This is a genomic window from Gordonia sp. VNK21 (assembly GCF_046098115.1).
Lineage (GTDB): Bacteria > Actinomycetota > Actinomycetes > Mycobacteriales > Mycobacteriaceae > Gordonia.
The window spans coordinates 169,322-226,227 of record NZ_JBJURU010000001.1; the positions used below are offsets into that span (position 1 = coordinate 169,322).

Genomic DNA, 56,906 nt, shown 5'->3' on the forward strand with positions numbered 1-56,906 from the left:
GTAGAGCGGGCTGCGATCGAGCACCACCTCGATCTCGGCGCCCGCGGCCGCGGCCGGCACCCGCACGCCGCCGGAGATCAGGCCCAGCACCCGGGCCTCGGAGACCAGTTCGGTGAAACCGGTGAACTCGGTGGGGCCGCGGTCGAGGAATTCGCGGTAGACGGTCAGGTCGGCGTGCCCGGACTTGCGGGCGTTGGCGTCGGCCTTGGCCCGGCTGCGCTGCTCGGCCATCAGCTCGGCGAATCCGGCGCGGTCGACCTCCAGGCCGGCCTCGGCGGCCATCTCCAGGGTGAGGTCGATCGGGAAGCCGTAGGTGTCGTGCAGCACGAAGGCGTCGTCGCCGGACAGTTCCGACTTCCCGGCCGCGCGGGTGGCGGTGGCCGCCTCGGCGAACAGCTTGGAGCCGGAGGCGAGGGTCTTGGCGAAGCTGGTCTCCTCGGCCACCGCGGTCACCAGGATGTGCTCGCGCTGCTCGGCCAGTTCCGGGTACGACGGGCTCATCAGGTCGATCACCTCGGCGATGATCTTGGCCATGCTCGGCTCGGTGGCACCGAGCAGCCGCATCGAGCGCACCACGCGCCGCAGCAGCCGGCGCAGCACGTAGCCGCGGCCGTCGTTGCCCGGCACCACGCCGTCGCCGATCAGCATGGCGGCGGTACGGGAGTGGTCGGCGATGACCCGGAAGCGGACGTCGTCGTCGTGGTGGCGCTGCGCCTCGGCCCCGTTCGCTCCGCTCTCGGCGACCACGCCGTAGCCGCGGCCGGTGAGTTCGGAGGCCAGGTCGATCACCGGCTTGAGCAGGTCGGTCTCGTAGACATTGTCCACACCCTGCAGCAGGCAGGCGACGCGTTCGATGCCCATGCCGGTGTCGATGTTCTTCTTCGGCAGCGGGCCGAGGATCTCGTAGTCGTCCTTGCTGGTGCCCTTGCCGCGCTCGTTCTGCATGAACACGAGGTTCCAGATCTCGATGTACCGGTCCTCGTCGGCCTCGGGGCCGCCCTCGACGCCGTATTCGGGGCCGCGGTCGTAGAAGATCTCCGAACACGGACCGCACGGCCCGGGTACGCCCATCGACCAGTAGTTGTCCTTCATGCCGCGCCGCTGGATGCGTTCGGCGGGCACGCCGATCTCCTCGTTCCAGATCGCGAAGGCCTCGTCGTCGTCGAGGTAGACGGTGGGCCAGAGTTTCTGCGGGTCGATGCCGTAGCCGCCGTCGTCGACACTGCCGGTGAGCAGGCTCCAGGCGAACTCGATCGCCTCACGCTTGAAGTAGTCGCCGAAGCTGAAATTGCCGGCCATCTGGAAGAAGGTGTTGTGCCGGGTGGTGATGCCCACCTCTTCGATGTCCAGGGTGCGCACGCACTTCTGCACGCTGGTCGCGCGATCGTACGGCGGGGTCTGATCGCCCAGGAAGTAGGGCTTGAACGGCACCATGCCCGCATTGACGAACAACAGGTTCGGATCGTCCAGGATCAGCGAGGCGCTCGGCACCTCGGTGTGACCCGCCCGGATGAAATGATCCAGGAAGCGCTTGCGGATTTCATGCGTCTGCACGGGGCTGAACGTCCTTCGTCGACTGTCGGTGTGGCACGGAACCAACTATTCGGGCCAACTGATTGGGGAATCAGCGTTCGAGTCTACCGCCGCCCTCCTCGGCGATCACCCGCCGCCCGGCCCGAGTTCCGCCGTCGGGGTCAGCGTTTGCCGCTGCCGGAGACGATCCGCCGCACGATCGACCGGAGCCGGCCCACTCGCGGGGTCAGCTCGCGCTCGAAACCGTGATCGGTGGGCCGGTAGTAGTCGCGCCCGACCAGCGGATCGGGCGCATACTGCTGGGCGACGACCCCGCCGGCCACATCGTGCGGATAGCGGTAGCCCACTGCGTTGCCCAGGTTCTTGGCCCCCTGGTAGTGGCCGTCGCGCAGATGAGGCGGCACGGTGCCGATCCGGCCGGCCTGGACGTCGGCCATCGCCTCGCCGATCGCCTGGACCACACCCGGGGACTTCGGCGCCGTCGCCAGATGGATGGTGGCCTGCGCCAGCGCCAGCTTGGCCTCTGGCATCCCCACCAGCGCCACCACCTGGGCGGCGGCGACGGCGCTCTGCAGAGCGGTCGGGTCGGCCATCCCGATGTCCTCGCTGGCGTGCACCATCAGTCGCCGCGCGATGAACCGGGGGTCCTCCCCCGCCACGATCATCCGGGCCAGGTAATGCAGCGCCGCATCCACGTCGGAACCGCGGATGGATTTGATGAACGCGCTGATCACGTCGTAGTGCTGGTCGCCGTCGCGGTCGTAGCGCACCGCGGCCCGGTCCACCGCCGCCTCCACGTCGGCCACACTCACCGGCACCGGCCCGGCGTCCTCGTCGGCGCCGTCGAGCAAGACGTCGGCGGTCGCCTCGAGCGCGGTCAGTGCGCGCCGGGCATCGCCGCCGGCCACCGCGATCAGATGGTCGAGCGCCTCCTGCGTGAGCTCCACCGCGCCGTCCAGTCCGCGCGGATCGGTGACCGCCCGGGTGAGCACCTCGGCGATGTCCTCATCGGTGAGCGACTGCAGGTGCAGCACCAGGGACCGGGACAGCAGCGGTGCGACCACCGAGAACGACGGATTCTCGGTGGTGGCGGCCACCAGCAGCACGATCCGGTTCTCCACGGCGTCGAGCAGCGCGTCCTGCTGAGTCTTGGAGAAGCGGTGCACCTCGTCGATGAACAGCACGGTCTGCTGCCCCTGGGCGAGCCGGCGGCGGGCCACTTCGATCACCGCACGGACTTCCTTGACTCCGGCCGAGAGCGCCGAGAGCGCCTCGAACCGGCCGCCGGTGGCCCGGCTGATCAGCGAGGCCATCGTGGTCTTCCCGGTGCCCGGCGGACCGTAGAGCATCACCGACGATGCTCCGGAGCCCTCGATGAGCCGCCGCAGCGGCGACCGCGGCCCCAGCAGATGCTGCTGGCCGACGATCTCGTCGAGCGACTCGGGCCGCATCCGCACCGCCAGCGGCCGGCCCGGCGCGGGCCCCGTTCCGGCGGCGGAAGGGGCATCGGCGCCGGTTCCGGTCTCGGCGAACAGGCCGGGATCGTCGTCGCTCATGCTGGGTTGAACTCCTGCCCGCCGGTTACTCGAACCAGAATCGGCGCAGCGCGGTCTCCACATCGGCGGCGCCCTGGGCCAGTTCGCCGTCCCCGGCCCGTGCGGCCGCATCCACCAGATCGCCCCAGCGGGTGAGCACCACCCTGGCGTCGGCGGTGTGCAGCGCCCAGTCGTGGGCGCCGGCGGCGCCGCTGAGCAGCCAGTGCGTGCACAGCCACACCCAGAGGGTGCGGGCGGTGAGGATGTGCCGCTGCAGGTCGCCGTCGCGCCTCAGCGCCGGCCACACCGGCTGCGCCTCGGAACGCCAGGCGTCCACCAGAGCGGTCTCGAGCGCCGCCCGCTTGCCCACCGCGGTCTCGGCGAGCCGGGCCGGGAAGGTCACCAGGGCGTAGGCCACGTCCAGGGTCGCGTCCCGGAAGGCACCGAACTCGTAGTCCATGAACTGGAGTCCGCCGTCGTTGATGAAGATGTTCTCCGGGCCCACGTCCGAGGGGCTGAACGCCCGGTAGTCGCCGGCCTCGAAGAGTCCGGTGCCGGTGCCGAGCTCGGCGACGAGCCGGTCCGGGACGGTGATGTCGAGACGGCGCCCGATCTCGTCGACGGCCGCCGCGGCGGCGGCCGCCTGGGTGGCCACTTCCCCGCCGCCCGCCGTCCGCGCCCCCTTGCCCTGGCGCACCGAGTGCCGCAGCAGCGCGTCGAAGTCGTCCTCGCCGTAGGCGGTGGCCGCATGCATCCGGCCCAGCGCCTGACCCCAGGCGCTGACCCCGCGGGCCGCGGCGTCGGCGTCCTCACCGAGCAGTTCGACCATGGATCGGCCGTGCCCGAGATCGGTGAGCACCACGATGCGCGCCTCGATGTCGGCGGCCAGCAGCTGCGGCCCGGGCCGGGACTGGCTCGGCAGCGCCGTCACGTAGCGGTACGAGGCGACCTCCCGCTGCAGCTGCTCGGGTTCGGCCTCGTCGAAGGCCTTCACCACCACACTGCGGTCGTCGGAGAAGGCGTTGTCCCCCACCCGGGCGCGCATGACCGTGCTGCGGCCGGTCCCGCCGAGGTCCTCGGGCTCGGACAGGCTGACCGGTGATCCGGTCCGACGGCTCAGCACCTCCTCGCCGCTGGCGAGGACGGCGGCGAGGACTTCTTCTTCGAGGACGGTCATGATGGCGTTAGCTCGGAATCCTTCTGCTGGTCACCGCCTGCTCGAGGCGGATTCTTCTGGCGCGAGACGGGTTTCGCGTCGATACCGGACTCCTTGCGCTGCTGCGCGGTGATCGGGGCCGGGGCTTCGGTGAGCGGGTCCACGCCGCCGCCGGACTTGGGGAAGGCGATGACCTCTCGGATCGACGGCTCGCCGGCGAGCAGCGAGACGATACGGTCCCAGCCGAAGGCGATACCGCCGTGCGGAGGGGCGCCGAATGCGAAGGCGTCGAGCAGGAAGCCGAACTTCTCCTGCGCCTCGTCGTTGCCGATGCCCATGATCGCGAAGACCCGCTCCTGCACGTCACGGCGGTGGATACGGATCGATCCGCCGCCGATCTCGTTGCCGTTGCACACGATGTCGTAGGCGTAGGCCAGTGCGCCGCCCGGATCGGCTTCCAGGTTCTCCAGCGATTCCGGCTTCGGCGAGGTGAAGGCGTGGTGCACGGCGGTCCAGGCGCCGGAGCCGACGGCCACGTCGCCGGAGGCGGTGGCTTCGTCGGCGGGCTCGAACAGCGGGGCGTCGACGACCCAGGTGAAGGCCCAGTCGCCCTCCTTGATCAGGCCGAGGCGTTCGGCGATCTCACCGCGCGCCGCACCGAGCAGTGCCCGCGAGGACTTGACCGTACCGGCGGCGAAGAAGACGCAGTCCCCCGGCTGGGCGCCGACGTGCGCGGCCAGACCGTCGCGCTCGGCGTCGGACAGGTTCTTGGCGACCGGTCCGCCCAGGCTGCCGTCCTCCTGGACCAGGACGTAGGCCAGGCCCTTGGCGCCGCGCTGCTTGGCCCACTCCTGCCAGGCGTCGAGCTGCCGGCGCGGCTGAGAGGCACCGCCGGGCATGACCACCGCACCGACGTACGGCGACTGGAAGACCCGGAACGGGGTGTCCTTGAAGTACTCGGTGCACTCGACCAGCTCCAGGCCGAAGCGCAGATCCGGCTTGTCGCTGCCGTAGCGGCGCATGGCATCGGCGTAGGTCATCCGCGGGATCGGGGTGGCGATCTCCACGCCGATCAGCTTCCACAGCGCGGCCAGGATCTGCTCGGCGAGCGCGATCACGTCGTCCTCGTCGACGAAGCTCATCTCGATGTCGAGCTGGGTGAACTCCGGCTGCCGGTCGGCCCGGAAGTCCTCGTCGCGGTAGCAGCGGGCGATCTGGTAGTAGCGCTCCATGCCCGCCACCATCAGCAACTGCTTGAACAGCTGCGGGCTCTGCGGCAGCGCGTAGAAGGAGCCGGGCTGCAGCCGGGCCGGAACCAGGAAGTCGCGCGCCCCCTCCGGGGTGGAACGGGTGAGCGTCGGCGTCTCGATCTCGGTGAAGTCGTTCTCGGCGAGCACGCTGCGGGCGGCGGCGTTGACCTGCGACCGCAGCCGCAGTGCCCGCGCGGGGTCCTCGCGGCGCAGATCCAGGTAGCGGTACCGCAGACGAGCCTCTTCGCCCGGATGCTCGTCGAGCTGGAAGGGCAGCGGCGCGGACTCGTTGAGCACGACGAGCTCACGGGCGTTGATCTCGATGTCGCCGGAGGCGAGGTTCGGGTTCTCGCTGCCCTCGGGCCGCACCTCCACGGTGCCGGTCACCTGAACGCAGTATTCGGCGCGCAGCCTGTGCGCGGCCTCGGCCACCTGCTCGTCGCGGAAGACCACCTGGACCAGACCCGAGCGGTCCCGCAGATCGATGAACACCACCCCGCCGTGATCGCGGCGGCGGGCCACCCAGCCGACGACGGTAACGGTCTGTGTGGCGTTGTCACGCCGCAGGGAGCCGGCGAGGTGGGTGCGGAGCACGGAGATCCTTTCAGGACGGTCAGGCTTTCGATGCGCTGGCATGCGGTCGGCCGGCACGCGAACGCGTCGGGCCGCACGAGTCGGCAGACGTCGTGCTCGATCCTACTGGTCGAGGCCGTCGACGGGCATCGGGTACCCGGCGGTAAGGACCTTGGACTCGGCGACTCGGCCGTGCCGCCGCCGCAGCCGGGACCGCCGTGTCAAGATAACGACGTGACTTTCCAAGGCAGCGGGAAAATCGGCGGCGACCGGGTGTCGGCGGGCGGCTCGGGCGGCGGCAACGGCGGCCGGATCGCGCTCGGCGGCGGCGCCGGCCTGATCCTGACCATTGTGGCGCTGCTCTTCGGGATCAATCCCGGCGACATCACCGGCGGCGGTTCGGGCTCGAGCATCAGCAGCGGCAGCGGCGTGGAGTCGAACAACGCCGAACTGCAGCAGCACCTCGACGAGTGCACCTGGGAGCAGGCCAACACCGATGACGCCTGCCGGATCAAGGCCACCACTCAGAGTCTGGACACGGTGTGGTCGCAATTGATGGGCGATCAATACACGCGCCCGCAGACCGTCGTCTTCAGCGGCAGCATCAACACCGGCTGCGGTGCGGCGAGCTCGGCGATGGGGCCCTTCTACTGCCCGGCCGACCAGACCGCGTACTTCGATCCGTCCTTCTTCGCCGATCTCAAGCAGATGGGCGGCTCGGACGGTCCGCTGGCGCAGGAGTACGTGGTGGCCCACGAGTACGGACATCACGTGGAGAACCTGACCGGGGTGCTCGCCAAGGGGCAGCGGATGGGCAATGACGGCTCGGTGCGTATCGAGCTGCAGGCCGACTGCCTGGCCGGGGTGTGGGCGTATCACGCCGAGCGCGGCGAGGGCGAGGGCTACCTCGAACCGATCACCGACGAACAGATCGCCAGCGTGATCCAGTCCGCCCGGGCGATCGGCGACGACACCATCCAGGGCGCCGGCTCCAACCCGGAGAGCTGGACGCACGGCAGCGCCGAGCAGCGGGTGCGCTGGTTCAAGATCGGCTACGCCGACGGCGATGCCCGCCGCTGCGACACCTTCGCCACCAACGACCTCTAGGTCCCCGATCCCTAGGTCTGCGGCAAGAATCGTCCGCTGAGCGGCCCGCCGAGGGCATATTGCCCTCGGCGGCCGCCGGAGAGGACGATTTTTGCAGTGACGGCGGCGGAGGCCCACCCGTGGTGATACGAAAAGGACATGCCCATCACTGCCACCCGGTCCAACCGTGTCGACGACTTCCTGGCCCGCAGCGCCGCGCGGACACCGGACCGCACCGCGCTCACCTTCACCGACCGCACCTGGACGTACCGCGAGCTCGACGACGCCGTCAGCCGCGGCGCCGCCGACCTGCTCAGCCGCGGCCTGCACGACGGCGACCGGGTGGCCACCTACGGCACCAACTCCGACGCCTACGTGATCGCCTACCTGGCCTGTTCGCGGGCGGGCCTGGTGCACGTGCCGATCAACTACATGCTCACCGGTGACGAGCTGGCCTACCTGATCGCCGATTCGGGCGCCGCCCTGGTGCTGGCCGACGAGGCGCTGCGCCCGCGGGCCGCGGAGCTGGAGCTGACCGCGGTGGCCGCTCTGCGCGACGGCGACGGCGCCTTCCTCGACCGGGTGCGCACCGGCGACGTCCCGGAACCGCCGATCGCCCCCGACACCGGTCTGGTGCAGCTGCTGTACACCTCCGGCACCACCTCGGCGCCCAAGGGCGCGATGATGACGCACCGTGCGCTGACCCACGAGTACTACTCGTGCATCACCGCCTTCTCGATGACCGCGCAGGACACTCCCCTGCACGCCATGCCGCTCTACCACTCGGCGGGCATGCACGTGTGGATGATGCCGTACCTGGCCGTGGGCGCGACCAACCATCTGATGGAGGCGCCGGAGGTGGGCAAGGTCCTCGAGCAGCTCGAGGCACGCAAGGCCGGTGCGATCTTCCTCGCGCCCACCGTGTGGGTGCCGCTCTCCCAGCATCCGGACTTCGCCACGCGGGATCTCTCGGCACTGCGCAAGGCCGTGTACGGGGCGTCGATCATGCCGGTGCCGGTCCTCGAGCGCCTGTCGCAGGCCCTGCCCGGTCTGGGCTTCTACAACGCCTTCGGGCAGAGCGAGATCGGACCGCTGGCCACCGTGCTGGCCCCCGAGGAGCACGCGGACCGTCCGGCGTCGTGCGGGCGCGCCGTGCTGAACGTGGAGCTGAAGGTGGTCGACCCCGACGGACAGCCGGTCTCCGGCGACCAGCCCGGCGAGGTGCTGTACCGGTCCCCGCAGCTCTGCGAGGGCTACTGGAACAAGCCGGAGGCCACCGCCGAGGCCTTCGACGGCGGCTGGTTCCACTCCGGCGACCTGGTGACCATCGACGACGAGGGCTACATCACCGTCGTCGACCGCATCAAGGACGTGGTCAACACCGGCGGGGTGCTGGTGGCCTCCCGCGAGGTCGAGGACGCGCTGTACACCCATCCGGGGGTCGGCGAGGTGGCGGTGATCGGCGTGCCCGACGAGAAGTGGATCGAGGCGATCGCCGCCTTCGTCGTGCTCGCCGACGGCGCTGCGGTCACCGCGGACGAGCTGATCGCCTACACGAAGCAGCGGCTGGCGCCGTTCAAGGTGCCCAAGGCGGTGCACCTGGTCGCCGAGCTGCCCCGCAACGCCAGCGGCAAACTCCTCAAGCGGGTACTGCGCGACGACGTCCCGGCCGGGTAGCGGTCACAGGCGCGCAGACAGTTCGGCGACCACGTCGTCGAGCGGGATCTTGTGCTGCGTGCCGTTGCTCAGGTCTTTGATCTCCACGGTGCCCTCGGCGAGCTCGTTCTCGCCGAGGACCAGCGCCAGCCGGGCGCCGGAACGGTCGGCGGCCTTCATCGCCCCCTTCAGGCCGCGGTCGCCGTAGGCCAGATCGATGCTGATGCCGTGCTCACGCAGCCGGCCGGCCACCGCCACCAGCTCGGCCTTGGCCGCGGTGCCGAGCGGTACCCCGAAGACCTGGACGCGGCCTTCTCCGGCCACCGAGACGTTCTCGGCGGCCAGTGCCAGCACGGTGCGGTCCACGCCGATGCCGAAGCCGATGCCCGAGAGGTCCTGCTTGCCGCCGATCTGGCGCATCAGGCCGTCGTAGCGGCCACCGCCGCCGATCCCGGACTGGGCGCCCAGACCGTCGTGCACGAACTCGAAGGTCGTCTTGGTGTAGTAGTCCAGGCCGCGCACCAGCCGGGGGTTGAGCTCGTAGCGCACGCCGAGCCGGTCCAGGTGCGCCCGGACCTGCTCGAAGTGCTCGCGGGCCGAATCGCTGAGATGGTCGATCATCAGCGGTGCCCCGGCGGTGGCCTCCTTGATCTCCGGCCGCTTGTCGTCGAGGACGCGCAGCGGGTTGATGCGTGCGCGCTCGCGGGTCGGCTCGTCCAGGTCGAGTCCGAACAGGAACTCCTGCAAGGCTTCCCGGTACTGAGGACGGCAGGTGTCGTCGCCGAGCGAGGTCAGTTCGAGGCGGTAGCCGGACAGGCCGAGCCGGCGGTAGCCCTCGTCGGCGACGGCGATCACCTCGGCGTCGAGCGCCGGATCGTCGACGCCGATGGCCTCGACGCCCACCTGCTGCAGCTGGCGGTACCGTCCGGCCTGCGGCCGCTCATAGCGGAAGAACGGACCGGCGTAACAGACCTTCACCGGCAGCTGGCCGCGGTCGAGGCCGTGCTGGATCACCGCACGCATCACGCCGGCGGTGCCCTCCGGCCGCAGCGTCACCGAGCGGTCACCGCGGTCGGCGAAGGTGTACATCTCCTTGCTGACCACGTCCGTGGACTCGCCCACGCCGCGCGCGAACAGCGCCGTGTCCTCGAAGATCGGCAACTCGATGTGGCCGTAGCCCGCACGATGCGCGGCATCGGTGAGCGCCGAGCGCACGGCCAGGAAGTCGGCGGAGGCCGGCGGGAAATAGTCCGGGATCCCCTTGGGTGCGGAGAATTCGGCGCTCACAGTCCGAAACGTCCTTTCTTGACATCGTCGGCCGCCGGGCCGTCGGCGGTGCCGAGGCCCTGCAGGAACGGATTGCCGGCGCGTTCTGCGCCGATGGTGGTCTGCGGGCCGTGCCCGGGCAGCACCACCGTGTGGTCGGGGCGGCCGAGGACCTTCTCGGCGATGGAGTTCAGCAGCGTCTGATGGTCGCCGCCGGGCAGATCGGTGCGGCCGATGGAGCCGGCGAAGAGCACGTCCCCGGAGAAGCAGACCGGGGCCGGGCCCTCGTCGGTGGGCACCTCGATGGTCAGCAGCACACTGCCGCGGGTGTGCCCGGGCGCCAGGTCCACCGACCAGCGCAGTCCGGCGACCTCCTCGTCGCGTCCGTCGGCGAATTCGATGACCTTCTCGGGCTCGCGGAACTCGATGCCGCCGATCATCGGACCGAGGGAGCGGCCGAGTCCGGAGGCCGGGTCGGCGAGCATCGGACGGTCGTCGGCGTGGATGTAGACCGGGATCGAGTACTCGTCGGCCAGTTCGGCGGCGTTCCAGGTGTGGTCCAGGTGGCCGTGCGTCAGGAAGATCGCCACCGGTGTCAGCCGATGCTCGGCGAGCAGTTCGCGCACCTGCGGCGCGGCGTCCTGACCCGGATCGATGATGATCGCGTCGCTGCCGGGGCCGTCGGCCACCAGATAGCAGTTGGTCTGGAACATCCCCGCGGGAAATCCGGTGATGAGCACGGCTCGGGGCCTCCTTATGGCGAAGTGTGCGTTCTCCATTGTGTCATCGGCCCTCAATCGCCGAGAACCGCACCACCGGATGCTCAGACTCCTGCGATAGCATGGGGCGCGCCGTGGACTCCCGCGGCTATGACGGCTACCGTCGGCCACGTCCGGCCCACGGTTCACCCACCGCCGAAAGACACAGGAGGACACACGAGCGTGTCGACCAATGAGGAGCGTCGCGAGGCCGCCAAGCGCAAGCTGGAAGAGCGACTCGAGGCCGAGCGGCAGCAGGCACATCGTCGACGCGTCGTCATCGGTTCCGTGTCCGGTGTGGTGGTTCTCGCGGTCCTGGTGACCGCCGGTTTCTTCAGCTACCGCGCGTGGGACAACTCGCGGCACGTGACCTGTGACTACCAGGCGGCCCCGGTGGAGGCCGACAAGGTGCTCGCCGCCGTCCAGGAGCAGGTCAAATCGGTGGAGCCGAACCAGAAGCAGGCCGCCGACGAGTACCTCGCGGAGTTCACCGAGGGCCTGAAGAAGCTGCGCACCTCGCACAAGCCGGACGACCGCGTCCTCAAGGAGGGCGACGCGCAGCTGCAGCTGGCCACCAACAAGGGCGATGTGACGATCAAGCTCGATCGCAGCAAGGCGCCCTGCAATGTCAATGCGATGATCTCGCTGGCGAACGACGGCTACTACGACGGCGCCACCTGCAACCGTCTGATGATGCAGCAGGGTCTGGGCCTGCTGATGTGCGGCGACCCGACCGGCACCGGTGCGGGCGGCCCGGGCTGGAACAGCCCGGACGAGACCCCGGACTTCCTCGAGACGGTGCCCGCCGACCCGCAGATGGCTCAGCTGGGTCTGGCCCAGGAGAACGCCAAGTACCCGCGCGGCACGGTGGTGATCGCCAACAACAACAATGAGCAGTCCGGCACCACCGACACCGGCAACGCCAACTTCTACATCGTCACCGCCGACACCGAGCTCCCGCCGAGCATGTCGGTCGTCGGCTCCGTCGACGAGGCCGGCATGAAGATCGTCGACGAAGTGGTCAAGGGCGGCACTCAGCGCACCGCCGGCGGCACCGAGCAGGCCGGCCGCCCCAACGTCGACCTGACGATCACCAAGACCTCCGTCTCCGACTGACCGACGCCACGCGCGACATCCAAGCGTTCGCGCTCCCCGTCGATGGGGAGCGCGAACGTTTGAGTATCGCGTGAAGAACGGTGCCCGAGGTCAAGCCGCGGAGGTGACGCGGTAGACGTCGTAGACGCCTTCGACGTTGCGGACCACGTTGAGCACGTGACCGAGGTGTTTGGGGTCGCCCATCTCGAAGGTGAACTTGCTGATCGCCACCCGGTCGCGGCTGGTCTGCACGGAGGCCGACAGGATGTTGACCTTCTCGTCGGCGAGCACCCGGGTGATGTCCGACAGCAGGCGATGACGGTCGAGCGCCTCCACCTGGATCGCCACCAGGAACACCGAGGTGGGATTGGGCGCCCAGGTGACCGGGATCAGCCGTTCGGGCTGGCTGCGCAGATCGTCGGCGTTGGTGCAGTCGGCGCGGTGCACGCTCACCCCGCCGCCGCGGGTGACGAAGCCGATGATGTCGTCGCCGGGCACGGGGGTACAGCATTTGGCCAGTTTGGCGAGCACGTTGTCGAGCCCTTCGACCACCACCCCGGCGTCGCCGCCGGAGCGGGCGCGCTGCGGCACCGTCGACGGGGTGGAGCGCTCGGCGATCTGCTCCTCGGCGCCTTCGACGCCGCCGAGCATAGCCACCAGCCGGTGCACCACCCGGCCGGCGGTCAGGTTTCCCTCACCGACGGCCGTGTAGATGGCGTCGATGTCGGTGTACCCGAGCTCGGAGGCCAGCGCGTTGACCGAGTCGGCCGAGAGCAGGCGGTGCAGCGGCAGTCCCCCGCGCCGCACCTCCTTGACGATCGCCTCCTTGCCGGCCTCGAGCGCCTCCTCGCGGCGCTCCTTGGCGAACCACTGCCGGATCTTGGTCTTGGCGCGCGGCGAGACGACGAAGCTCTGCCAGTCCTTGCTCGGTCCGGCGTTCTCGTCCTTGGAGGTGAACACCTCCACCACCTCGCCGTTCTCGAGCTGACGCTCGAGCGCGACGAGCCGGCCGTTGACCCGGGCGCCGATACACCGGTGCCCCACCTCCGTGTGCACCGCGTAGGCGAAGTCCACCGGGGTCGAGCCGGTCGGCAGGGTGATCACGTCCCCCTTCGGGGTGAAGACGAAGATCTCCCGGACCGCCAGGTCGTAGCGCAGCGACTCGAGGAACTCGCCGGGGTCGGCGGCTTCCCGCTGCCAGTCGAGCAGCTGCCGCATCCAGGCCATGTCGTCGACCTCGGTGGAGTCGGACGGCTTGCGGCCCTTGCCTTTCCGCCCCTCCTTGTACCGCCAGTGCGCGGCGATCCCGAACTCGGCGGTGCGGTGCATGTCGTGGGTGCGGATCTGCACCTCGAGCGGTTTGCCCTCCGGCCCGATCACGGTGGTGTGCAAGGACTGGTACACGCCGAAGCTGGGCTGGGCGATGTAGTCCTTGAACCGGCCCGCCATCGGCTGCCACAGCGAATGCACCACGCCGATCGCGGCGTAGCAGTCGCGCACCTCGTCGCACAGGATGCGCATGCCGACCAGGTCGTGGATATCGTCGAAGTCGCGGCCCTTGACGATCATCTTCTGGTAGATCGACCAGTAGTGCTTGGGCCGGCCCTCGACGACGGCCCCGATCCGAGCCGCGCCGAGCGCATTGTTCAGATCGCTGCGGACCCGCGCGAGATAAGTGTCGCGGCTCGGCGCCCGATCGGCCACCAGCCGCACGATCTCCTCGTAACGTTTGGGGTGCAGAATCGCGAAGGACAGGTCCTCGAGTTCCCACTTGACCGTCGCCATGCCCAGCCGGTGTGCCAGTGGCGCAATCACTTCCAGCGTCTCACGGGCCTTACGGGCCTGCTTCTCCGGCGGCAGGAAGCGCATCGTGCGCATGTTGTGCAGCCGGTCGGCCACCTTGATCACCAGCACTCGCGGGTCGCGGGCCATCGCGATGATCATCTTGCGGATGGTTTCGGCTTCGGCGGCGCTGCCGAGCGCCACCTTGTCGAGCTTGGTGACCCCGTCCACCAGGTGGGCCACCTCGGCGCCGAAGTCGTTCTCGAGCTCCTCGAGCGAATACCCGGTGTCCTCGACGGTGTCGTGCAGCAGTGCGGCCACCAGCGTGGTGGTGTCCATGCCCAGATCGGCCAGGATGGTCGCCACCGCCAGCGGGTGCGTGATGTACGGGTCGCCGGACTTGCGGTACTGCTCGGCGTGCAGGCGGGCCGCCACCTCGTAGGCCTGCTGCAGCACCGAGACGTCGGCCTTCGGATACACCTCGCGGTGCAGTGCGGCGAGCGGCTCGAGCACCGGTTCGATGGTGCTGCGCGGCGCGGCGGTCATCCGGCGGGCCAGCCGGGCGCGCACGCGGCGCGAGCTCAGCGAGGTGCCCCCGTCGTCCGGGCGCCGCCCGGTATCCGCGTCAGTCATGCTGCGAGTCTAGACGTCTTCGTCAGCCCTGGCAGATGGTGTGGACGGCCACGTCGCCCAGGTCCGCGGCCAGCGTCGCCCGCCCGGGCAGGCCGGACAGTTCCATCATCACGGCGATCGCCGAGACAGTGGCCCCGGCCTGCTGCAGCAACCGGGCGGCCGCGCCCAGCGTGCCTCCGGTGGCGAGCAGATCGTCCACGACGGCCACCCGCCGGCCGGCCAGCGCCATGCCCTCGGCGGGCAGCTCCAGCCGGGCGGTGCCGTATTCGAGGGCGTAGTCGACGCCGATCACCGGCGGCGGCAGTTTGCCGGCCTTGCGGACGGCCACCACGCCGACGCCGAGCGCCCGGGCCACCGCCCCGCCGAGCAGGAAGCCGCGGGCGTCGATGCCGGCGATCACCTGAGCGTCGGCGCAGCATTCGGCGAGCGCCTCGGTGACCACGGCCAGCCCGTCGGCGTCGGCGAGGACCGGCGTGAGGTCCTTGAACGCGATCCCCGGGCTCGGAAAGTCCTGCACCAGCCGGGCGTGCCGGTCGATGGCGGTGCGGGCCCGCCGCACCGAGTCAGTCAGTTCAGCCTGCATACAGCCACCGATCCATGTTCCAGCCGGTGCCGGTGTATCCCCGGCCCGGAACCACCCGGGTGGTGCCGGCGGTGTGCTCGCGCGCCCGCACGGTGCCGTAGAGCGGCAGTGAGACCATCGAGTCCCAGGCGGCGGTCTCCACGGTCCGGTACAGCGGCAGCCGGGCCGAGTCGCTCACGGTGATCGCCAGATCGCTCAGCGCCCCGGTGACCTGACCGTTGCGGAACTCCGGCAGGTTCAGCGGATCGCCGCCGAAGAGCTGGTAGGCGTCGGGCATACCCGAGGCGGTGCCCGCCGCCGCACCCCCGGTGGGTCCGTTGGTGAGCAGGACGTCGGCGTTCACCCCGAGATCGGACGGAGCGATACCGGGCTGATCGACATCGGTGACGGTGATCCCGGCCGAGGCGCAGCTCTCCCCGATCTGGGTGATCACCGCCTTCGCGATCGGGTCGGCGCCGGCGTGGGCGACCCGGACGGTCATCTTGGCGCCGCCCTGAGCGCGCTGGTTCATCAGCGATCGTGCGCGGGCGATGTCGGCCCGCGGGTAGCGCCGCGCGTACTGCGCGTTGAGCGCACCGCCGAGCGGATCGGAGGGTGAGACGGTCCGCAGCGACCAGACCACCCCGTTGGCGCCGTACTTGCGAGCCAGTTCGTCGCGCGGCACGCAGGCCGCGAACGCCTTGCGCGCGTTGACGTCCGAGAGCACGCCACGGTCGGAGAACACCAGCTGGGTCACCGACAACGGCAGCGGATCCTTGGCCGCGGTGCGGTTGGGTCCGCCGGCCGCCTCATCCGCGGCCCGGCCCATCAGCCGGTCGGCCAGGGCCAGATCCCCGGTGTCGGCGACCCGCACCCGGCCGTCGGCGACCGCCTTGCCGGTGTCGGTCTCCTGAGTGAAGACGCGGACGGTGTCGGTGGCGGCCGGCTGGCCCCACCACTTCTCGTTGCGCTTGAGCACCAGCCCGTCGGCCTCGTCGAAGCCGGTGACCCGGTAGGGGCCGGACGCGAGGAAGGTGTCGTCCCCGATGTCCTGGCCCGGCTTCAGGTCGAAGCCGGTGTTCCACGCCTTGGCGATCTTCCCGATGTCGGAGACCTTGTCGTCGTTGATCGCGCGGGCCACGTCGGGGACACCGGCGATCCGGCCCACCACGTGGGCGGGCAGCAGGACGCCGGGCCCGAAGAGCGCCCGCCAGGCGGTGTAGTCGCGGCCGCGCCGGAAGGTCACGGTCGCCTCCTTCTCACCGGGCGTGCAGGCGACGTTCTCGATCTCGCGGTAGCCGGCGGTGGTGGCCTGGTCGAAGCCCTTGGCCCGCCCGCCCATCGCGGTCGCGGCCAGCAGCAGATCGTCGCAGGTCATCGGATGGCCGTCGGAGTACACCGCATGGTCGGAGAACGTGTACTTGAGGGTCAGCGACGGTCCGTCGACGACGCTGACCGTGCCGATGTCCCGATCCATCACCACCTGGCCGTCCGGCCCGAGGTAGCTGAATCCGGGGAGCACCCGGGCCAGTCCCATGATCGCGCCGGAGGCGTAGCCGTCGACGGTGTTGGTGTTGTACGTGGAGACGGTGGCGTCGGTCAGGTAGCCGATACCGCCCTCCTCGTCGCTGCCGCAGGCCACCAGCACGGTGGTCAGCGACAGCGCCGCGATCGCGGCGGCCGGCAGCCGCCGCAGACCGCGCCGGTTCACGCCGCGCTCCGTTCCCGCCTGGCCAGCACCTTACGGGTGTGCGCCGCGATCTCCTTGTTCCGTTCTTTGAGCGTGACCAGGAACGGCGAGGCCAGGAACACCGACGAATACGCGCCCACCACGACGCCCACCAGCTGGATCAGCGCCAGATCCTTGAGGGTGCCCACGCCGAGCATCCAGACGGCCACCACCATCAGCGCGATGATCGGCAGCACCGAGATGACGGTGGTGTTGATCGAGCGCATCAGTGTCTGGTTGACCGCCAGGTTGGCCTGCTCGGCATAGGTGCGACGACTGGTCGCCAGCACCGAGCGGGTGTTCTCCTCCACCTTGTCGAAGACCACCACGGTGTCGTACACCGAGAAGCCCAGGATGGTGAGCAGTCCGATCACCGTCGCCGGGGTCACCTCGAAGCCGACCAGCGAGTACACGCCGGCCGTGACCACCAGGTCGAACAGCAGCGAGACGAGCGCCGCCAGCGACATCTCCCGGTCGAAGCGGATGGCGATGTAGACGAACACCACCACAAGGAAGACCACCAGGGCGATGACCATCTTGCGGGTGATCTCCGACCCCCAGGTGCTCGACACGTCCGAACTGGAGACGTCGGCGGCCTTCAGGCCGGGCCCGAACTCGTCGGCGAGCGCCTCGGTGACGGCGTTGGTCTGCGCCTGGTCCAGGTGGTCGGTACGCACCTGGATAGTGGCGGCGGTACCGCTGCCGGCCTTCTGCACGCTGTCGGGATCAGAGCCCAGCGCCTCACCGACCACATCCTCGACGGCACTGGTGGTGACCGTGGACGAGGCGGGCAGCGAGATCTCGGTGCCGCCTTCGAAGTCGATGCCGAAGGTGAAGCCGCGGAAGACCATCGACAGGATGCAGATCAGCATGATCACCGCCGAGATGACATACCAACTGCGCCGCTTGCCGACGATGTCGAAGGCACCGGTACCACTGTAGAGGCGCGAGAGGAAACCGCGTTCGGTGTCGGCGCGGTAGTCGGCGTCGGACCATTCGCCGGTCGGTGCGGCGTCGGTGTCCTGTACCGCGGTGCCGGTCGCCGGCTCGGTGTTCTGGCGGTCGCTCACGAGGCGGTCTCCTTCGTGCTGCGGGCTGCGGCGGCGGCCCGGCGGCGCTCGCGCGCCACCTCGCTGACCGCGCCGAGACCGTTGATGCTGGGCCGGGACAGGAACTCCGACCGGCTGGCGAGGACCACCAGCGGATGGGTCACCAGGAACACCACCACCACGTCGAGGATCGTGGTCAGGCCCAGGGTGAATGCGAAGCCGCGGACCTCGCCGACGGCCAGAACGTAGATCACCACCGAGGCGATGAAGCTGACGGCGTTACCGGTCCACACCGTGCGCCGGGCGCTGGTCCAGCCGCGGGGCACCGCGGATTTGAATTTGCGGCCCTCACGCATCTCGTCCTTGATGCGTTCGAAGTAGACGACGAACGAGTCCGCCGTCATGCCGATGCCGATGATCAGACCGGCGATACCGGCGAGATCGAGGGTGAACCCGATCCACCGGCCCAGCAGGATGATCAGACCGTAGGTCATCGCACCGGCCAGAATGATGGAGCCGACGGCCAGGAAGCCGAGCATCCGGTAGTAGGCCAGCGCGTAGATGAAGACCGCGATCAGACCGATCAGACCGGCGATGAGGCCGGCCTTGAGCGATTCCAGGCCGAGGGTGGCCGAGACGGTCTGCGCGTCGGCCGCGTCGAAGGACAGCGGCAGCGAACCGTACTTCAGCGCGTTGGCGAGCTCGTCCGCGTCGGAGCGGGTGAACGAGCCGCTGATCTCGGTGGTGCCGATGATCTGCGAGTTGATGGTGGCCGCCGAGACCACCTTCGAGTCCAGGACCACGGCGGTGCTCTCACCGATGTGCTGACCGGTGTAGTCGATCCAGGCCTGCTTGCCGTCGCCCTTGTAGTCGACGTTCACCACCCACTGTCCGGTGGAGTTCTGTCCGGAGGAGGCGTCCTTGACGTCGCGGCCGTCGATGATCATCGGGCCGAGCAGGTACACCTGCCCGTCCTTGTTGCCGCACGCCACCAGATACTCGTCGGGTTTGTCGTGCCCGACGAGCGGATCGTTGGATTCGGGCGAACAGTCCACCTTGGCCATCTGCTCCTGCAGCGCGCCCAGGGCGGCCTGGTCCGCGTCGGCGGGCGCCTGGCGGACCTTGCGCTGAGCGTCGATCGCGGCGGCCTGCTGCTCGGCGGTCATGGTCGAGAAGTCGGGCCGCTCGGCGCCCTGCTGAGGCTGCGCCGGAACGGGCTGGCCGACCACCGGCCGCACGTACAGCCGCGCGGTCTGGCCCAGCGAGCGGGCCTGCTTGCCGTCGTCGCCGGGCACGGTGATCACCAGGTTGTCGCCGGTGACCACCACCTCGGAGCCGCCCACACCCAGACCGTTGACGCGCTGCTCGATGATCTGGCGCGCCTGGTCGAGCTGGCTGCCGCTGGGCTTGCTGCCGTCATCGGTGCGGGCGGTGAGCACCACGCGGGTGCCGCCCTGCAGGTCGATGCCGAGTTTCGGTTCGGCCTTGCCGTCACCGGTCAGGAAGACCAGCAGATAGATCACGGCCAGCAGCGCCAGAAAAAGACTCAGGGGCTGCCAGGGCGGCACCCCCCGGCGCACAGTGCCGTTGCGCCGGGGGCGCGGGATGGGATTGCTCACGGGCGGAAAGCCTACTTGTCGTCGGTGGCCGGATCATCCTTGGCGGATTCGTCGGCGCGGTCGGTGCGGGTCTTCGGGTCGTCGAGGTCGCCGGATTCGTCGGGATCGGCCACGTCGAGATCATCGAAGTCGGTGTCCTCGAGTTCGTTGAACTCACTGTTCTCGAGGTCGTCGAAGGTCTCCGCGTCGTCGCTGACCACTTCGCGGATGGCCAGCCGGTTCCAGGTGGTCACCACGCCGGGGGCGATCTCCACATCCACGGTCGGCCCCTCCGAGTCGCCGACGATGGTGCCGAACAGGCCGGCGTGCAGCTGCACCCGGGCGCCGGAGACGGCCTGGTTCTGCATCTCGGTCATCGCGGCCGCCCGCTTCTTCTGATTGCGGAAGCTCATGAACAGGAATGCCGCGGCGAGGGCCAGCAACAGCGGAAAGAGGAGTTGGTCCATAGGCAACAGTCTGCCAGGACGTGCCGGACTCGTGTCGCCGCGGGTCGATGCGTCCGGCCCGGACCGGGCTCACAGATCCTCGTCGTCGAACAGGGTCTCTTCACGCACCCGCACGCCCAGCGGCTTGTCGACGACGCCGGCCGGCGGCTGCAGACCCAGGTGCCGCCAGGCGGCGGCGGTGGCGACCCGCCCGCGTGGGGTGCGCGCGATCATGCCGGCCCGGACCAGGAAGGGCTCGCACACCTCTTCGACGGTGGCCGCCTCCTCCCCGACCGCCACGGCCAGGGTGGACACGCCCACCGGGCCGCCGCCGAAGCCGCGGACCAGGGCGCCGAGCACGGCCCGGTCGAGTCGGTCGAGGCCGAGCTCGTCGACGTCGTAGACGGCCAGTGCGGCGCGGGCGCTGGCCAGGTCGACGACGCCGTCGCCGCGCACCTCGGCGTAGTCGCGGACCCGGCGCAGCAGCCGGTTGGCGATGCGCGGTGTGCCCCGTGAACGCCCGGCCACCTCGGCGGCGGCATCCTCGTCGAGCCGGATGCCCAGGATCCCGGCGGAGCGGCGCAGCACCCGCACCAGCTCGGCCGGTTCGTAGAACTCCATGTGCGCGGTGAAACCGAAGCGGTCGCGCAGCGGTCCGGTGAGCGCCCCGGACCGGGTGGTGGCACCGACCAGGGTGAACGGGGCCACGTCGAGCGGGATGGAGGTGGCCCCGGGGCCTTTGCCCACCACCACGTCCACCCGGAAGTCCTCCATCGCCAGGTACAGCATCTCTTCGGCGGGCCGGGCGATGCGGTGGATCTCGTCGATGAACAGGACATCACCCTCGACCAGGTTCGAGAGCATGGCCGCCAGGTCACCGGCCCGTTCGAGGGCCGGGCCGGAGGTGATGCGGATGGCGGCGCCGAGCTCACCGGCGATGATCATCGCCAGCGAGGTCTTGCCGAGTCCGGGCGGGCCGGAGAGCAGGATGTGGTCGGGGGTGCTGCCGCGGCCGCGGGCGGCGTGCAGCACCAGTTCGAGCTGTTCGCGGACCTTGGGCTGGCCGATGAAGTCGTTCAGCGAGCGCGGCCGCAGGCTCGCGTCGAGGTCGGTGTCGCCGGGGACGGCGGCCGGGGCCATCAGTTCGTCGTCGAACGGCTCCCCGGTGTACTCGTCGCCGGTCAGGTCCTTGCTCACCGCCGCGGCCCCAGCCGGTTCAGGGCGGCGCGCAGCAGCGCCGACGAGTCCCCGCCGGGATTCTCGGCGACGACGTCGGCCACCGCCTGCTGGGCGGCGTTCTCGGTGAAGCCCAGGCCCACGAGGGCCTCGGCCACCTGACCGCCAGGGCCGGTGACCGGGGCGCCGACCGCCGCGCCGGAGCCCTCGGACACGCCGGCCTTGTCCCGCAGCTCCACCACGAGGCGTTCGGCGACGCGTTTGCCGATGCCCGGCACCGCGGTGAGGGCTTTGGCGTCGGAGTCGGCCAGCGCGCGGCGCAGCCGGTCGGGTTCGAGGACGGCCAGGGTGGCCAGCGCCAGCCGGGGCCCGACCCCGGTGACGGTCTGCAGCAGTGCGAAGAGCTCCCGCGAGTCCGGGTCGGTGAACCCGTAGAGGGTCATCGAGTCCTCGCGCACCACCATCGTGGTGAGCAGACGGGCCGGCGCCCCACGGGTGAGCGAGGCCAGCGTGGGCGGGGTGGTCTGGACCCGGTAGCCGACGCCCGCGCATTCGATCACCGCATGGTCGAGTGCGATGTCGATGACCTCACCGGAGACCGAGGCGATCACGGCCCCACCGCCTTTCGTCGCGCCAGCTCGAGCCGCCGGCGATGTGCATCCTGTGCGGCGCGCGCTTTGGCGGCCGCCGCCTCCATCCGTTCGTTGACCGGTCCGCGCCAGCAGTGGCAGATGGCCAGCGCCAGGGCGTCGGCCGCGTCGGCCGGTCGGGGTGCCTGCTGCATGCCGAGAATGCGGGTCACCATCATGGTCACCTGGGCTTTGTCGGCGCGGCCGGAGCCGGTGACTGCGGCCTTGACCTCGCTCGGGGTGTGGAAGCGCACGGGGATCTCCCGCTGCGCGGCGGCGAGGGCGATCACCCCGGCCGCCTGCGCGGTCCCCATGGCGGTGCTCACCTGCCGCTGCGCGAAGACGCGTTCGACGGCCACCACATCGGGCCGATGGGTCTCGAGCCAGTGCTCGGCGGCCCGGTGCACCAGCAGCAGCCGCTCGGCCAGCTCCATCGACGCCGGGGTGCGCACCACGTCCACGTCCAGAGCGGTGACCGTGCGGCCCGCACCGGATTCGACCAGCGCGATGCCGCACCGGGTCAGGCCCGGATCCACACCCATGACGCGCACCGCACACCTTCCGCAGCACCTAGAACAGTTGTTCGAGATTCTAGCGCACGGATATCGCCCGCGCCGACGGCGACACGCCCCGGCCGGCCGGCGTCCGATCAGTCGGCGTCGAGTTCGGCCAGCACCTCGTCGCTGATGTCGACGTTGGTGTACACGTTCTGCACGTCGTCCGAGTCCTCGAGGGCGTCGACGAGCTTGAACACCTTGCGGGCGCCGTCGGCGTCCACCGGAACCTCCACCGAGGCCCGGAAGTCGGGTTCGGCCGAGTCGTAGTCGATGCCGGCCTCCTGCAGGGCGGTGCGGACGGCCACCAGGTCGGTCGGCTCGCAGACCACCTCGAAGGACTCGCCGAGGTCGTTGACCTCTTCGGCGCCGGCGTCGAGGACCGCCAGCAGCACGTCGTCCTCGGACTGCTCTCCCTTGTCCAGGGTCACCACGCCCTTGCGGGTGAACAGGTACGACACCGAGCCCGGATCGGCCATGTTGCCGCCGTTGCGGGTCATCGCGGTGCGCACCTCGCCGGCCGCCCGGTTGCGATTGTCGGTGAGACACTCGATCAGCAGCGCGACGCCGTTCGGGCCGTAGCCCTCGTAGGTGATGTTCTGCCAGTCGGCGCCGCCGGCCTCTTCACCGCCGCCGCGCTTGCGGGCACGCTCGATGTTGTCGTTGGGCACCGACGACTTCTTGGCCTTCTGGATTGCGTCGTAGAGCGTCGGATTGCCGGCCGGGTCGCTGCCTCCGGTGCGGGCGGCCACCTCGATGTTCTTGATCAGCTTGGCGAACATCTTGCCGCGCTTGGCATCGATGACCGCCTTCTTGTGCTTGGTAGTGGCCCATTTGGAGTGTCCGCTCATCAGCAAATCCCTTCTTTGAGCATGTCGACGAAGTACTGGTGGACCCGCAGGTCGCCAGTGACCTCGGGATGGAAGGAGGTGGCCAGGACGTTCCCCTCGCGCACCGCGACGATACGCCCCGCCGCCGGGCCGCCGGGGACGGTGGCCAGAACCTGCACGCCGGGACCGGCGCGCTCGATCCAGGGTGCGCGGATGAAGACCGCGTGCAACGGGTCGGCACCTGGCCGGTCGGTGATGCCGGTGAAGTCCAGGTCGGTCTCGAACGAATCCACCTGGCGGCCGAAGGCGTTGCGCCGCACCGTCACGTCGAGCGCATCGAGGTGGCGCGCGTCGGGCCGGGTGTCGAGGATCTCCGAGGCAAGCATGATCATCCCGGCGCAGCTGCCGTAGGCCGGCAGCCCCTCGCGGAGCCGGGCGACGAGCGGCTCATACAGGTCGAAGACCCCCAGCAGCCGGCTCATCGTCGTCGATTCGCCGCCCGGGATCACCAGCCCGTCCACGGCCTCGAGTTCACTCCGCCTGCGTACCGGAACAGCGTGTGCCCCAGCGGCTTCCAGGGCGGCGAGATGTTCGCGTACATCGCCCTGCAGGGCGAGTACGCCGACGGCAGTGCTCATCGACCGGGCCTGACGATCGAGGCGATCTCCGCGGGCACGCCCGAACGGGTCAGCCCCTCCTGGGTGACCATGGCCACCAGCCGTCCGGCGCGGTCGAAGATGCGTCCCTGGGTCAGTGCGCGGCCGCTGCCCGCCGACGGCGAGGTCTGGTCGTAGAGCAGCCAGTCGTCGGTGCGGAAGGGCCGCAGGAACCACATGGCGTGATCGAGGGACGCGGTCTGCACCATCGAATCGGGGTGCACCGAGCGCGAGGAACCGAGCAGGGTCATGTCGCTCATGTAGGCCAGCGTGCACACGTGCAGCAGCTGATCATCGGGCAGCGGTGCGCGGTGGCGGAACCAGACCTGCTGCTGGGCGACGTGCCGGTCGGAGAACTCCATCTGATCCCGCGGAACCTTGCGGACGTCGAAGTGCTGCCATTCGCGCCGCAGGGTCCGGGTGACCGGGTCCTCGGCATCGTCGGGCAGCGGATCGAGGGCGTCGGGGTCGGGGGCGGCCGGCATCGGATCCTGGTGCTCGATGCCCTCGTCACCGTCGATGTGGAACGACGCCGACATGGAGAAGATCACTTCGCCGTCCTGCACTCCGTTGACCCGGCGGGTGACGAACGACCGGCCGTCGCGGATCCGGTCGACCAGGAAGATCACCGGATGATCGGAGTTGCCCGGCCGGAGGAAGTAGCCGTGCAGCGAATGCACCCGGTAGTCGGCGCCGACGGTGCGGGTCGCAGCCACCAGGGCCTGTCCGGCGACCTGTCCACCGAAGGTCCGGCGCAGGGCGCTGTCGAAGGCCCGTCCGCGGTAGATGTCCTTGTCGATCCGCTCGATCGCCAGGATCTCTTCGATGGATGCCACGCAGCGATTATGTCATCCGCGGCGGGGCTCTCCGCACCGGTGGTCGAGGACCGGACTCACAGCTCGTCGATGTCGACCAGTTCGTCCTGAATGGCGCGGGCCACCAGTGCGGCCTTGGTGGGCGCCGACCGTCCGATCTGCGAGTACTTGGCGCGGATCCGGGTCAGGTGGGTGTTGACGGTGCCCAGCGAGATCTCCAGGTCGTCGGCGACGGCCGGCTTGGAGTCGAGCAGCAGCCAGCTGCGCAGCACCTGCACCTCGCGGTCGGTCAGGCTCGGGCGCGGCAGCGCCGGCGCGGCCGGTTCCGGGAGCCGCTGCACCGGCGGCGCCGCGTACAGCGGCTGGCCCGGCAGCGGCATGACCCGCGCACTCAGACGGGCCAGCGCCTCGCGGCGACGGCGTTCGGCTGGGGTCAGGCGGGGCAGCGGGCGGGCGGCCGCCGCGGCGGCACCGGCGCTCCCGATGGTGGTCGGGGCGGTGACGGGGCGGTGATCGATGACAGTCATCTCGGTGTTCCCTTCTCGTCGCGGCCGCGGAACGTCCGTCCGTGGTCCTGCTGTTGAGAAGAAACCTAAAGCGGGTTCACAGCCCCGTCGATGGGTAGAACTACCCATGGAGTACGTGCAGGTCAGAGTGGTTTTCAGGACGACACGTTGCGCTCGTGCTCCGCATCGAGCAGCGGCAGGTCGGCCCGGGAGATCACCTGGGTCGAGAGCGCGTACTCCACCAGCCGCAGCCGCCGGTTGGTGGCCAGCCGGCCGCCGCCGGCCCGCATGCCGGCCACCCCGATCAGGTCCAGTTTGTCGCAGACGTTGTCGAGTTTGCGGTTGAACTTGGTCAGGGACCAGCCCAGCCGCGCGGCCGCCTGCGCCGAGCTCGGGATGGCGCTGGCACCGGTGCCGTCGCGGCGCAGGATGGGCTCGGCCAGGACCAGGATCGCCAGCCGCTGGCTGTCGGTGAAGGTGGGTACGCCGCGGGTGGTGTCGCCGCCGACGAACTCCTGCTCGGGCAGCGCCGACGGGGTGGGCGCCCCGGCGTGCACGTGCAGCTCGTAGGTGGTCTGGCCGGCTGAGAACACGATGGTGGTGTGACCGAAGACCAGCGGCAGCCGCGCGCCGGGGCCGAGGGTGGCGGTGACCCCGCCGTCGGCCGAGGTCACCGTCGCCGAGAGCCGGGTGCCCAAGTTGGTGAGCCACCACAGTCCGCTCTCGTCGTGCAGCCCCAGGAAGCGCCGATGCAGGTAGGGGTTGTCGTCGACGACCAGGGTCGCCTCCCGGCCGATCACGAACGGCCGGCCGGGCACCACGGCGAAGCGCTCACCGCAGAACTCGACGAACGTCGAATGCGGGACGGGTCCGGTCAACGCCGCTGCCCGCCTACTCCCCCGTCGCGGCCACCGCGACGACCACGACGGTGACGTTGTCGTGCGCACCGTTCTCCACGGCGGCCGCGGTCAGCGCCTCGGCGGCCACCTCCGGACTGTCCGCGGCGGCTACGATGAACTCGATCTCGGCGTCGGTCAGTTCGCCGTTGAGCCCGTCCGAGCAGAGCACGATGCGGTCCCCCGGCGCGGTGGCGAAGGTGTAGAAGTCGGCCTCCGGGGTGCTCATCCCGGCGCCGAGCGCGCGGGTGATCACATTGCGGCGCGGATCGACACGGGCCTGTTCCGGGGTCAGGAAGCCGCCGTCGACCATCTCCTGGACCTGTGAGTGGTCCACGCTCACCTGGGTGAGCCGGCCGCCGGTGTAGAGGTAGGTGCGCGAATCGCCGATGTTGAACGCGACCCAGGACGGCTCGTCGCCGTGCTGCGCGAGCACCACGCCGGTGGCGGTGGTCCCGGCGCGCCGGGCGCTGTCGCCGGGCAGTTCGCCGATCCGGTCCTGGGCGGCGGCCAGCGACTCGGACAGCGCCTCACGGGTGGTCTGCAGGTCGGCACCGGCCTGCACCCCGGCCAGGGTCAGCAGTGCCGCCTCGCTGGCCAGTTCGCCGCTCTCGTGGCCGCCCATACCGTCGGCGAGCAGGTAGCGTCCGGGCAGGACCAGCGCGGCGTCCTCATTGGTCTCCCGCACACAGCCCACGTGACACGACACCGCCCAGTCGATGCTCAGCTCCCCGATCCGGTCGCTGCCCGCACAGACGGTGTCCCGCAAGATCGCCGGCTGAGTCATCTCCTGCTCCTTCGTCACGCAGACTTCCCTCTCACGTCGTCGTTCCCGCGCACCTGTGCGCGGCAGGCCGCCCACCGGCGCTCAGGTGCCGGTCACCAGCCGCGTTCGGCCAGCCGGTGCGGCTGCGGGATCTCATCGACGTTGATGCCGACCATCGCCTCCCCGAGACCGCGCGAGACCGTGGCGAGCACGTCCGGGTCGTCGTGGAAGGTGGTGGCCTTCACGATGGCGGCGGCGCGCTGCGCCGGATTGCCCGACTTGAAGATCCCCGATCCCACGAAGACGCCTTCGGCGCCCAGCTGCATCATCATGGCAGCATCGGCCGGGGTCGCGATACCTCCTGCGGTGAAAAGGGTCACCGGGAGCTTGCCGGCCCGGGCCACCTCGGCCACCAGCTCGTAGGGCGCCTGCAGTTCCTTGGCGGCCACGTACAGCTCGTCCTCGGGCAGCGAGGTGAGCCGACGGATCTCGTCGCGGAGCGTGCGCATGTGGGTGGTGGCGTTGGAGACGTCGCCGGTGCCGGCCTCACCCTTGGACCGGATCATCGCCGCCCCCTCGGTGATGCGGCGCAGCGCCTCGCCCAGGTTGGTGGCACCGCACACGAAGGGCACGGTGAACGCCCACTTGTCGATGTGGTTGGCGTAGTCGGCCGGGGTGAGCACCTCGGACTCGTCGACGTAGTCCACACCCAGGCTCTGCAGGATCTGTGCTTCCACGAAGTGCCCGATCCGGGCCTTGGCCATCACGGGGATGGACACGGCCTCGATGATGCCGTCGATCATGTCCGGGTCGCTCATCCGCGACACGCCGCCCTGGGCGCGGATGTCGGCGGGGACCCGTTCGAGCGCCATCACGGCCACCGCGCCGGCATCCTCGGCGATCTTGGCCTGGTCGGGGGTGACTACGTCCATGATCACACCGCCCTTGAGCATTTCGGCCATGCCGCGCTTGACGCGGGCGGTACCGGTGGCGGGTGTGTTCACTGGCTCGGTGGTCACTGATCGTGCTCCTGGTCTCTACAGAGGTGACATCGATGCGCCGACCGGCCCGTGCCGGGCCGTATCAGCACCCGTTAAGTAAACCCGATGGGCGTCTCACAGCCCAAGGGCAGGGTCGCCCGAGGCTCAGTCCTCGCTCACCGACTCGCTGATCTCGAAGTACTCGGGCAGCACCGAATGACCGCCGAGGTGCAGCCAGCGCACCAGGGCCCGCTGCCCGAGCGTGCGGGCGTCGCGCACGGCGTCGTTGTAGAAGCGCCGGCCGATGCTCACCCGGGCGGCGGCATCGGCCAGTTCGGCGGTCAGACCCGGCGGGCGCGCGGCCGGGTCGGTGCGGCTGAGCGCCATCGACAGCCGGTTCTCGGCCACCTCCCGGTCGGCCAGGCCCGATTCCTCGGCGCCGTCGGCGGCGGCCACCAGTTCGGCGGCGAGCTCCTCGTCGTCACAGGTGGCGCCGATCGCCCGGGCCACCACGGCGCGCCGGTCCAGGGCGGCGATCAGCGAGGTGCGCGCCAGGTCCACCCGCACATTGAGCCGGTGCAGCCGGGTCGCGCGGGTCACCGACAGGATCGACACCCAGATGATCGCGACCGCCACGATCACCACGGCCACGGTGATCAGCCACTGCTGCCAGCTCATCGGGTCCTCTCCAGCGGTGGGGCGGGTCAGTCGGAGACCACCACCGGGCCGGCGCCCAGGGTGACTGTTTCGTAGACCTTGAAGATCTGGTCGGCCACGCGCGACCAGTCGTAGCGCTGTGCGCGCAGCCGGCCGCGCTCGATCAGGTCGGCGCGCTCGGTGTCGTCGTCGAACAGGTCGATGACCGCCTCGGCGAGCGCCGTCGGCGAGCCGGTCTCCACCAGCCGGCCGGCCGTGCCGCCGTCGAGCACCCGGCTGAAGGCCACCAAGTCGCTGGCCACCACGGCCGCCCCGGCCGCCATCGCCTCCACCAGGACGATGCCGAAGCTCTCCCCGCCCAGGTTGGGCGCCACGTACACGTCGGCGCTGCGCAGGGCGCGGGCCTTGGTCTCGTCGTCGACCATGCCGAGGAACTCCAGATGCCCGGCCAGGGCCCCGGCGCGCCGGCTCAGCGCCTTCTCGTTGCCGCCGCCGACGATCAGCACCTGTACGTCCGGGTAGCGGTCGACGATGCGCGGCAGCGCCCGCATCAGGATGTCGATGCCCTTGCGGGGCTCGTCGAAGCGGCCGAGGAAGACGATGGTGCGGCCGTCGCGCGGATAGCCGGGCAGCAGCTCGGCCTGGTCGAACTGGGCGACGTTGATGCCGTTGGGGATCTCCACCGCGTCGTTGCCCAGGGACTCCATCTGCCAGCGCCGGGCCAGCTCGGAGACCGCGATCTTGCCGGAGATGCGTTCCCGGTAGGCGCGCAGCATGGCATCGAAGGTCGAGAGCCACAGCGATTTGGTGGTGGCGGTGTGGAAGGTGGTGACGATCGGGCCGGTGACCACCATCAGCGAGAGCATGGACAGGCTCGGCGAGTTGGGCTCGTGCACGTGCAGCACGTCGAACTCGTGGTCGGCCACCCAGCGGCGGATCCGCGCGAAGGCCTTGGGCGAGAAGTTCACCCGTGACACCGAGCCGTTGTACGGGATGGCCAGCGCCGGGCCGGCCGAATCGACGTACGGCGGCAGATCGGTCTCGAGGGCGGCCGGGGCGAGCACCCGCACCTGGTGCCCGCGGGCCGAGAAGACCTCGGCGAGTTCGATGACGTGCGCCTGCACGCCACCGGGCACGTCGAACGAGTACGGGCAGATCATGCCGATCTTCATGAGTTCGGCTCCGCCAGTCGCTCGCGGCGCTGCGCCGACCAGTCCGACTCCCAGAGCGGCTGAAGCATGTGCCAGTCGGCGGGGGCGCCGGCGATGCCGGTCTGGTAGGCGTCGGCCAGGCGCTGGGACAGCTGCGCCACGTCGCCGTCGGTGTCGATGGCGGTCAGGGTGATCCGGGAGGTGTCCGGACCGGTATAGCAGTGGTGGACGGCGATCAGCGCCGCACCGGTCTCGAGCGCCAGTTTGGCCGGCCCGGCCGGGATCCGGGTGCGTTCGCCGAAGAGCTGCACCGGCACCCCGGACCGTGACAGGTCCCGATCACCCATCAGGCAGACGATGGTGCCGGCCCGCAGCCGCTCGCACAGCACCTCGAACGGCGGCTGCTCGCCGCCGGTGAGCGGGAAGACCTCGAAGCCGAGCGATTCGCGGTACGCGACGAACTGCTCGAAGAGCGATTCGGGGTTGAGGCGTTCGGCGACGGTGGCGAACTGCCCGTGCCGGTTGACCAGCCACACCCCGCAGGTGTCCCAGTTCCCCGAATGCGGCAGCGCCAGCACCAGCCCCTTGCCGCGGGCGACGGAGGCGTCGAGCAGGGCCACGTCCTCGTCGCTGATCTCGACGCTCGCGACGATCTCCGCCGGATCGGTCGCCGGCAACCGGAACGCCTCCCGCCAGTAGCGGGCGTAGGACTTCACCGCGTCGACGACCAGCTCGTCGGGCACCTGCTCGGGGGTGGTGCCGAGCACCCGGGACAGGTTGCGGCGCAGCTGCTCCGGTCCGCCGCCGCGCCGGCCCGCCACGGTGCCGGCGGCGTCGAAGAGGCTGCGCGCCAGCGGCTCCGGTGCGAACCGTACGGCCGCCCAGCCGGCCCGGTAGCCCAGGTCGCTGAGTCTGTCGGAGAGTCCGGCCGGGAACCTCATGACGGTTCTCCGGCGTCTGCGGCCGGGGCCGCCGTCGGCAGCGGATCCCGGGCGCCGGGAGAGGTGTAGATCGACCACATCCGCTGGCCGACGGTGATCACGCTGAGCACTGCCAGCGCCCACATCGCGATGTGGATGGCCCAGGTCCAGTGGAGTCCCGGGAAGTCGGTCAGGCCGGCGCCGGTCAGACCGATGATCAGGCGTTCGGGCCGTTCGATCAGCCCGCCGTCGCCGTTGAGCCCGGCCGCCTCCGCTCGCGACTTGGCGTAGGAGATGACCTGCGAGGTGACCAGGCAGATCAGGGTGGCCACCAGCAGCAGCCGGTGCTGTGCGTCGACGGCCGCCCACCAGGCGAGTGAGCCGAAGATCGCGCCGTCGGCGATCCGGTCGCAGGTCGAGTCCAGCACCGCCCCGTAGCGGGTGCCGTATCCGCGGGCGCGGGCCATCGCGCCGTCGATCATGTCGAGCATGACGAAGCCCCAGCACACCAGTGCGCCGGCGAACAGATAGCCGTTGCCGAACAGCCCGATGGCGGCGGCCACGGTGGCCACGGTGCCGATCACGGTCATGGTGTCCGGGGTCAGGCCCAGGCGCAGCAGTGCCCGGCCCACCGGACCGGTGACCTTCGAGACGGCCTGGCGGCCTCCTTTGAAGCTGATCACGAACCCGACCCTTCCGTCGCGCCGTCCCCGGACGGGTCGCCGAGCTGCTGCCAGGCCTGCGCCAGCAGCCGTCGGGTGTCGGCCAGCAGCTGCGGGATCACCTTGGTGCCGCCGACCACGGTGATGAAGTTCGCGTCACCGGTCCATCGCGGAACGATGTGCTGATGGAGGTGTTCGGACAGGGAGCCGCCGCCGGCCGCCCCCAGGTTCAGACCCACGTTGAACGCATCCGGGCGTGAGACCGACTTGATGGTGCGGATCATCCGCTGGGTGAAGGCCATCAGCTCGGCCGACTCCTCCGCGGTGAGCGCCTCGAGCTCGGCGACCTGTCGGTAGGGCACGATCAGCGTGTGGCCGGGGTTGTACGGGTACAGGTTGAGCACCGCGTACACGGTCTGCCCGCGGGCGACGATCAGCCCGTCCTCGTCGGTCATCCGCGGGATGTCCAGAAAGGGGTGCCCGGTGAGCTCGCCGCCGTCGCGCGTCGCCTTCGGCTGCTCGGAGGTGATGTAGCTCATCCGGTGCGGCGTCCACAGGCGCTGCAGGGGGTCGGCGGCGTTCATCGGCGTTTCCGGGCGGTGTCGAGGAACTCCTGCATGGTCTGGGCGGTCGGCGAGTCGTTGCGCCGCGACTCCTCCCACTCGTCGATCGCCACCACGGCCTCGTCCACCGGCACCCCGTTCAGCTGAGTGCCGTCCCGGAAGCGGAAGCTCACCGCATCGGCCTCCACATCGCGTTCGCCGGCCAGCAGCATGAACGGCACCTTGGCGGTGGTGTGGTTGCGGATCTTCTTCTGCATCCGGTCGTCGGAGTGGTCCACCTCGGCGCGCACCCGGCGCGATTTGAGCCGGTTGACCACCGTCTGCAGATGTCCGGCGAAGGCCTCGGCCACCGGGATGCCCACCACCTGGACCGGCGCCAGCCAGACCGGGAAGGCCCCGCCGTAGTGCTCGGTGAGCACGCCGAAGAACCGTTCGATGGAACCGAACAGGGCCCGGTGGATCATCACCGGACGCTGCTTGGTGCCGTCGCTGGCGGTGTACTCGAGTTCGAAGAGCTCCGGCTCAAAGAAGTCCAGCTGCAGCGTCGACATCTGCCAGGTGCGGCCGATCGCGTCCTTGACCTGCACGGAGATCTTGGGTCCGTAGAACGCGGCGCCGGCCGGGTCGGGCACCAGCTCCAGGCCGGAGGCCTCCCCCACCTGCCGCAGCGTCTCGGTGGCCTCCTCCCACAGCTCGTCCGAGCCGACGTACTTGTCGGGGTCCTTGGTGGAGAGCTCGAGGTAGAAGTCGTCGAGACCGTAGTCCTTGAGCAGCTGCAGCACGAACGCGAGGGTGGCCGAGAGCTCGTCGACGATCTGTTCCTGCGTGCAGTAGATGTGCGCGTCGTCCTGGGTGAAGCCGCGGGCGCGGGTCAGACCGTGCACCACACCGGACTTCTCGTAGCGGTAGACCGAGCCGAACTCGAACAGCCGCAACGGCAGTTCCCGGTAGGAGCGGCCGCGCGAGCGGTAGATGAGGTTGTGCATCGGGCAGTTCATCGGCTTGACGTAGTAGTCCTGGCCGGGTTTACGCACAGTGCCGTCGTCGTTGTACTCGGCATCGAGGTGCATGGGCGGGAACATGCCGTCCGCGTACCACTCGAGATGCTTGGAGGTCTCGAACAGATGGCCCTTGGTCAGGTGCGGGGTGTTGACGAAGTCGTACCCGGCGGCCGCATGCTGCTCGCGGGAGTAGTCCTCCATCTCCTTGCGGATGATGCCGCCCTTGGGGTGGAAGACGGGCAGACCCGAGCCGAGCTCGTCGGGGAAGCTGAACAGATCCAGTTCGGTGCCCAACCGGCGGTGGTCGCGCTTCTCCGCCTCGGCCAGGCGGTCGAGGTACTCGTCCATCGCCTCGGTCGATTCCCATGCGGTACCGTAGACGCGCTGCAGGTCGGCCAGGGACTGGTCGCCGCGCCAGTAGGCCGCCGAGCTGCGGGTGAGTTTGAAGGCGGAGATGTACTTAGTGGTCGGCACGTGCGGGCCGCGGCACAGGTCGCCCCAGACCTTCTCGCCGGTGCGCGGGTTGAGGTTGTCGTAGGCGGTCAGCTCGCCGCCGCCGACCTCCATGATCTCGTCGTCGTCGGCGGCGCCCTTGTCGTCGATCAGTTCGAGCTTGAACGGCTCGCCGGCCAGTTCCGCACGCGCCTGTTCCTTGGACTCGTAGACGCGCCGGGAGAACCGCTGCCCGGACTTGATGATCTTGCGCATCTGCTTCTCGAGCGCCTTGAGATCGTCCGGGGTGAACGGTTCGTCGACCTGGAAGTCGTAGTAGAAGCCGTCGGTGATGGGCGGTCCGATCCCGAGGTGCGCCTTCGGGTTGAGTTCCTGGACCGCCTGCGCCAGCACATGCGCGCAGGAGTGCCGGATCACGCTGCGGCCCTCGTCCGAGTCGGCCGGCACCGGGGCGACGTCGGTGTCGTGCTCCGGCGCCCACGACAGGTCGCGCAGGGTGCCGTCGGCATCTTTGACGACGACGATCGCCTGCGGGCCCTTGTTGGGCAGCTCCAGCTCGCGCATCGCCTCGCCGGCGGTCGTCCCGGCCGGCACCCGGAAGGATTCGGGCAGGGCGACTCGTTGCGGCGCGGGGTTTTCGGACACGGGCTGGGCTCCTCGGCGTCAGGTGACGGCCGGCCGTCCGGCCGGCGTGCGTGGGGCGCCCGGCACCGGTGCCGCGGCCTGGTGATCAGTCGCGGAGCTCCGGTTCCGGACGCTCTGTCGTCTTGAATCGTATCGGGTCCGCACCCCGGGTCCACCACAGCGTGACCGCGATGGTGGCGATCAACACGATGGGATAGGCCGACGATCCGATCGCGGCACCCACCAGATGCCAGCCGTGTGCCGGCACCGCCCAGAACAGCCGGAACGATCCGAAGGCGTAGCGGTGCACCTCGCCGACGTACACCGACCGGTACCAGCAGAAGGTCAGGGCCGCCATGGCGACGGTCAGCGCCCACCAGCCGGCGGCCGCGCGCACGCTGCTGCGGCCGGCGTCCACGGCCTGCACGACCAGGATGAGCAGCAGCGGGGCCACCCACACCCAGTGGTGTCCCCAGGAGAACGGCGACACCCCGCACGAGGTGAGTCCGGTGACGGTGACCGCGAGCAGCACCTGGCCGCACCGGTAGGCGCGCAGCGCCGCCCACAGCCCGGCGGCGGCCACCAGCGCGGCGATCGGCAGCCACAGCCAGCCGGGAGCCTGCCAGATGCCCAGCGTGCCGAGCCGGATGAAGGCGCCGTGGATGGACTGGTTCGGCGGCCAGTTCTCCGGTCCGATCCGGGAGGTGTCGCGCATCGTGCTCGTCCAGAAGTGCCAGGCCTGTCCGCGCAGCACCAGCAGGCCGATGACGACCGTGGCGGCGACGGTGGCGATCGCCGTGATCACGGCCCGCCAGTTGCGCAGCAGCGCCAGATAGAGGACGAAGAAGACCGGGGTCAGTTTGATCCCGGCCGCCAGACCGACGCCGATGCCGCGCCAGCGTCCGAGCGGCAGGGTCAGGCAGCCCAGGACGAGCACCGCCAGCACCAGATTGATCTGCCCGTTCCAGATGGTGGTGTGCACCGGCTCGAGCGTGGTGACGGCCACGCTGAAGGCCGCGGTGACGATCCAGAAGCGCAGGTCGCGGCGGAAACCGAGGGCACGCAGGCTCAGGAAGGTGAGCAGCAGCAGGCAGATCACGTTGACGATGTGCATGCCCTGCTCGGCGTGCGCAGTGCTGATCCAGGCCATCGGCAGCATGAGCAGCGCTGCGAACGGGGTATAGGTGAACTGCCAGGCCTTGTACACCGGTGCGTCGTAGAGCGGCTGATCGAACCGGACGGCCAGAGCGCCGCCACGGTAGACCCGGGTGTCGATCCCGTTCTGGAACAGTCCGTAGGTCTGCTGCCCGAACGGCACCGCCCAGATGTGCCAGGCGACGGCGCCGAGCGCGAGGGCACACACCACGAGCACGACCCCGGTGGGCAGTGTTCGCGGCGTCGGTACCGGCCCGGCCCCCAGATCGCTCACGAGGAAAGAATACGTCCGCCGCGAGGGCACCGGCGGGAGGCTGCGCACGGGGCCTCTCCTCGTTTCCGGCGTTCCCGGCAGATTTCCCACGGCCGGTGCGGGGGCGCCGTCCCGCGAGGCACGTCGTGCTCAGTGTGAGCGGAACGGGCCGTGCAGCCAGTCGCGGTGGTAGCCCACCCAGTCGCCGCTGGTGCCGAGGATGCCGGCGAGCCAGAGGATGACCAGGATCAGGACGGTCACCACCACGATCAGGCCGACCTTGGCCGGCCAGGAACGACGGCTGTACCAGGTGGTGAGGATGTGGAGCCATTTGCGGAGCCAGTGCGTGATCCTGTGCGCCCAGGCGAATTCGGTGGAGAGCACGCCGAGGCCGGCGAAGATCATCACCCAGCCGAAGCCGGGGGTGGGCAGCGGGACCATGACGATGCCGGCCAGGATCATGGCAGTGCCGATCACCGCGACCGCCACTCGATAGGCGGCGTTGACGTGCGGATACTGCCGGATGATGTAGCGCTGGGTACGCATCCAGCGTTTGAGGCGCAGGCGGCGCGACTGCGGCGGCCGCGCCCGCGTGGGCGTCACTTCGGTCGACATGCCCTCCCCTGCCCCTCGTCGACGATCTCCGCCCGAGACTACCGGGGCGGACCGGGTGCGGCGGGCGGTCCCGGACGCTCCCCCGGCGCGGCGGGTCCGGGCAGGGCCGTCGGCGGCCCCGCCCCGGATGCACGAAGGCCCCTGCCAGAGTCTGGAGGGGCCTTCTCGGTGGTCCCGGCTGGGATCGAACCAGCGACCTTCCCGGTGTGAACGGGACGCTCTTCCACTGAGCCACGGGACCTTCTCAGCGCGATCCGCGTGAGCGGCTCGCACGAGCAACGAGATTACACACCGATCCACCGGCGGCCAAATCGGGGCGGCGCCCGAAAGTTTTTTCCGATCCGTGCTCCCCGGCCGGCCCGAAGCGCCGGCCACGACATGCGAGAACACTCCCGTGTAAGCCGCTGACCAGCCGATTTGTAAAGTAGCGATCGGCCGGATAAGTTTTATCTCGCTGGTGAGCAGCAGTCCACAAGACAAGCTCACAAGCACGCGGATGTAGCGCAGCTGGTAGCGCATCACCTTGCCAAGGTGAGGGTCGCGGGTTCGAATCCCGTCATCCGCTCGGAGCGAGTCTCCTCGCCAGGTGGTGTGGCCGAGTGGTGAGGCAACGGCCTGCAAAGCCGTGCACACGGGTTCGATTCCCGTCGCCACCTCAACCGCAGTACCAATTCCATAACCCGCGCGATTAGCTCAGTGGGAGAGCGCTTCCCTGACACGGAAGAGGTCACAAGTTCAATCCTTGTATCGCGCACCACGTGTTTACGCAGTTCAGGCCTGGTCTTCGGACCGGGCCTGAGTGCTTTTCACCTCACCGTTGCGACTTCCGCCTCATCGGCCGGCGTTCGCCGCCTCGGCTCACGCGGCGGAGCCGGAATGACGATGGGAACACTCCACGCCCGCCTCGGGACATCGATCAGTGCACGACTGTACACTCGCATGCATGACGGGCAGTGCCGACCAGCGCCGGAACGAGGTGCGGGCGCTCACCGAACTCGGGCTCACCGAGATCTCGGGAGCGGCCCGCGGGCTGCACCGCACCCACCGCGCCGTCTCCGACCGGGTCTTCGGGGCGTTGCGCTGGGGACTGGGCCGCTCGGTGATCCCGGTGCAGGCGATGCACGACGCGGTGACCGACGGCGTCTACACGATCGTCGCCGAGACCACGGCGATCGCCGGCGAGGTCGGCGGCCGGGTGGCCGATCTGCCGATGGAACGACCGCCGTCGGCCACTGTCCGCGGCGCCGCTCTGATCAGCACCGTCAACGGGCTGATCGGCGACGAGCTCGATACGCAGTGCTCCCCACTGGCCGACGAGGCGATGACCGTCCGGGTCGACGGACGGCCCGTCTCCCCCACCGCCGCGGGGCTCGCCGACGCGTTCCCCGCACCGACCGGGCGGATCGCGGTGCTCGTGCACGGACTGGTCGAGACCGAGCACGCCTGGCGGGCGCGCGGCGAGGAGCCTGTGTCCTACCCGCAGGCGCTGGCCGAGGAGTGCGGGGTGACCACGGTCTTCCTCCGCTACAACACCGGCCGGCACATCTCCACCAACGGCCAGGATCTGGCCGAGCTGCTCGACGATCTGGTGCGCTGCTGGCCGGTTCCGGTGGACGAGATGATCCTGATCGGCCACTCCATGGGTGGACTGGTGCTGCGCAGCGCCGCGTACCACGGCGGACAGGCCGGCCACTGGTGGCCGCGGCTGGTCACGGTCAGCGTGAGTCTGGGCACCCCGCACCTCGGTGCACCGCTCGAATCACTGGCGCACCACGGCGCCGCCGCGCTGACCGCCTTCCCGGAGACGTCGTCGTTCGGCAGGCTGCTGCGCCGGCGCAGCAGCGGCATCCGTGATCTGCGAGCCGGCGCCCTGGTCGACGACGACTGGTCCGGTCGCGACCCCGACGACCTCGCCCGCGTCGAGGGCGCCGACATTCCGCTGCTGGCGACCGCCGAACACTACTTCGTCTCCGCGACGGTGACCTCCGACCCCGCCCATCCGGTGGGCCGGTTGGTGGGCGACGGTCTGGTGCTCCACCACAGCGCCGCCGGCGAGAGCAAGGTGCGCCGCATCGGGTTCAATCCGGCCAACGGTATGCACCTGGGCCGCTCCCACCACTTCACCCTGCTCGCCGATCCGCGGATCGCCGCGCAGTTGGTCGACTGGGTGGGCCGCCGCGGCTGACACGCGGTTCAGCCGGCCGACTCCAGATACCGCAGCACCGCCAGCACCCGGCGGTGGTCGTCGTCGGAGGTCTCCAGGCCGAGCTTGGCGAAGATCGCGGTCACGTGCTTCTCCACGGTGCCCAGGCTCACGAAGAGCCGCTCGGCGATGGCCTTGTTGGTGCGGCCCTGGGTCATCGCCTCGAGGACCTCGCGTTCGCGGGCGGTCAACGCCGACAACGGATTCCGCCGGGCCGCGAGCATCGCGGAGACCACCTGCGGATCGAGAACCGTCCCGCCGGAGCGGACCCGCTCAATGGCCTCGCGCAGCTCGCCGAGGGAACTGATCCGGTCCTTGAGCAGATACCCGACACCGTCGGCGCCGTCGGAGAGCAGTTCGGCCGCGTACACCGGCTCGACGTACTGGCTCAGCAGCAGCACTCCCACGTCCGGCGCCGCCGCCCGCAGGTCTCGGGCCGCCCGCAGCCCCTCGTCACGGAAGGTCGGGGGCAGCCGCACATCCAGCAGCACCACCTGCGGCTCGGTGCGCGCCACCTCGTCGAGCAGCCCCGTCGTGTCCCCGAGCGCCGCGACGGTCAGGTATCCCGCCTCGTCGAGCAGCCGGATCAGCCCCTCCCGCAACAGCACCGAGTCCTCGACGATCAGCACTCGCAGGGCGGAAAGGTCGTCTGCCTGTACCGGAATGCTCACCGGCCCAGTGTAGGTTCGCCCAGCGGAGCCGTGACCACGATCTCGGTGGGACCGCCCGCGGGACTGCTCACCCGCATCTCGCCGCGCAGACCCTGCACCCGCTGGTTCAGGCCGGCCAGCCCGCGGCCGGCCTCCGGCAGCGCACCTCCCCGTCCGTCGTCGGTCACCACCAGCCGCAGCCGGCCGACGCCGCCGTCCTCGTCGACCACTGCCGACAGTCCGGCGCTCGAGGCCCCGGCGTGCTTGGCCACATTGGTGAGCAGTTCGGCGGCGACGAAGTAGATCGCGCGCGCCACCTCGGGGCCGGCGGTGTCCACGGCCGGATCGAGGTGGGCGGTCACCGGGACCGGCGATCCGGCGGCCAGCGCCGTCAGCGCCGCATACAGCCCGCGGTCGGTGAGCAGCGGCGGCGCCACCCCGGACGAGAGTGCGCGCAGCTCGTCGAGCGCCGCCTGGCTCTGTCCGCGAGCCTCCCGCGCCAACTCGGCCGCCGCGCCCGAGTCGCCGTGGGCGAGCCGCCGCTCGATGGACGACAGGTCCATCTGCAGCCGCACCAGCCGCTGCTGCGGGCCGTCGTGCAGGTCGCGTTCGAGCCGCCGCAGCGACTGCGCCTCGGCCCGCAGCGCCGCATCCCGGGCGCGCGCCTCGGCCCGGAGCGCGACCGCCGCGTCGTCGGACGCCCAGCGGCCGAGCATCAGCCGGGCCGGCTGGTAGCTCAGCTGCGCGCACAGCGCCATCACCAGCGGCAGGGTCAGCAGTGCCAGCGCTCCGGCGACGAACTCCAGCCCGGCCTCCACCATCCAGGCGTGATCGGGGTTCAGGCCGTCGATCCGCCAGCCGCCGAAGACCTTTCCGTACTCTTCCTCCGGCCGGGTGCGGTCGACGGCCCACAGCCACAGCGGCGCGGTCACCCCGCCCAGGGCCACCGACGTCCACACCGCGGTCGCGATGAACACGCCCAGCGCGATCACCGGTTGCACCACACCCTGGTGAATCGCCGCCACCCAGTAGCGCGGATTGCGCAGCGGGGTGAGCAGCCGTCCCCACCAGGTTCGGGCAGGCCCCTGCGGGCTGGTGTCCCACTCCGGTTCCGGGATCGGTGCGAGGCCGGTCAGCCGCAGCAGTTCGAGGTTCCCGACCGCCAGACCGCGGGTGATCCACAGCGTGAGCGCCAGCAGCCAGATCCCGACCACCAGAATCAGCAGTCCGGCGCTCACCGAGAACCCGGTCACCAATGCCGTGAACGAGGCCAGGCCGAGCGGAAAAGCCAGCACGGCGTAGGCGATCCGGCCGGGCGTGTGCCGCCAGGCATCGCGGTAGGCGCCACGACCGTCGGCCTCGGCCGGCCGATCCTGCGGCGCACGGTGTCGATCCATCTCTGTCATAGTCACAGGTCTGATCGTCGTCGGCACGCGCGGCTCGCAGAATCCGACGGCCTCCCGGATTCGTCTGGGGGTTTACCCCACCGCCGTCTAGATTGAGCGCATGCGCCCGATTCTCGTGCCCCTGATCCTTGCCGCGGCCGGCGCACTGACCCTCTCCGCCTGTGGCGACGACGCCGGCTCCACACCGCCGCAGATGTCCGACTCGCAGATCGTGTACAGCTTCATCGGCCCCTCGGTGGCACCGCAGTATCACGACGAGTACACCCTGACCATCGCGGACGGCCAGGGCACGCTGCGCCGCGGCACCTACGGCGTGGTCGACGGCACCACCGAGCCGGCCTCCACCCGCACCGAGCCGGTCGACGAGGCGACCTGGGACCAGCTCGCGAACCGGCTGAACACCCTGCCGGACACCGAGGGCGAAGCGGGCTGCGCCGGTGGCTCCACCTTCGGTGTCACGGTCACCACTGGCAGCCGGACGGTGCACCGCAGCTCCGGCTACGCCTGCGGCTCCCGATTCGATCAGGTCGCCGACCCCTACCTGGCGTTCATCGCTCCGGTCTCCGAGCGCTTCGGACTGTGAACCGCCGTCCGGGAGACCAGGACTCGGCCGCAGCCGGCGGCGGTGGCATCCTGTACCGGTGAGCACCGACGCACCATCCACCGATCGCACCGGCCTGATCGTCGAGACCGTCACCGACCCGGCACTGGCGCCGCAGGTCGCCGAGGTGGCGGCCGCGACGTTTCCGCTCGCCTGCCCGGCGCACTCGTCCGCCGAGGACATCGCCGCACACATCGCCACCCAGCTCGGCCCGGACGACTTCGCCGGCTGGATCACCTCCCCCGGCCACGACGTACTGATCGCCCGGGACGGCGACGACGGACCGCTGCTCGGCTACTCCCTGCTCGTCTACGGCGCGCCCACCGACGCCGCGGTCGCCGCCGCCATCGACGGGGACACCGCCGGGAGCGACACCGTCACCGAGATCTCCAAGATGTACGTCCTGCCCGATCATCACGCCGCCCACCGCGACGACAGGCCGTCGCACCGACTGATGGAGGCGGCCATCGAAGCGGCGCGCAGCAACGGCTCGACGATGGTCTGGCTCGGGGTGAACCAGGAGAACCTGCGCGCTCAGCGCTACTACCGCAAGATGGGCTTCAGCACCATCGGCACCAAGACCTTCGACATGAACGGCACCATCGAACACGACTTCGTGCTGGGCCGCCGGCTCTGAGGCCGGTCCCCGGCACCGGGCGAATCGGCGATCTCACCGATCACCGGCAGATCCGCCGTATGTCGCAGACCTCGCAGCTCGGAAACCTGCTCTGACCTGGGAAGGATAACGCCTCGCCCGCGTGCGGCGACACGCAGTTCGGGTGGACTGTCGTCCGCTGAACGATCGATACGAGGATGGTCATCATGCCGCGCACCGCACACCGCTTCCGCACCCCGATCCTGCTCGCCGCCACCGCCGCGGCGGCCCTGGCCGGCGGCGCCGCCGGCACCGCCGGCCAGGCCCACGCCGACTACGTCCTGCACACCATCGGCGCACAGTGCTACTCGATGAACCCGAACATCGTCGACCTGCCGGCCTACGGGGGTGCGACCATCACCACCGACGTCGCCCGCCCCGGCCGCTTCGACGTCTCCTCGGACAGCAAGAGCATCTTCCCGTTCGCCAGCGACACGGTCGTGAAGGTGACGCAACTCGCGTCCGGCGCGACGAAGACCTACCACCGGCACTGGGTGCACCAGTTCCTCGCCGACGGCGGCGGCTACATGATCAACGACATCCCCGCCCGCGGCAAGGTGAAGGTGACCATCAGCGGCACCAACCGGGGGCTGCTCACCCTGCCGGCCGCGACCTGCTCGGGCACCGTGACGGTGCCGGGCTGAGCCGGCACCGGAACCCGGGCGGGCGGGTCAGCCGACGGACTCGGCGAATCGGGACAGCGCCAGCAGACGCGAGGTGGCGCGCAGATACTTCTTGCGGTATCCGCCGGCCACCATCTCCGGGGTGAACAGCTCGTCGAGCTTCGCGCCGGAGACCACCACCGGGATGTCCGCGTCGTAGAGCCGGTCGGCCAGCGCGACAAGCCGCAGGGCGACCGCCTGATCCGGGGCCGGGCGCACATCGGTGATGCACACCAGGCTGACCCCGTCGACGAGCGCTTTGTACTTGGACGGGTGCAGCCGCGCGAGCTGGTCGGTCAGCTCGGTGAAGGTGTCGAGGGTGGCACCCGGGGTGGCCTCGGCCTGGGCGATCAGCTCGGCCTCGGTGGCCGGTTCCGGCGCCGGCGGCAGATCACGATGCCGGTAGTCCGGACCGTCCACGCGCAGAGTCTCGAAGATCGACGACAGCTTCTGGATCTCGCGCAGGAAGTCCTGCGCGGCGAACCGCCCCTCGCCGAGCTGGCCGGGCAGGGTGTTGGAGGTGGCGACGATCGACACGCCGCGGGCGCTGAGCTCGGTCAGCAGCCGGGAGACCACCATCGTGTCGCCCGGATCGTCGAGCTCGAACTCGTCGATGCAGAGCACGCTGTGCCCGGCGAGCCGCTCCAGGGCGTCGGTGTAGCCGAGCGCGCCGACCACGTTGGTCACCTCACCGAAGGTCGCGAACGCCTTCGGCTCGGGCATCGAGTGGTAGATCGACGCCAGCAGGTGCGTCTTGCCCACACCGAAGCCGCCGTCGAGGTACAGGCCGATACCTTGCGGCGTCGAGGCCTTGCGGAAGAGTCCCTTCCTGCCGCCGGAGCGCAGCTTGGCCGCGCGGACCACGAAGTCGCGGGCCGCCGCCACCGCCGCAGCCTGGCTGGGCTCGTTGGGATCGGGGATGTACGAATCGAAACTCACCTCGTCGAACATCGACGGGGGAACCATTTCCCCGATCAGGGCGTCCGGGGCGATCACCGGGTTCCGCTCGGAAAGTCGTTCCACCATGGGGGAAGCCTAACGGGGCCACCGCACCGGCGGTGCGACTCCTTCCGGCAAAAGCGACCCAGGTCACAGCCGCGTCGCCGGCCGGCGCGCTGTTAACCTGGCGGGCATGGTCTCTGCCATCCCCCTCGAACAGCGGGCCCAGCTCTTTCCGCAGTCAGGCCTGGACGTGGAGTACGTGGCCGACGATCCCACCGCCATGACCTTCGCCGGGGCCGACCCGATCACCGACCTCGACACGGCCGCCGACCTGGTGGTGACCCTGCTCGAAGCGCGCTTGCAGGCGGTGATCGAGGCGCACCCCGGACCGGTCGGCCTGATGCTCTCCGGCGGCATCGATTCGATCCTGATCGCCGGGGTGGCCGCCCGCCTCGGGATGGCGCCGCACGCGATCACCGTCATCACCGACACCGCCGCCGGGCGGCCGGACGATCTGCGCGGCGCCGAGGTGGCGGCACACCTCGGCTTCGGTCACGATGTGCTGCGGCTGAACGTCGACCGCATCGCCGACGCGGCGCGGTCGTGCATCCGCCGGATCGGCACCTGGGAGCTCTGGGAGATCACCTCCGCCATCCCCAACCGCGCCGCCTTCGACCGCTTCGAGGAACTCGGGACGGGCCCGGTGCTCACCGGAGCCGGATCCGATGCCCTGTTCATGGGCGGGGCCGCGCTGGCGGCCGACCCCGGCAGCGACGCCGGACTCGAGGAGTTCCGGTCCACCGTCACGGCCAAGGTGCACAGCAACTTCACCCGCCGCCGGCTCATCCCCGACTACTACGAACGGCTGCTCGGACCGTCGGCGGAGCAGTTCATCCAGGTCTTCCAGACGGAGGGTTTCTGGCGGCTGGCCATGTCGATCCACCCCGCGCTGCTCTGGCGGCCGGGCCCGGACGGCCGCATCTACGACAAGTACCTGCTGCGCTACGCCGGCGCCCGGATCGGACTGCCGCCGGAGTTCGTGTGGACGGCCAAGGCGCCGCTGCAGGTCTCCTCGGGTGTGGTCGGCGCCCTCGCCGAGTCGGCCCGCACCGACCTGGCCCGCGACGACGACCAGAACACCTACGCCGACCCCCTGACCGAGCCCATCGAGCACACCGCGGTCCGGCTGTTCCTGCGCTCGCTGAGCGTCACCGACGGCGAGGGGACGCCGTGAACCGGGACGAACTGTTCGAGAACTACGCCTGGCCGCCGGGCCGCTGTCTGCGCACCAACTTCGTCTACGGGCTCGACGCGAGCCTGGCCGCCGACGGCACCTCCGGACACTTCTCCGGCCCGGCCGACAACGCCCTGCTGCACCATCTGCGGGCCACCGCCGATCTCGTGCTGGTGGGCGCCTCGACGGCGATGGCCGAGAACTACATCGGAGTCCGGCTGCCCGACGACGAGGCGGCCGCCCGGCGCCGGCGGGGCCAGGGCGGTCCGCCCCCGCTGGCGGTGCTCACCTCCTCCGGACGGATCGGCTCGCCCGACCGCTTCCTGCGGCAGACCGAGACCGGGAACTACCTCGTGCTGACCGGCGACGACCCGTCGGCCCGGGCGGCCGCCGAGGAGGCCCTCACCCGGTCGGCCGGGACCATGACCCTGCTGCAGGCGGCGGATCTTCGCGGAGCCATCGAGCAGTTGTATGCGGCCGGTCATCAGCGCATCCTGTGTGAGGGCGGCCCCCGGGTGGCCGCCGCACTGGCCCAGGCCGGGCTGGTCGACGAGATGTGTGTGGCGCTGTCCCCGGCCACCGGAGGTGTGGGGCATCCCGGCACCGCCCCCGAAGCCGGCCACCGGTACCGCCCGGTGTTCGCCGGGCTCGTCGACGACTTCGTCTTCACCCGCTGGACCGCGATCAAGGAGAGCACCCGATGACCTCATCGCGCCGGCGCCGGTGGCGCGGTGCGGCCGCCTGCGGGCTGGCCGCGCTGCTGGTGCTCACCGGCTGCACCGCCGGCCCCGACCCCGGTCCGCAGGTGGTGCGCGGCGACGACGGCGGCGGTGAGACCGGCGGCAGCCCCACCCTGCCCGAACTGAGCGCGCCCAGGAACGACCTCAACTACGGCTCGTGCGGTGACGAGCTCGAATCCTACGACGCGCCGACCCCGAAGGGTCTCGAACTCGCCTGCGCCGACTTCGACTCCCCGATCGATCCGGCGAGCCCCAACGGCTCCACCATCACCGTCGGCGTGGTCCGCGCCACGCTCCCCGACACGCCCGACGACGCCGCGCCGCTGGTCCTGACCACCGGCGACGACCTGCCCAGCTCACGGCTGCTGCTCAGTCTGAACGTCGATGCGGTCCGGGAACTGCTGGTCCGCCATCCGATCGTCGCCGTGGACCGCCGCGGAATCGGTCTGTCGAGCCCGATCGACTGTCTCACCAAGTCGCAGCGGTCGGTGATCGCCGAGGACGGGGCCGGAGACGGCCGGAAGCTGAACGATCGGGTGATGGCCCTGGCCCAGGCGGCCCGTGGGGCCGCCGACATGTGCAACGACACGCTCTCCCCCGACCAGCTGCACTACGACGCCGTCGCCGCGGCCGCCGACCTCGAACAGCTGCGCAGCCGGTGGTCGGTGGACCGTATCGGCATCTGGTCCGTCGGCAGCGGCTCCTCGGTGGCGCTGGCCTATGCGGCCGCCCACCCCAAGCAGCTCGGCCGGCTCATCCTCGATTCCCCGGTCGGCTACAACGTGGCCGCCCCGCAAGCAGCGTCGGCCCGGGCCGAAGGCCTGCAGAACAGCCTCGCCGCGTTCGCCGCCCGCTGTTCGGCGGTCGGCTGCGCCCTCGGCGGCGGCGACCCGACGGCCGCCCTGCAGCGGGTGATCAGCGCCGCCGGCCGCGGCAGCCTGCCCGGTCTGTCCGATACCGCGGTGCTCTCGGCCGTGACCACGGCGCTCGCGCTCGGCGACGGCAGCCCCGACGCCCTCAAGAAGCTCGGCGACGCCCTCGTCGACGCCGACCGCGGACAGACCGCCGCCCTGCGCGAACTGGCCACACAGGCACAGCCGCTGCGCATCTCGGACGGTCAGCTGGTGTCGCGGTGCAACGACATCGTCGGCAAGCCCGGCCTGGACTCGCTGCCCAGCCTGGCCTCCGATTGGGAGCAGGACGCGCCGATGACCGCCGTGACTCAAGCCCTGGATCTGGGTCGCTGCGACGGCTGGGGGGCCGCCGAGAGCGGGGCCGCCCCCACCTCGTTCCTCGTCGACCCGCTGATCCTGATCAACACCAATGATCCGGTCAACGGCGCCAAGGCGGTCGAGACGCTCAGCCCGCTGCTGGTCGCGGCCGGGGCCGATCCGGCCGCCGTCGGCTGGGACGGCATCGGCCTGTCGGTGATGCGCAGCAGCGACTGCGCCGCCCAGGTCGCCGACGAATACCTCGGCGACCGCCCGCTCTCGGGCCAGAAGCAGCGGGCGTGCCCTTCCTGAGTCCGGCGCCACGGATGTAGTACGGTTTCGCGGGTGAACGCTATCGATCGGTACCTCTACCCGCGTCAGGACGTGTCCCGCATCCTGAGCGCGGTGCTGTGGCCCATCAGCGTGGTGCTGATCGTCCAGCGCTCGGTGTTCCTCGCCGTCAACGGCGCCCGCACCGACGACTTCACGCCGGTCTACAACGCTGCGTTCAACTTCGTGAACCGGCTGCCGGTGTACACCGAGAACTACGACACAGTGGATCCGCACTACCTGTATCCGCCGTCGGGCAGCCTGCTGATGGCTCCCCTGGCCAAACTCGATCCGCTGTACGCGCGCTGGCTGTTCATCGCGGCCTCGGTGATCGCGCTGATCGTGGCCGCCTACCTGCTGGTGCGGCTGTTCGGCTACCGCGCCGACTCCTGGCTCTTCCCGGCCACCCTGGTGTTCTTCTTCCTCTCCGAGTCGGTCTCGAACACGCTGATCTTCACCAACTTCAACGGCTTCGTGCTGCTGGGCATGGTGGCCTTCCTGCTGCTGCTGCGCACTCGCAACGAACTGTGGGCGGGTGTCTTCCTCGGACTGACGCTGTCGGTCAAACCGGTGCTGGCGCCCCTGCTGCTGCTGCCGCTGCTCAATCGGCAGTTCAAGACGCTGATCACCGCGATCGGCGTCCCGGTTCTGCTCAACGCGGTGGCGTGGCCGATCGCCGCGGACCCTCGCGACTTCATCGACCGCACCGCGCCCTACCTGTTCGAGGCCCGCGACTACTACAACAGCTCGCTGACCGGTTTCGGCCTGTACTTCGGAGTGCCGGGCTGGCTGATCCTGGTCCTGCGCATCGCGGCCGTCGTGATGGCGGTGTTCTCGCTCTGGTTCCTGTACCGCTACTACCGCCGCACCGATGAGCTGCTGTGGCTCACCACCTCGTCCGGGGTGCTGCTGCTGGCCCTGTGGCTGGCCGGTTCACTCGGCCAGGGCTACTACTCGATGCTGCTCTTCCCGCTGCTGGCGACGGTCCTCCTGCGCGGCTCCGCGCTCCGCAACTGGCCGGCCTGGCTGGCGGCGTTCCTGTTCCTGAGCTTCGAGCCGTTCACCTCCCGCCGCTGGGAGCCGCTGGGCCGCAACATCGAGTACTCGCGGTTCACCGTCGGGTGGATGCTGCTGCTGACCGTGATCTTCTTCGTGCTGCTGTTCCGCTGGCTCGACGTCCGCGGGCACGAGGCGCCCGGCGACGACGCGGCCGCCGAGCCGGAGCCGGAGTCCGGCGGTGGCCGGAAGGAGCCCACCGCGGCTACCGTGGAGGCATGAGCGACTTTCCCGCCGATCCGTCCGCACTGACCGACGACGACTGGCGGCAACGGCTGAGCCCGGAGGAGTTCCGGGTGCTGCGCCAGGCCGGCACCGAGGCGCCGTTCGCCGGCGAATACACCGACACCACCGCCGAGGGCGTCTACCGCTGCCGCGCGTGCGGTGCCGAACTGTTCCGCAGCACCACCAAGTTCGAATCCCATTGCGGCTGGCCGTCGTTCTTCACTCCGCTGGCCGGCGAGGCGATCATCGAACGCCGCGACGACTCGCTCGGCATGACCCGCACCGAAGTGCTGTGCGCCAACTGCGGCAGTCACCTCGGTCACGTCTTCGCCGGCGAGGGCTACGACACCCCCACCGATCTGCGCTACTGCATCAACTCGATCAGCCTCACCCTCGACGAGGCCTGAGCCCAGGAGGCCCCGTGCCCACGACCGTCGCCGTCGGCGATACCGCGCCCGACTTCACGCTGCCCGATCAGGCCGGCATCGAACGCCGTCTGTCCGAGCTGCTGACCGACGGCCCCGTCGTGCTGTTCTTCTACCCCGCCGCGATGACCCCGGGCTGCACCAAGGAGGCCTGCCACTTCCGGGATCTGGCGGCCGAGTTCGCCGAGGCCGGAGCGCAGCGCGTCGGGATCAGCCGCGACGGCGTGGCCAAACAGGCGCAGTTCGCCGACACCAAGTCCTTCGGCTATCCGCTGCTCTCCGACGAGGACGGCGCGGTGGCCGCACGGTACGGCGTCAAACGCGGCCTGCTCGGTGCCCTGCTGCCGGTCAAGCGCACCACCTTCGTGATCGCCGAGGACCGGACCGTGCTGGCGGTGATCGCCAGCGAGGTGAACATGGGGGCCCACGCCGACGGCGCGCTGCAGGCGCTCAGGGCAGCGCGCTGAGCAACTGCTTCGGCTCCACCCGCGGACCGGTGAAGAACGGGATCTCCACGCGCACGTGCCGACGGGCCTCGGTGGCCCGCAGATCACGCATCAGGTCGACGATGCGGTGGAGCTCGGGGGCTTCGAAGGCCAGGATCCACTCGTAGTCGCCGAGTGCGAACGCCGGAACGGTATTAGCCCGCACGTCCTTGTAGCCGCGCGCGGCCTTGCCGTGGTCGGCCAGCATGGTGCGGCGTTCCTCGTCGGGCAGCAGGTACCAGTCGTAGGAGCGCACGAACGGGTACACGCACACGTAGTTGCCCGGTTCCTCACCGGCCAGGAAGGCCGGGATGTGGCTCTTGTTGAACTCGGCCGGACGATGCAGCGCGGCGCCGCTCCAGAACGGGTCGCTGGCCCGGCCCAGCACGGTGGTGCGGCGGAAGTCGTTGTAGGCGGCCTGGATCTGCTCGATGGTCTCGGCGTGCCACCAGAACATGAAGTCGGCGTCACCGCGCATGCCGGCCACGTCGTACAGGCCGCGTAGCACCACGCCGCGGTCGGCCAGCCCGGCCACGAACTCCTCGAGTTCGGCGATCGCCTCGGTGCGGTCCTCGGGCAGTTCCCCGGCCCGCACGGTGAAGACCGAGAACATCAGGTAGCGGATGGTGTTGTTCAGTTCGTCATAGTCCAAGCGAGCCATGACTCCATAGTGCCACCGGACCGTGCGCCCGGATCAGTCAGGCTGGTCGGCGGCCGACGGTGCGGCGTGGCGGAGTGTCCCGCAGGGAGTCGGCCCACATCGGATTGTCAGTACCTCGTGTCATATTAGAGTCGAACATACAAGCTATCGTGTGTCGGCTCGCGGGGGGAGGTGAATGACGATGGCATCCACGGACGGTGCAGCGGCGTGGGGGCAGGTCGATTGTTCTGTCGCCGGGATGACCGTTCCCGGGGACGACGCCGGTGTCGATGCGCAGTGTCGTGGGTGGATGGCGTTCGCGGTGGCCGCGCATCGGGGTCAGTCGTTCTTGTACTGGTCGCAGCTGCGGGGTATTGCCGAGTTCCTCGATCTGGCGCTGGCCGAGGTCGGCGAGCAGGTCCACGATGGTGTGGCCGAGCGGGATCTGCTCGATCCGTGGACGGTCACCGTCGAGGAGGTCGCGATCGGGTTCGCGGTGCCGACGGGCAGGGCGCGGGCGTTGGTCGCTGAGGCGATGGCGGCCGCCGATCGTCTGCCGGGCACGTCGGAGTTGTTGCGGGACGGGGTGATCGATCCGGACATGTTCACCACGGTGGTCGATCGCACCGACATCGTCGACGACCCGCAGATCCTGGCCGCCGTCGACGCGGACCTGGCGTCGGGATTGGGCAAGGCCGGCCATATCTCGGTGCGGGCCGCCCGGCGGCTCGCCGACCGGGTCGTCGCCCGCCGGGACGTCGACGCCGACCGGCGGCGCCGGGAGAAGAACCGGTCGCGCACCAATGTGGTCCACCGCGACCGGGGTGAGGGCCTCGGGGCGTTGACGATCACCGCCGACGCCGAGGAATCACGCCTGGCACTCGAAGCGGTCACCGCGCTGGCCAAGGGGTGTTGCCCGAACGATCCGCGGACCCCGGGTCAGCGGCGATCGGCGGCGGCGATCGCCCGCCTGCGGCGGGTGCCGTTCACCTGCGCCTGCGGTGACGCAGCGACCTGTACCGCCACCCTCAGCGACGACGAGGTCTCCGAACGCCAGGCCCGGATAGTCATTCACGCGGTCTGCCAGAAGAGCATCCTCGAGCCCGACGAGGCCACCGAACCCGCCAACACCACCGAACCCGACGACACCACTGGACCCGACGAGGCGACCGGACCCGACGAGGCGACCGGGCCCGACGACGCTGCCGGGCCGGTACGGCGACGGGACCGGCACGTTCCGGGCTATCTCGATGGTCACGGGCCGATCAGTGCCGAACAGATCCGGCGGCTCGCGCAGCGCCCGGACACGGTGGTGCGAGATCTGGACCTGGGGGATCTGTCCGCTCCTGCACGAGCGGGGTGGATCGATCGGACCTGTCACGACGCCGACCCGTACCGTCCGACCGCCACCGTCGATGCCCTGGTGCGCGGCCTGTTCGGAACGTGCACCATTCCCGGCTGTGACCGTGCGGCCTGGAACTGCCAACTCGACCACGTCGACGAGTTCGATCAGATCTGCCCGGCCTCGGGCGGCCCGACGTGTCTGTGCAACCTGGGCCCGAAGTGCCTGAAACACCACCAGTTCAAGACACACCTGGGTGCCCGGCGCCCACAGGACGGCTGGATCGACGACCTGTGGATCGACACCGACGGAGTGTTCTGGACCTCGATCACCACCCGGCACGGCACCACCCTCGCGACCCGCGCCGAAAACCAATGGCTCTTCCCGCAACTGACCGGCCTCCGATGCCGGCACGAGCAGTCACCGGTGGCTACTGGGCTCGCACACCCGCCACCTGACCACACCATCGAAGAAGGAGCTACTCCCACCACCCGAGGCGGCGGCCGACAAACCGCCACCGCATACAAACACGCCTGGCGCAGATCCATCCGCGCCCGCAACCGGGAACTACGCGAGCAGGCCGAACACGACGCCGGACCACCACCCTTCTGAGCGGCCCGCCCCTCCCCTTCTGAGCGGCCCGCCCCTCCCCTTCTGAGCGGCTCCGTCGTTCAGCGGGCGGGGACGTCTGCGGCGATTCGCTCGGCGGCTCGCCCCGCGGCACCGATACAGGCCGGGACGCCGACCCCGGACAGGGCGGCGCCGGCCACCGCGAGCCCGGGCGGCAACTGGGTCAGCGCTCGGTCCATCGCGGCGAGATGCCCCGGACCGTAGTGCGGCAGTCCGGTGGGCCAGCGCTGCACCAGGGCGCCGGCGACCTGAGGGGCCGGTAGTCCGGCCGCGGCGAAGATCACCGCCAGGTCCTCGGTGGCCGCCGCGATCAGTTCGGCGTCGGTGCCACGAACCGAGGCGCCGAGCCGACCGAAGGAGACCCGCAGCAACGCGGGTCCGCCGGCCAGATGCGGCCACTTCTGGGAGCTGAGCGTGACGGCCTTGCAGCGCAGGTCCTGTGCGTCGGAGGCCACCAGCACCCCGGAGTGCTCGGGCACCGCGGAACCGTCGGCCAGCGCGACCGCCACCACCGCTGACCCGGCCGGAGCGACCGCCGCGAAGGCGGCGGCGGCCTGCGGTGCGGTCTCCGCGAGCAGTGGACCCGCGTACCAAGCCGGCAGCGCCACCACCACACCGGCGTAGTCGGCGGCCGTCCCGTCCGCGGTGACCAGTGTGTACCCCGTGCCGGTTCGCGCCAGCCCGGTGACCTCGCAGCCGCGGTGCACCTGTGCGCCGCCGGCCCGCTCGAGAACCTGCACCAACCGGCGGTAGCCGCCGCGCAGTGCGCCGAAGACCGGACCGGCCGCCGCCGACTGCGCCGACGTGAGACTCGCGACCGCCGCGGTCAGCGACGGCGCCCCGGCGTCGAGTGCAGCGGCCAGCGCCGGAACGGCCTCCCGCAGACCGAGATCGTCGGCCCGGGCCGAGTAGACCCCGCCGAGCATCGGGTCGACGCTGCGTGCCGTGACCGTCGCACCGAAACGTTCGGTGACCAATACGCCCACCGACGGGTCCGCGCCGGTCCGCCAGTGCAGCGGGCGGCCCGACTCGCCGGCGATCAGCTTGCGCTGATCGCCGGCGAGCAGAGCGCCGAGGGCCTCCGGTCCGGCCGGGATGCCCATCACCGCCGGCGACGGCAGCGCGTGCAGCCGTCCACCGGACCAGATCGCCGGGCGCAGAGGCCCCGGCGAGACCACCTCGTCGGCCAGACCGAGTTCTGCCAGCAGCGCCGTCGCTTCGGGGCGGCGGACGATGAAGGCCTCTGCCCCGACATCCATCGGCACCCCGGCCACGTCGCGGGTGGCCAGCAGTCCGCCGACCTGCCGATCGGCCTCGTAGAGGTCGATCAGCGCGTCGGCGCCGTAGCTGCGGCGCAGCCGGTGGGCGGCGGTGAGTCCGGAAACGCCGCCGCCGACGACGGCCAGCCGCACGCTCACAGGGAGTGGATGAGTTCGACGGCGCGGGTCACGGCCTCGGCGGGCGTGTCCGGGAGCACCCCGTGCCCGAGGTTGACGATGTGCCCGCGGGCCCCGGCGTCGATCGCCTTCTCGCCGTCGCGCAGCACCCGGGCCACCTCCCGGCGCAGCACGTCCTCCCCGGCCAGCAGCACGGTGGGATCGAGGTTGCCCTGCACGGCGACCGGCGCCTCGACCCGGCGCACCGCCTCGTCGAGCGGCACCCGCCAGTCCACGCCGATCACGTCGGCGCCCACATCGGTCATCGCCTTGAGCAGTTCGCCGGTGCCCACCCCGAAGTGGATGCGCGGCACACCCGCCTCGGCGATCTCGGCGAAGACCCGCGCCGAATGCGGCGCCACGTGGCTCCGGTAGGTCTCCTCGGAAAGCGCACCGGCCCACGAGTCGAAGAGCTGCACCGCATCCACACCGGCGGCGATCTGCGCCTGCAGGAAGGTGATCGTGATGTCGGTGAGCGTGCCCATCAGCCGGTGCCACAGTTCCGGTTCGGCCAGCATCATGGTCTTGGTGCGCTGATAGGTGCGGCTCGGGCCGCCCTCGATGAGGTAGGACGCCAGAGTGAACGGTGCCCCGGCGAAGCCGATGAGCGCCTTGTTCTCGGGCAGTTCCCCGAGGATCTGGCCGATGGCCGCGGTCACCGCGCCCACCGCCTCCGCGTCGAGCCGCGGCAGGGCCGCCACGTCGGCAGCGGTGCGCACCGGCTGGGCGATCACCGGGCCAGTGCCGGCGACGATGTCCAGGTCCACGCCGGCGGCCCGCAGCGGTACCACGATGTCGGAGAACAGGATGGCGGCGTCGGTGTCGTGGCGGCGCACCGGCTGCAGGGTGATCTCGCATACCAGGTCGGGGTCGAAACAGGATTCGAGCATGCCGCGGTCGGCCCGGATCTCGCGGTATTCGGGCAGGGAGCGGCCGGCTTGGCGCATGAACCACACCGGGCGGCGGGCGGGAGTCTGTCCAGTGGCGGCGGCCAGCAGCGGCATCGGCGCCGGCGAGCGCCGGGAACGGCTGTGCGTGAAGGTCATGGCTCCATCGTGTCATCCCCGCCTCCAGTAGTGCTCGCCCGTCGTCTTTCCGGCGCGCCTGCGAGACTCGGGTCACCCCGCGGCTTAACCTGGCGCCGTGACCACAGGAGCCCAATCGGAGCCGGCCGATTTCACCGAAGCAGTGCAGTCACTGCACACGGCCTCCGTGCGTCCCGAGATCGAGGTGGGATCGATCCGGCCGCCGCAGCGGCTGGCCCCCTACAGCTACGCTCTCGGCGCCGAGGTGACCCCGCCCGACATCACCGACCCGGCCTTGGTGCCCACCGATTCGGCGGGTTCGGCCTTCGGCCGGCTGGTACTGCTCTACGATCCGGCCGGACACGAGGCCTGGAACGGGACCTTCCGGCTGGTGGCCTTCATCCAGGCCGAGGTGGAGGCCGATCTGGCCGCCGATCCGCTGCTGCCGGAGGTGGCCTGGAGCTGGCTGGCCGAGGCGCTCGGCGTCCCGGAGGGCGCCACCGAATCGCTGCCGCCGCTGGGCAGCGATGTGTCGGCGGTGCTCGCGCTCGGCGGCACCGTCACCTCCACCACCTCGGTGCGCTACGGCGACATCGCCGGACCGCCCCGCGCCCATCAGCTCGAGCTGCGCGCCTCCTGGACGTCGTCGAGCGCGGCTCTGGCCGGTCACCTCGAAGCCTTCTGCGAGGTCCTCGCCAGCGCGGCCGGACTGCCTCCGGCCGGGGTGGCCTCGCTCTCGCGTATTGGCCCGCAATGACGCAGGACCGGCCCGAGCGCGCCGCGGCGGTGCCGACCCCACCGGACGACATCGCCCCGCTGCTCGCGCCCGCCGACGGCGTTCCCGAGGTGATCACCACCCCGGACCAGTTCGCACGGGCGGCCGATGCACTGGCCGGCGGCAGCGGACCGATCGCTGTCGACACCGAACGCGCCAGCGGCTACCGCTACTCGCAGCGGGCCTACCTCATCCAGTTGCGCCGGAACGGCGCCGGCAGCTTCCTGATCGATCCGATCGACCATCCCGATGCGCTCGCCCCGGTGATCGACGCGCTCACCGGCCCGCAGTGGGTGCTGCACGCCGCCGACCAGGACCTGCCGTGCCTGACCGAGCTGGGCTTCGTGTGCTCAGACCTGTTCGACACCGAACTCGCCGGCCGGCTGCTGAACCTGCCGAAGGTGAACCTGGCCGCCATGACGGCACATTTTCTGCACCTGGGGCTGGCCAAGGGGCACGGCGCCGCGGACTGGTCGCACCGTCCGCTGCCCGCCGACTGGCTCAACTACGCCGCCCTCGACGTGGAGGTGCTGGTGGAGCTGCGCGATGCGATCGACGCGCAACTGCAGGAGGCCGGCCGCAGCGAGTGGGCGGCGCAGGAGTTCGCGCACATCCTGACCCGTCCCCCGGCCCCGCCCCGCACCGACCGATGGCGGCGCACCTCCAACATCCACACGCTGCGCACCACCCGGCAGCTGGCGATCGTCAAAGAGCTGTGGGAGGCGCGTGAGCAGATCGCGGCCCGCCGGGACGTCGCCCCGGGGCGGGTGCTGCCGGATTCGGCGATCATCACCGCGGCCAACGCCGCGCCCACCTCGGAGGCCGAACTGACCCGGCTGCCGGTGTTCGGCGGTCCGAGGCAGCGCCGGCAGGCCCGGGTGTGGCTGGCGGCGATCGCACGGGCGCAGGCCCTGCCCGAGAGCGCACTGCCGCCGCGCAAGGCGGCCGGCACCGGTCCGCCGCCGATCAACCGCTGGGATCAGCGCCGTCCGGACGCCGCCCGGCGCGCCCATCTGGTGCGTCCGGCGGTCAAGGAGGTGGCGCTGGCGCACGATCTGCCGACCGAGAACCTGCTGGCCCCGGATGTGGTGCGCGAGCTGTGCTGGGAGGGCGTGGACCCGCAGATCGACCTGGTGGACGACTGGCTCGCGCGTCATGCGGCCCGGCCCTGGCAGCGGGAGCTGACCGACGAGCCGATCACGGCGGCGCTGCGCGAGGCAGCACACGACTGATCGGCCACGACTGATCGGGGGCGCCCGGTGGGCGAACCGACGTCAGCGGTGGCTCAGTACCGCGTCCTCGGCGATCGTCTTGACCACACCGGTGGCGGTGAGCCCGAAGTCGGCGAGCAGTTCGTCCCGGCCGGCGTGGGTCACGAACTCCTGCGGCACACCGAGTTGCCGGACCGGGACGTCCACTCCGGCCGCGGAGAGCACCTCGTGGACCGCCGCACCCACACCGCCGTGCACGCCGCCGTCCTCGAGGGTGACCACCAGCCGATGCCGGCGGGCCAGTTCGGTCAGCGATTCCGGAACCGGCAGCACCCAGCGCGGATCGACGACGGTGGCCTCGATGCCCTGATCGGCCAGTCCGGCGGCCGCGGCCACCGCGACACCGGCGAAGGCACCGACCGCGACGATCAGCACCGGCGGCTCGTCGCCGTCGGGCGCCACCAGCACGTCCACTCCGTCGCTGAGCCGGCGCACCGCCGGAATGTCTTCGGGCACCGCCCCTTTGGAGAAGCGCAGCGCGGTGGGTCCGTCGCCCACAGCGAGCGCCTCAGCGAGTTCTTCGCGGACACGGGCCCCGTCGCGGGGTGCGGCGACCCGCATCCCCGGCACGATCGACATCAGCGACAGGTCCCACATGCCGTGATGGCTGGGCCCGTCGGGGCCGGTGATCCCGGACCGGTCGAGCACCAGGGTGACCGGGAGTTTGAGCAGCGCCACATCCATCAGCAGCTGATCGAAGGCCCGGTTGAGGAAGGTGGAGTAGATGGCCAGCACCGGGTGCAGCCCGCCGAGCGCCAGGCCGGCCGCCGAGGTCATGCCGTGCTGTTCGGCGATGCCCACATCGAACATCCGGTCCGGATAGGCCTCGCCGAAAGCGGCCAGACCGGTGGGGCCGGGCATGGCCGCGGTGATCGCCACCACGTCGTCCCGGCTGCGGCCCAGCTCGACCAGCGCCGCGGAGAACACCGAGGTGAAGTCCTGGGCGGGCGCGGCGTGCGCCACCCCGGTGGCCGGATCCATCTTGCCGGTGGCGTGCATCTGCTCGGCGAGGTCGTTCTCGGCCGGCGCGTACCCCATCCCCTTGCGGGTCACCGTGTGCACGATCACCGGCCCGCCGAAGCTCTTGGCCTGCGAGAGCGCCGCTTCGAGCGCTTCGAGGTCGTGGCCGTCGACCGGGCCGACGTACTTGATGCCCAGATCGGAGAACATCGCCTGCGGCGAGAGCAGGTCTTTGGCGCCGCTCTTGAGCCCGTGCAGCACCAGGTAGGCCGCCTCGCCGACCACCGGCACCGCTTTGAGGGCTTCGCGGCTGCCGGCCAGGAAGCGTTCGTAGCCGGGTTGCAGCCGCAGCCGCGCCAGGTGCCGGGCCAGGCCGCCGATCGTCGGAGCGTAGGAGCGCCCGTTGTCGTTGACCACCACCACCACCTGGCGG

Annotated in this window: 53 protein-coding genes and 4 tRNA genes (2 of these 57 running past the window's edge); 19 read left to right on the forward strand and 38 right to left on the reverse strand. The window is 70.4% G+C overall.

What is annotated here, in order from left to right; genetic code table 11:
- The 4 genes from alaS to aspS all read right to left on the reverse strand — a co-directional run.
- Positions 1–1,554, reverse strand: partial view of an alanine--tRNA ligase gene (gene alaS, locus ACJMNC_RS00865; protein ID WP_408946070.1) — the 5' portion only. It extends 1,149 nt beyond the left edge of the window; only the first 1,554 of its 2,703 coding nucleotides appear in the window; its start codon is at positions 1,552–1,554; its stop codon lies off the left edge, out of view.
- A 140-nt stretch (positions 1,555–1,694) separates the two neighbouring features.
- Positions 1,695–3,089, reverse strand: a complete 1,395-nt coding sequence (locus ACJMNC_RS00870) for a replication-associated recombination protein A (RefSeq protein WP_408946071.1) — start codon at positions 3,087–3,089, stop codon at positions 1,695–1,697.
- Positions 3,090–3,114: 25 nt separating this feature from the next.
- Positions 3,115–4,245 (reverse strand): hypothetical protein, encoded by a 1,131-nt coding sequence (locus ACJMNC_RS00875; protein ID WP_408946072.1) that lies wholly within the window; start codon positions 4,243–4,245, stop codon positions 3,115–3,117.
- Positions 4,242–6,068 (reverse strand): aspartate--tRNA ligase, encoded by a 1,827-nt coding sequence (gene aspS / locus ACJMNC_RS00880; RefSeq protein ID WP_408946073.1) that lies wholly within the window; start codon positions 6,066–6,068, stop codon positions 4,242–4,244. The genes ACJMNC_RS00875 and aspS overlap by 4 nt, the downstream gene beginning before the upstream one ends.
- 213 nt (positions 6,069–6,281) lie before the next feature.
- On the opposite strand from aspS, the gene ACJMNC_RS00885 reads away from it, so the two are divergent.
- The gene (locus ACJMNC_RS00885) at positions 6,282–7,154 is read left to right on the forward strand and encodes a neutral zinc metallopeptidase (RefSeq protein WP_408946074.1); all 873 of its coding nucleotides are present in this window, start codon (positions 6,282–6,284) and stop codon (positions 7,152–7,154) included.
- A 138-nt stretch (positions 7,155–7,292) separates the two neighbouring features.
- Positions 7,293–8,810: a fatty acyl-CoA synthetase gene (locus ACJMNC_RS00890; RefSeq protein WP_408946075.1), complete on the forward strand. Its 1,518-nt coding sequence runs from the start codon at positions 7,293–7,295 to the stop codon at positions 8,808–8,810.
- Between the two features lie 3 nt (positions 8,811–8,813).
- Here ACJMNC_RS00890 and hisS read toward each other — a convergent pair whose 3' ends face one another.
- On the reverse strand, positions 8,814–10,076 hold the full coding sequence (gene hisS, locus ACJMNC_RS00895; protein WP_408946076.1) for a histidine--tRNA ligase: 1,263 nt from the start codon (positions 10,074–10,076) through the stop codon (positions 8,814–8,816).
- Positions 10,073–10,795: an MBL fold metallo-hydrolase gene (locus ACJMNC_RS00900; protein WP_408946077.1), complete on the reverse strand. Its 723-nt coding sequence runs from the start codon at positions 10,793–10,795 to the stop codon at positions 10,073–10,075. The genes hisS and ACJMNC_RS00900 overlap by 4 nt, the downstream gene beginning before the upstream one ends.
- A gap of 201 nt (positions 10,796–10,996) precedes the next feature.
- Here ACJMNC_RS00900 and ACJMNC_RS00905 point away from each other — a divergent pair, with 201 nt between their 5' ends.
- A complete protein-coding gene (locus ACJMNC_RS00905; protein WP_408946078.1) occupies positions 10,997–11,929 on the forward strand; it encodes a peptidylprolyl isomerase in 933 nt (310 codons plus the stop codon).
- A 90-nt stretch (positions 11,930–12,019) separates the two neighbouring features.
- Here the strand turns inward: ACJMNC_RS00905 and ACJMNC_RS00910 are convergent, their stop codons facing one another.
- From ACJMNC_RS00910 to ACJMNC_RS01030, 25 genes are all read right to left on the reverse strand, one after another.
- Entirely contained in the window at positions 12,020–14,323 is a 2,304-nt protein-coding gene (locus tag ACJMNC_RS00910; protein ID WP_408946079.1) for a RelA/SpoT family protein, read from the reverse strand.
- Between the two features lie 22 nt (positions 14,324–14,345).
- Positions 14,346–14,906 carry an adenine phosphoribosyltransferase gene (locus ACJMNC_RS00915; RefSeq protein WP_408946080.1) on the reverse strand — a complete coding sequence of 187 codons (561 nt, stop codon included), beginning with the start codon at positions 14,904–14,906 and terminating at the stop codon, positions 14,346–14,348.
- A complete protein-coding gene (locus ACJMNC_RS00920) occupies positions 14,896–16,596 on the reverse strand; it encodes an ABC transporter substrate-binding protein (protein ID WP_408946081.1) in 1,701 nt (566 codons plus the stop codon). Before ACJMNC_RS00920 ends, ACJMNC_RS00915 begins: the two co-directional genes overlap by 11 nt.
- On the reverse strand, positions 16,593–17,684 hold the full coding sequence (secF, locus tag ACJMNC_RS00925) for a protein translocase subunit SecF (protein WP_408946082.1): 1,092 nt from the start codon (positions 17,682–17,684) through the stop codon (positions 16,593–16,595). The genes ACJMNC_RS00920 and secF overlap by 4 nt, the downstream gene beginning before the upstream one ends.
- Positions 17,681–19,282 (reverse strand): protein translocase subunit SecD, encoded by a 1,602-nt coding sequence (secD, locus tag ACJMNC_RS00930; RefSeq protein ID WP_408946083.1) that lies wholly within the window; start codon positions 19,280–19,282, stop codon positions 17,681–17,683. Before secD ends, secF begins: the two co-directional genes overlap by 4 nt.
- A gap of 11 nt (positions 19,283–19,293) precedes the next feature.
- Positions 19,294–19,728, reverse strand: coding sequence for a preprotein translocase subunit YajC (gene yajC, locus ACJMNC_RS00935; RefSeq protein WP_408946084.1), 435 nt, complete (start codon positions 19,726–19,728; stop codon positions 19,294–19,296).
- Between the two features lie 69 nt (positions 19,729–19,797).
- Entirely contained in the window at positions 19,798–20,847 is a 1,050-nt protein-coding gene (ruvB, locus tag ACJMNC_RS00940) for a Holliday junction branch migration DNA helicase RuvB (protein ID WP_408946444.1), read from the reverse strand.
- A gap of 53 nt (positions 20,848–20,900) precedes the next feature.
- Positions 20,901–21,494: a Holliday junction branch migration protein RuvA gene (gene ruvA, locus ACJMNC_RS00945; protein ID WP_408946085.1), complete on the reverse strand. Its 594-nt coding sequence runs from the start codon at positions 21,492–21,494 to the stop codon at positions 20,901–20,903.
- Positions 21,491–22,063: a crossover junction endodeoxyribonuclease RuvC gene (gene ruvC / locus ACJMNC_RS00950; protein WP_408946086.1), complete on the reverse strand. Its 573-nt coding sequence runs from the start codon at positions 22,061–22,063 to the stop codon at positions 21,491–21,493. The genes ruvA and ruvC overlap by 4 nt, the downstream gene beginning before the upstream one ends.
- Before the next feature lie 98 nt (positions 22,064–22,161).
- Positions 22,162–22,917: a YebC/PmpR family DNA-binding transcriptional regulator gene (locus ACJMNC_RS00955; RefSeq protein ID WP_408946087.1), complete on the reverse strand. Its 756-nt coding sequence runs from the start codon at positions 22,915–22,917 to the stop codon at positions 22,162–22,164.
- On the reverse strand, positions 22,917–23,534 hold the full coding sequence (pdxT, locus tag ACJMNC_RS00960; protein ID WP_408946088.1) for a pyridoxal 5'-phosphate synthase glutaminase subunit PdxT: 618 nt from the start codon (positions 23,532–23,534) through the stop codon (positions 22,917–22,919). The genes ACJMNC_RS00955 and pdxT overlap by 1 nt, the downstream gene beginning before the upstream one ends.
- Positions 23,531–24,388 carry an acyl-CoA thioesterase gene (locus ACJMNC_RS00965; RefSeq protein WP_408946089.1) on the reverse strand — a complete coding sequence of 286 codons (858 nt, stop codon included), beginning with the start codon at positions 24,386–24,388 and terminating at the stop codon, positions 23,531–23,533. The genes pdxT and ACJMNC_RS00965 overlap by 4 nt, the downstream gene beginning before the upstream one ends.
- Before the next feature lie 56 nt (positions 24,389–24,444).
- Positions 24,445–24,894 carry a helix-turn-helix transcriptional regulator gene (locus ACJMNC_RS00970; RefSeq protein ID WP_408946090.1) on the reverse strand — a complete coding sequence of 150 codons (450 nt, stop codon included), beginning with the start codon at positions 24,892–24,894 and terminating at the stop codon, positions 24,445–24,447.
- A 134-nt stretch (positions 24,895–25,028) separates the two neighbouring features.
- Positions 25,029–25,751 carry a hypothetical protein gene (locus ACJMNC_RS00975; RefSeq protein WP_408946091.1) on the reverse strand — a complete coding sequence of 241 codons (723 nt, stop codon included), beginning with the start codon at positions 25,749–25,751 and terminating at the stop codon, positions 25,029–25,031.
- 13 nt (positions 25,752–25,764) lie between these two features.
- The gene (locus ACJMNC_RS00980; protein WP_408946445.1) at positions 25,765–26,556 is read right to left on the reverse strand and encodes a PP2C family protein-serine/threonine phosphatase; all 792 of its coding nucleotides are present in this window, start codon (positions 26,554–26,556) and stop codon (positions 25,765–25,767) included.
- A 92-nt stretch (positions 26,557–26,648) separates the two neighbouring features.
- Positions 26,649–27,554 carry a pyridoxal 5'-phosphate synthase lyase subunit PdxS gene (gene pdxS, locus ACJMNC_RS00985; RefSeq protein WP_408946092.1) on the reverse strand — a complete coding sequence of 302 codons (906 nt, stop codon included), beginning with the start codon at positions 27,552–27,554 and terminating at the stop codon, positions 26,649–26,651.
- 126 nt (positions 27,555–27,680) lie between these two features.
- Positions 27,681–28,193, reverse strand: a complete 513-nt coding sequence (locus ACJMNC_RS00990; protein WP_408946093.1) for an NUDIX hydrolase — start codon at positions 28,191–28,193, stop codon at positions 27,681–27,683.
- Positions 28,194–28,219: 26 nt separating this feature from the next.
- Complete coding sequence (locus ACJMNC_RS00995; protein WP_408946094.1) at positions 28,220–29,344, reverse strand: glycosyltransferase family 4 protein; 1,125 nt, start codon at positions 29,342–29,344, stop codon at positions 28,220–28,222.
- Positions 29,341–30,264, reverse strand: a complete 924-nt coding sequence (locus tag ACJMNC_RS01000) for a phosphatidylinositol mannoside acyltransferase (RefSeq protein WP_408946095.1) — start codon at positions 30,262–30,264, stop codon at positions 29,341–29,343. The genes ACJMNC_RS00995 and ACJMNC_RS01000 overlap by 4 nt, the downstream gene beginning before the upstream one ends.
- Entirely contained in the window at positions 30,261–30,926 is a 666-nt protein-coding gene (gene pgsA / locus ACJMNC_RS01005) for a phosphatidylinositol phosphate synthase (protein WP_408946096.1), read from the reverse strand. The genes ACJMNC_RS01000 and pgsA overlap by 4 nt, the downstream gene beginning before the upstream one ends.
- Positions 30,923–31,489, reverse strand: coding sequence for an HIT family protein (locus ACJMNC_RS01010; RefSeq protein ID WP_408946097.1), 567 nt, complete (start codon positions 31,487–31,489; stop codon positions 30,923–30,925). The genes pgsA and ACJMNC_RS01010 overlap by 4 nt, the downstream gene beginning before the upstream one ends.
- Positions 31,486–33,486, reverse strand: a complete 2,001-nt coding sequence (gene thrS / locus ACJMNC_RS01015; RefSeq protein ID WP_408946446.1) for a threonine--tRNA ligase — start codon at positions 33,484–33,486, stop codon at positions 31,486–31,488. The genes ACJMNC_RS01010 and thrS overlap by 4 nt, the downstream gene beginning before the upstream one ends.
- A 166-nt stretch (positions 33,487–33,652) precedes the next feature.
- Positions 33,653–34,975, reverse strand: a complete 1,323-nt coding sequence (locus ACJMNC_RS01020; RefSeq protein ID WP_408946098.1) for a glycosyltransferase 87 family protein — start codon at positions 34,973–34,975, stop codon at positions 33,653–33,655.
- A 129-nt stretch (positions 34,976–35,104) separates the two neighbouring features.
- On the reverse strand, positions 35,105–35,569 hold the full coding sequence (locus ACJMNC_RS01025) for a TIGR02611 family protein (protein ID WP_408946099.1): 465 nt from the start codon (positions 35,567–35,569) through the stop codon (positions 35,105–35,107).
- A gap of 169 nt (positions 35,570–35,738) precedes the next feature.
- Positions 35,739–35,810 (reverse strand) — tRNA-Val (locus ACJMNC_RS01030).
- A gap of 251 nt (positions 35,811–36,061) precedes the next feature.
- Here ACJMNC_RS01030 and ACJMNC_RS01035 point away from each other — a divergent pair.
- The 4 genes from ACJMNC_RS01035 to ACJMNC_RS01050 all read left to right on the forward strand — a co-directional run bounded on the left by ACJMNC_RS01035 (position 36,062) and on the right by ACJMNC_RS01050 (position 37,754).
- Positions 36,062–36,134 (forward strand) — tRNA-Gly (locus ACJMNC_RS01035).
- A gap of 20 nt (positions 36,135–36,154) precedes the next feature.
- Positions 36,155–36,225 (forward strand) — tRNA-Cys (locus ACJMNC_RS01040).
- A 26-nt stretch (positions 36,226–36,251) separates the two neighbouring features.
- A tRNA-Val gene (locus ACJMNC_RS01045) sits at positions 36,252–36,326 on the forward strand.
- A 186-nt stretch (positions 36,327–36,512) separates the two neighbouring features.
- The gene (locus tag ACJMNC_RS01050) at positions 36,513–37,754 is read left to right on the forward strand and encodes an esterase/lipase family protein (RefSeq protein ID WP_408946100.1); all 1,242 of its coding nucleotides are present in this window, start codon (positions 36,513–36,515) and stop codon (positions 37,752–37,754) included.
- An 8-nt stretch (positions 37,755–37,762) separates the two neighbouring features.
- On the opposite strand, the gene ACJMNC_RS01055 is transcribed toward ACJMNC_RS01050, so the two are convergent.
- Entirely contained in the window at positions 37,763–38,407 is a 645-nt protein-coding gene (locus ACJMNC_RS01055) for a response regulator transcription factor (protein ID WP_408946447.1), read from the reverse strand.
- A gap of 32 nt (positions 38,408–38,439) precedes the next feature.
- Positions 38,440–39,819, reverse strand: a complete 1,380-nt coding sequence (locus ACJMNC_RS01060; protein WP_408946101.1) for a sensor histidine kinase — start codon at positions 39,817–39,819, stop codon at positions 38,440–38,442.
- Between the two features lie 109 nt (positions 39,820–39,928).
- Here ACJMNC_RS01060 and ACJMNC_RS01065 point away from each other — a divergent pair, with 109 nt between their 5' ends.
- The 3 genes from ACJMNC_RS01065 to ACJMNC_RS01075 all read left to right on the forward strand — a co-directional run bounded on the left by ACJMNC_RS01065 (position 39,929) and on the right by ACJMNC_RS01075 (position 41,728).
- Positions 39,929–40,411 (forward strand): hypothetical protein, encoded by a 483-nt coding sequence (locus tag ACJMNC_RS01065; protein WP_408946102.1) that lies wholly within the window; start codon positions 39,929–39,931, stop codon positions 40,409–40,411.
- 58 nt (positions 40,412–40,469) lie between these two features.
- Positions 40,470–41,066: a GNAT family N-acetyltransferase gene (locus ACJMNC_RS01070; protein ID WP_408946103.1), complete on the forward strand. Its 597-nt coding sequence runs from the start codon at positions 40,470–40,472 to the stop codon at positions 41,064–41,066.
- 185 nt (positions 41,067–41,251) lie between these two features.
- Positions 41,252–41,728: a hypothetical protein gene (locus tag ACJMNC_RS01075; protein WP_408946104.1), complete on the forward strand. Its 477-nt coding sequence runs from the start codon at positions 41,252–41,254 to the stop codon at positions 41,726–41,728.
- 27 nt (positions 41,729–41,755) lie between these two features.
- Here ACJMNC_RS01075 and zapE read toward each other — a convergent pair whose 3' ends face one another.
- A complete protein-coding gene (gene zapE, locus ACJMNC_RS01080) occupies positions 41,756–42,772 on the reverse strand; it encodes a cell division protein ZapE (RefSeq protein WP_408946105.1) in 1,017 nt (338 codons plus the stop codon).
- Positions 42,773–42,878: 106 nt separating this feature from the next.
- Between zapE and ACJMNC_RS01085 the strand changes: the two genes are divergently transcribed.
- Genes ACJMNC_RS01085 through ACJMNC_RS01110 form a run of 6 tightly spaced genes read left to right on the forward strand, consistent with a single transcriptional unit; the run spans position 42,879 to position 48,376 of the window.
- Positions 42,879–43,922, forward strand: a complete 1,044-nt coding sequence (locus ACJMNC_RS01085) for an asparagine synthase C-terminal domain-containing protein (RefSeq protein WP_408946106.1) — start codon at positions 42,879–42,881, stop codon at positions 43,920–43,922.
- Positions 43,919–44,626, forward strand: coding sequence for a dihydrofolate reductase family protein (locus ACJMNC_RS01090; RefSeq protein ID WP_408946107.1), 708 nt, complete (start codon positions 43,919–43,921; stop codon positions 44,624–44,626). Before ACJMNC_RS01085 ends, ACJMNC_RS01090 begins: the two co-directional genes overlap by 4 nt.
- A complete protein-coding gene (locus ACJMNC_RS01095; RefSeq protein ID WP_408946108.1) occupies positions 44,623–46,185 on the forward strand; it encodes an alpha/beta fold hydrolase in 1,563 nt (520 codons plus the stop codon). The genes ACJMNC_RS01090 and ACJMNC_RS01095 overlap by 4 nt, the downstream gene beginning before the upstream one ends.
- Positions 46,186–46,218: 33 nt before the next feature.
- Positions 46,219–47,481, forward strand: coding sequence for a glycosyltransferase family 87 protein (locus ACJMNC_RS01100; protein WP_408946109.1), 1,263 nt, complete (start codon positions 46,219–46,221; stop codon positions 47,479–47,481).
- Positions 47,478–47,891 (forward strand): peptide-methionine (R)-S-oxide reductase MsrB, encoded by a 414-nt coding sequence (msrB, locus tag ACJMNC_RS01105; protein WP_408946110.1) that lies wholly within the window; start codon positions 47,478–47,480, stop codon positions 47,889–47,891. The genes ACJMNC_RS01100 and msrB overlap by 4 nt, the downstream gene beginning before the upstream one ends.
- A gap of 14 nt (positions 47,892–47,905) precedes the next feature.
- On the forward strand, positions 47,906–48,376 hold the full coding sequence (locus ACJMNC_RS01110; protein ID WP_408946111.1) for a peroxiredoxin: 471 nt from the start codon (positions 47,906–47,908) through the stop codon (positions 48,374–48,376).
- Here ACJMNC_RS01110 and hemQ read toward each other — a convergent pair.
- Positions 48,360–49,055 (reverse strand): hydrogen peroxide-dependent heme synthase, encoded by a 696-nt coding sequence (hemQ, locus tag ACJMNC_RS01115; protein ID WP_408946112.1) that lies wholly within the window; start codon positions 49,053–49,055, stop codon positions 48,360–48,362. The two genes, ACJMNC_RS01110 and hemQ, sit on opposite strands and share 17 nt — an antisense overlap.
- Positions 49,056–49,236: 181 nt before the next feature.
- On the opposite strand from hemQ, the gene ACJMNC_RS01120 reads away from it, so the two are divergent.
- Complete coding sequence (locus tag ACJMNC_RS01120; RefSeq protein ID WP_408946113.1) at positions 49,237–50,988, forward strand: DUF222 domain-containing protein; 1,752 nt, start codon at positions 49,237–49,239, stop codon at positions 50,986–50,988.
- 59 nt (positions 50,989–51,047) lie between these two features.
- On the opposite strand, the gene hemG is transcribed toward ACJMNC_RS01120, so the two are convergent.
- Together hemG and hemE are read right to left on the reverse strand one after the other, a co-directional pair.
- Positions 51,048–52,424 carry a protoporphyrinogen oxidase gene (gene hemG, locus ACJMNC_RS01125; protein ID WP_408946114.1) on the reverse strand — a complete coding sequence of 459 codons (1,377 nt, stop codon included), beginning with the start codon at positions 52,422–52,424 and terminating at the stop codon, positions 51,048–51,050.
- Positions 52,421–53,446, reverse strand: a complete 1,026-nt coding sequence (gene hemE / locus ACJMNC_RS01130) for a uroporphyrinogen decarboxylase (RefSeq protein WP_408946448.1) — start codon at positions 53,444–53,446, stop codon at positions 52,421–52,423. Before hemE ends, hemG begins: the two co-directional genes overlap by 4 nt.
- 139 nt (positions 53,447–53,585) lie before the next feature.
- On the opposite strand from hemE, the gene ACJMNC_RS01135 reads away from it, so the two are divergent.
- Together ACJMNC_RS01135 and ACJMNC_RS01140 are read left to right on the forward strand one after the other, a co-directional pair.
- A complete protein-coding gene (locus ACJMNC_RS01135; protein ID WP_408946115.1) occupies positions 53,586–54,224 on the forward strand; it encodes a DUF3000 domain-containing protein in 639 nt (212 codons plus the stop codon).
- The gene (locus ACJMNC_RS01140) at positions 54,221–55,474 is read left to right on the forward strand and encodes an HRDC domain-containing protein (protein WP_408946116.1); all 1,254 of its coding nucleotides are present in this window, start codon (positions 54,221–54,223) and stop codon (positions 55,472–55,474) included. Before ACJMNC_RS01135 ends, ACJMNC_RS01140 begins: the two co-directional genes overlap by 4 nt.
- Before the next feature lie 42 nt (positions 55,475–55,516).
- Here ACJMNC_RS01140 and dxs read toward each other — a convergent pair whose 3' ends face one another.
- Positions 55,517–56,906, reverse strand: the 3' portion of a protein-coding gene (gene dxs / locus ACJMNC_RS01145) for a 1-deoxy-D-xylulose-5-phosphate synthase (RefSeq protein ID WP_408946117.1). It continues 491 nt past the right edge of the window; 1,390 of the gene's 1,881 nt are visible here — the last part of the coding sequence; its start codon lies off the right edge, out of view; its stop codon occupies positions 55,517–55,519.

Excerpts from the sequence above, each read along its gene's own strand:
- ACJMNC_RS00910 (WP_408946079.1), bottom strand. The coding sequence starts at position 14,323 with ATGACTGACGCGGATACCGGGCGGCGCCCGGACGACGGGGGCACCTCG.
- ACJMNC_RS00890 (WP_408946075.1), top strand. The coding sequence starts at position 7,293 with ATGCCCATCACTGCCACCCGGTCCAACCGTGTCGACGACTTCCTGGCC.
- ACJMNC_RS00970 (WP_408946090.1), bottom strand. The coding sequence starts at position 24,894 with ATGACTGTCATCGATCACCGCCCCGTCACCGCCCCGACCACCATCGGG.
- ACJMNC_RS01010 (WP_408946097.1), bottom strand. The coding sequence starts at position 31,489 with ATGAACGCCGCCGACCCCCTGCAGCGCCTGTGGACGCCGCACCGGATG.
- ACJMNC_RS00990 (WP_408946093.1), bottom strand. The coding sequence starts at position 28,193 with ATGAGCTGGCAGCAGTGGCTGATCACCGTGGCCGTGGTGATCGTGGCG.
- ACJMNC_RS00980 (WP_408946445.1), bottom strand. The coding sequence starts at position 26,556 with ATGACTCAGCCGGCGATCTTGCGGGACACCGTCTGTGCGGGCAGCGAC.
- zapE (WP_408946105.1), bottom strand. The coding sequence starts at position 42,772 with ATGGTGGAACGACTTTCCGAGCGGAACCCGGTGATCGCCCCGGACGCC.
- hemQ (WP_408946112.1), bottom strand. The coding sequence starts at position 49,055 with ATGGCTCGCTTGGACTATGACGAACTGAACAACACCATCCGCTACCTG.
- ACJMNC_RS01140 (WP_408946116.1), top strand. The coding sequence starts at position 54,221 with ATGACGCAGGACCGGCCCGAGCGCGCCGCGGCGGTGCCGACCCCACCG.
- ACJMNC_RS00955 (WP_408946087.1), bottom strand. The coding sequence starts at position 22,917 with ATGAGCGGACACTCCAAATGGGCCACTACCAAGCACAAGAAGGCGGTC.
- ACJMNC_RS00995 (WP_408946094.1), bottom strand. The coding sequence starts at position 29,344 with ATGAAGATCGGCATGATCTGCCCGTACTCGTTCGACGTGCCCGGTGGC.
- thrS (WP_408946446.1), bottom strand. The coding sequence starts at position 33,486 with ATGCGCGAGCTGGAGCTGCCCAACAAGGGCCCGCAGGCGATCGTCGTC.
- pdxT (WP_408946088.1), bottom strand. The coding sequence starts at position 23,534 with ATGAGCACTGCCGTCGGCGTACTCGCCCTGCAGGGCGATGTACGCGAA.
- hemE (WP_408946448.1), bottom strand. The coding sequence starts at position 53,446 with ATGCCGCTGCTGGCCGCCGCCACTGGACAGACTCCCGCCCGCCGCCCG.
- ACJMNC_RS01085 (WP_408946106.1), top strand. The coding sequence starts at position 42,879 with ATGGTCTCTGCCATCCCCCTCGAACAGCGGGCCCAGCTCTTTCCGCAG.
- ACJMNC_RS00915 (WP_408946080.1), bottom strand. The coding sequence starts at position 14,906 with ATGCAGGCTGAACTGACTGACTCGGTGCGGCGGGCCCGCACCGCCATC.
- ACJMNC_RS00870 (WP_408946071.1), bottom strand. The coding sequence starts at position 3,089 with ATGAGCGACGACGATCCCGGCCTGTTCGCCGAGACCGGAACCGGCGCC.
- ACJMNC_RS01000 (WP_408946095.1), bottom strand. The coding sequence starts at position 30,264 with ATGAGGTTCCCGGCCGGACTCTCCGACAGACTCAGCGACCTGGGCTAC.
- ACJMNC_RS01050 (WP_408946100.1), top strand. The coding sequence starts at position 36,513 with ATGACGGGCAGTGCCGACCAGCGCCGGAACGAGGTGCGGGCGCTCACC.
- ACJMNC_RS00875 (WP_408946072.1), bottom strand. The coding sequence starts at position 4,245 with ATGACCGTCCTCGAAGAAGAAGTCCTCGCCGCCGTCCTCGCCAGCGGC.
- yajC (WP_408946084.1), bottom strand. The coding sequence starts at position 19,728 with ATGGACCAACTCCTCTTTCCGCTGTTGCTGGCCCTCGCCGCGGCATTC.
- ruvB (WP_408946444.1), bottom strand. The coding sequence starts at position 20,847 with ATGGCCCCGGCCGCCGTCCCCGGCGACACCGACCTCGACGCGAGCCTG.
- ACJMNC_RS01120 (WP_408946113.1), top strand. The coding sequence starts at position 49,237 with ATGGCATCCACGGACGGTGCAGCGGCGTGGGGGCAGGTCGATTGTTCT.
- ACJMNC_RS01025 (WP_408946099.1), bottom strand. The coding sequence starts at position 35,569 with ATGTCGACCGAAGTGACGCCCACGCGGGCGCGGCCGCCGCAGTCGCGC.
- ACJMNC_RS01075 (WP_408946104.1), top strand. The coding sequence starts at position 41,252 with ATGCCGCGCACCGCACACCGCTTCCGCACCCCGATCCTGCTCGCCGCC.
- ACJMNC_RS01060 (WP_408946101.1), bottom strand. The coding sequence starts at position 39,819 with ATGGATCGACACCGTGCGCCGCAGGATCGGCCGGCCGAGGCCGACGGT.
- ACJMNC_RS01065 (WP_408946102.1), top strand. The coding sequence starts at position 39,929 with ATGCGCCCGATTCTCGTGCCCCTGATCCTTGCCGCGGCCGGCGCACTG.
- ACJMNC_RS01095 (WP_408946108.1), top strand. The coding sequence starts at position 44,623 with ATGACCTCATCGCGCCGGCGCCGGTGGCGCGGTGCGGCCGCCTGCGGG.
- msrB (WP_408946110.1), top strand. The coding sequence starts at position 47,478 with ATGAGCGACTTTCCCGCCGATCCGTCCGCACTGACCGACGACGACTGG.